This window comes from Citrobacter sp. NCU1 (genome assembly GCF_010231475.1).
In the GTDB taxonomy this organism is placed as follows: Bacteria; Pseudomonadota; Gammaproteobacteria; order Enterobacterales; family Enterobacteriaceae; genus Citrobacter_D.
This window is the reverse complement of record NZ_NRDO01000005.1, coordinates 57,672-115,342: the sequence shown is the minus strand read 5'-3', so window position 1 is coordinate 115,342 and position 57,671 is coordinate 57,672. Positions and strand designations below refer to the sequence as shown.

At 51.9% G+C, this 57,671-nt stretch carries 48 protein-coding genes (1 of these 48 only partly in view); 24 read left to right on the top strand and 24 right to left on the bottom strand.

The window, feature by feature from the left end; genetic code table 11:
- Positions 1-20 precede the first annotated feature (20 nt).
- The 4 genes from CJP72_RS02130 to bglX all read right to left on the bottom strand — a co-directional run bounded on the left by CJP72_RS02130 (position 21) and on the right by bglX (position 6,941).
- Entirely contained in the window at positions 21-1,268 is a 1,248-nt protein-coding gene (locus CJP72_RS02130; RefSeq protein WP_162379256.1) for an MFS transporter, read from the bottom strand.
- Between the two features lie 47 nt (positions 1,269-1,315).
- Positions 1,316-2,872: an MFS transporter gene (locus CJP72_RS02125; RefSeq protein ID WP_162379255.1), complete on the bottom strand. Its 1,557-nt coding sequence runs from the start codon at positions 2,870-2,872 to the stop codon at positions 1,316-1,318.
- A 42-nt stretch (positions 2,873-2,914) separates the two neighbouring features.
- The gene (locus tag CJP72_RS02120; protein ID WP_162379254.1) at positions 2,915-4,279 is read right to left on the bottom strand and encodes a glycoside hydrolase family 28 protein; all 1,365 of its coding nucleotides are present in this window, start codon (positions 4,277-4,279) and stop codon (positions 2,915-2,917) included.
- Between the two features lie 364 nt (positions 4,280-4,643).
- The gene (bglX, locus tag CJP72_RS02115) at positions 4,644-6,941 is read right to left on the bottom strand and encodes a beta-glucosidase BglX (protein WP_162379253.1); all 2,298 of its coding nucleotides are present in this window, start codon (positions 6,939-6,941) and stop codon (positions 4,644-4,646) included.
- Between the two features lie 196 nt (positions 6,942-7,137).
- Here bglX and dld point away from each other — a divergent pair, with 196 nt between their 5' ends.
- Positions 7,138-8,844, top strand: coding sequence for a D-lactate dehydrogenase (gene dld, locus CJP72_RS02110; protein ID WP_162379252.1), 1,707 nt, complete (start codon positions 7,138-7,140; stop codon positions 8,842-8,844).
- Between the two features lie 45 nt (positions 8,845-8,889).
- Here the strand turns inward: dld and pbpG are convergent, their stop codons facing one another.
- Both pbpG and CJP72_RS02100 read right to left on the bottom strand, forming a co-directional pair.
- Entirely contained in the window at positions 8,890-9,837 is a 948-nt protein-coding gene (pbpG, locus tag CJP72_RS02105) for a D-alanyl-D-alanine endopeptidase (RefSeq protein ID WP_162379251.1), read from the bottom strand.
- Between the two features lie 176 nt (positions 9,838-10,013).
- Entirely contained in the window at positions 10,014-10,601 is a 588-nt protein-coding gene (locus CJP72_RS02100; RefSeq protein ID WP_162379250.1) for a Yip1 family protein, read from the bottom strand.
- Between the two features lie 165 nt (positions 10,602-10,766).
- On the opposite strand from CJP72_RS02100, the gene CJP72_RS02095 reads away from it, so the two are divergent.
- Positions 10,767-11,336 carry a DedA family protein gene (locus tag CJP72_RS02095; protein ID WP_162379249.1) on the top strand — a complete coding sequence of 190 codons (570 nt, stop codon included), beginning with the start codon at positions 10,767-10,769 and terminating at the stop codon, positions 11,334-11,336.
- A gap of 36 nt (positions 11,337-11,372) precedes the next feature.
- On the opposite strand, the gene mdtQ is transcribed toward CJP72_RS02095, so the two are convergent.
- A complete protein-coding gene (gene mdtQ / locus CJP72_RS02090; protein WP_162379248.1) occupies positions 11,373-12,812 on the bottom strand; it encodes a multidrug resistance outer membrane protein MdtQ in 1,440 nt (479 codons plus the stop codon).
- Between the two features lie 219 nt (positions 12,813-13,031).
- Complete coding sequence (dusC, locus tag CJP72_RS02085) at positions 13,032-13,985, bottom strand: tRNA dihydrouridine(16) synthase DusC (protein ID WP_162379247.1); 954 nt, start codon at positions 13,983-13,985, stop codon at positions 13,032-13,034.
- A gap of 190 nt (positions 13,986-14,175) precedes the next feature.
- Between dusC and CJP72_RS02080 the strand changes: the two genes are divergently transcribed.
- The 5 genes from CJP72_RS02080 to CJP72_RS02060 all read left to right on the top strand — a co-directional run bounded on the left by CJP72_RS02080 (position 14,176) and on the right by CJP72_RS02060 (position 17,408).
- Positions 14,176-14,574 (top strand): CidA/LrgA family protein, encoded by a 399-nt coding sequence (locus tag CJP72_RS02080; RefSeq protein WP_162379246.1) that lies wholly within the window; start codon positions 14,176-14,178, stop codon positions 14,572-14,574.
- The gene (locus tag CJP72_RS02075) at positions 14,571-15,266 is read left to right on the top strand and encodes a CidB/LrgB family autolysis modulator (protein WP_162379245.1); all 696 of its coding nucleotides are present in this window, start codon (positions 14,571-14,573) and stop codon (positions 15,264-15,266) included. The genes CJP72_RS02080 and CJP72_RS02075 overlap by 4 nt, the downstream gene beginning before the upstream one ends.
- Before the next feature lie 129 nt (positions 15,267-15,395).
- Positions 15,396-16,280 carry a cytidine deaminase gene (gene cdd, locus CJP72_RS02070; protein ID WP_162379244.1) on the top strand — a complete coding sequence of 295 codons (885 nt, stop codon included), beginning with the start codon at positions 15,396-15,398 and terminating at the stop codon, positions 16,278-16,280.
- Between the two features lie 166 nt (positions 16,281-16,446).
- Positions 16,447-17,166 (top strand): outer membrane permeability protein SanA, encoded by a 720-nt coding sequence (sanA, locus tag CJP72_RS02065; RefSeq protein ID WP_162379289.1) that lies wholly within the window; start codon positions 16,447-16,449, stop codon positions 17,164-17,166.
- 2 nt (positions 17,167-17,168) lie between these two features.
- Positions 17,169-17,408, top strand: coding sequence for a DUF2542 family protein (locus CJP72_RS02060; RefSeq protein ID WP_162379243.1), 240 nt, complete (start codon positions 17,169-17,171; stop codon positions 17,406-17,408).
- Positions 17,409-17,458: 50 nt separating this feature from the next.
- On the opposite strand, the gene mglC is transcribed toward CJP72_RS02060, so the two are convergent.
- The 6 genes from mglC to folE all read right to left on the bottom strand — a co-directional run bounded on the left by mglC (position 17,459) and on the right by folE (position 24,392).
- Positions 17,459-18,469: a galactose/methyl galactoside ABC transporter permease MglC gene (gene mglC, locus CJP72_RS02055; RefSeq protein ID WP_162379242.1), complete on the bottom strand. Its 1,011-nt coding sequence runs from the start codon at positions 18,467-18,469 to the stop codon at positions 17,459-17,461.
- Positions 18,470-18,484: 15 nt separating this feature from the next.
- Entirely contained in the window at positions 18,485-20,005 is a 1,521-nt protein-coding gene (gene mglA / locus CJP72_RS02050; protein WP_162379241.1) for a galactose/methyl galactoside ABC transporter ATP-binding protein MglA, read from the bottom strand.
- Between the two features lie 79 nt (positions 20,006-20,084).
- Entirely contained in the window at positions 20,085-21,083 is a 999-nt protein-coding gene (gene mglB / locus CJP72_RS02045; RefSeq protein ID WP_162379240.1) for a galactose/glucose ABC transporter substrate-binding protein MglB, read from the bottom strand.
- Between the two features lie 297 nt (positions 21,084-21,380).
- Complete coding sequence (galS, locus tag CJP72_RS02040; RefSeq protein ID WP_162379239.1) at positions 21,381-22,403, bottom strand: HTH-type transcriptional regulator GalS; 1,023 nt, start codon at positions 22,401-22,403, stop codon at positions 21,381-21,383.
- 148 nt (positions 22,404-22,551) lie between these two features.
- Complete coding sequence (gene yeiB, locus CJP72_RS02035; RefSeq protein ID WP_162379238.1) at positions 22,552-23,709, bottom strand: DUF418 domain-containing protein YeiB; 1,158 nt, start codon at positions 23,707-23,709, stop codon at positions 22,552-22,554.
- 14 nt (positions 23,710-23,723) lie between these two features.
- On the bottom strand, positions 23,724-24,392 hold the full coding sequence (gene folE, locus CJP72_RS02030; RefSeq protein WP_043000121.1) for a GTP cyclohydrolase I FolE: 669 nt from the start codon (positions 24,390-24,392) through the stop codon (positions 23,724-23,726).
- 329 nt (positions 24,393-24,721) lie between these two features.
- Between folE and fghA the strand changes: the two genes are divergently transcribed.
- A complete protein-coding gene (gene fghA / locus CJP72_RS02025; protein WP_162379237.1) occupies positions 24,722-25,558 on the top strand; it encodes an S-formylglutathione hydrolase in 837 nt (278 codons plus the stop codon).
- A 287-nt stretch (positions 25,559-25,845) separates the two neighbouring features.
- Entirely contained in the window at positions 25,846-27,831 is a 1,986-nt protein-coding gene (locus CJP72_RS02020; protein ID WP_162379236.1) for a ligand-gated channel protein, read from the top strand.
- A gap of 102 nt (positions 27,832-27,933) precedes the next feature.
- Here the strand turns inward: CJP72_RS02020 and lysP are convergent, their stop codons facing one another.
- Complete coding sequence (gene lysP, locus CJP72_RS02015) at positions 27,934-29,403, bottom strand: lysine-specific permease (RefSeq protein WP_162379235.1); 1,470 nt, start codon at positions 29,401-29,403, stop codon at positions 27,934-27,936.
- Positions 29,404-29,664: 261 nt separating this feature from the next.
- Complete coding sequence (gene yieE, locus CJP72_RS02010) at positions 29,665-30,534, bottom strand: DNA-binding transcriptional regulator YeiE (protein ID WP_162379234.1); 870 nt, start codon at positions 30,532-30,534, stop codon at positions 29,665-29,667.
- 120 nt (positions 30,535-30,654) lie between these two features.
- Between yieE and CJP72_RS02005 the strand changes: the two genes are divergently transcribed.
- The 4 genes from CJP72_RS02005 to CJP72_RS01990 all read left to right on the top strand — a co-directional run bounded on the left by CJP72_RS02005 (position 30,655) and on the right by CJP72_RS01990 (position 35,435).
- Positions 30,655-31,704, top strand: coding sequence for a YeiH family protein (locus tag CJP72_RS02005; RefSeq protein WP_162379233.1), 1,050 nt, complete (start codon positions 30,655-30,657; stop codon positions 31,702-31,704).
- Positions 31,705-31,783: 79 nt separating this feature from the next.
- A complete protein-coding gene (gene nfo, locus CJP72_RS02000) occupies positions 31,784-32,641 on the top strand; it encodes a deoxyribonuclease IV (protein WP_162379232.1) in 858 nt (285 codons plus the stop codon).
- Between the two features lie 691 nt (positions 32,642-33,332).
- Complete coding sequence (locus CJP72_RS01995; RefSeq protein WP_162379231.1) at positions 33,333-34,058, top strand: amino acid racemase; 726 nt, start codon at positions 33,333-33,335, stop codon at positions 34,056-34,058.
- A 78-nt stretch (positions 34,059-34,136) separates the two neighbouring features.
- Positions 34,137-35,435: an anaerobic C4-dicarboxylate transporter gene (locus CJP72_RS01990; RefSeq protein ID WP_162379230.1), complete on the top strand. Its 1,299-nt coding sequence runs from the start codon at positions 34,137-34,139 to the stop codon at positions 35,433-35,435.
- 68 nt (positions 35,436-35,503) lie between these two features.
- On the opposite strand, the gene fruA is transcribed toward CJP72_RS01990, so the two are convergent.
- The 3 genes from fruA to fruB are packed head-to-tail and all read right to left on the bottom strand — an operon-like array spanning position 35,504 to position 39,280.
- Complete coding sequence (gene fruA, locus CJP72_RS01985; RefSeq protein ID WP_162379229.1) at positions 35,504-37,195, bottom strand: PTS fructose transporter subunit IIBC; 1,692 nt, start codon at positions 37,193-37,195, stop codon at positions 35,504-35,506.
- 16 nt (positions 37,196-37,211) lie between these two features.
- The gene (gene fruK, locus CJP72_RS01980) at positions 37,212-38,150 is read right to left on the bottom strand and encodes a 1-phosphofructokinase (RefSeq protein WP_162379228.1); all 939 of its coding nucleotides are present in this window, start codon (positions 38,148-38,150) and stop codon (positions 37,212-37,214) included.
- Positions 38,150-39,280, bottom strand: coding sequence for a fused PTS fructose transporter subunit IIA/HPr protein (gene fruB / locus CJP72_RS01975; RefSeq protein WP_162379227.1), 1,131 nt, complete (start codon positions 39,278-39,280; stop codon positions 38,150-38,152). Before fruB ends, fruK begins: the two co-directional genes overlap by 1 nt.
- 369 nt (positions 39,281-39,649) lie before the next feature.
- Here fruB and setB point away from each other — a divergent pair, with 369 nt between their 5' ends.
- Positions 39,650-40,831 carry a sugar efflux transporter SetB gene (gene setB, locus CJP72_RS01970; protein WP_162379226.1) on the top strand — a complete coding sequence of 394 codons (1,182 nt, stop codon included), beginning with the start codon at positions 39,650-39,652 and terminating at the stop codon, positions 40,829-40,831.
- On the opposite strand, the gene CJP72_RS01965 is transcribed toward setB, so the two are convergent.
- Positions 40,828-41,082 carry a YkgJ family cysteine cluster protein gene (locus CJP72_RS01965; RefSeq protein WP_162379288.1) on the bottom strand — a complete coding sequence of 85 codons (255 nt, stop codon included), beginning with the start codon at positions 41,080-41,082 and terminating at the stop codon, positions 40,828-40,830. The two genes, setB and CJP72_RS01965, sit on opposite strands and share 4 nt — an antisense overlap.
- A gap of 153 nt (positions 41,083-41,235) precedes the next feature.
- Between CJP72_RS01965 and yeiP the strand changes: the two genes are divergently transcribed.
- Entirely contained in the window at positions 41,236-41,808 is a 573-nt protein-coding gene (yeiP, locus tag CJP72_RS01960; RefSeq protein WP_135321276.1) for an elongation factor P-like protein YeiP, read from the top strand.
- 63 nt (positions 41,809-41,871) lie between these two features.
- On the opposite strand, the gene uxuA is transcribed toward yeiP, so the two are convergent.
- Entirely contained in the window at positions 41,872-43,062 is a 1,191-nt protein-coding gene (gene uxuA, locus CJP72_RS01955) for a mannonate dehydratase (protein WP_162379225.1), read from the bottom strand.
- A 204-nt stretch (positions 43,063-43,266) separates the two neighbouring features.
- Between uxuA and CJP72_RS01950 the strand changes: the two genes are divergently transcribed.
- The 9 genes from CJP72_RS01950 to yejF all read left to right on the top strand — a co-directional run bounded on the left by CJP72_RS01950 (position 43,267) and on the right by yejF (position 54,957).
- Positions 43,267-44,733, top strand: coding sequence for a mannitol dehydrogenase family protein (locus tag CJP72_RS01950; RefSeq protein ID WP_162379224.1), 1,467 nt, complete (start codon positions 43,267-43,269; stop codon positions 44,731-44,733).
- Positions 44,734-44,853: 120 nt separating this feature from the next.
- Entirely contained in the window at positions 44,854-45,840 is a 987-nt protein-coding gene (locus tag CJP72_RS01945) for a GTP-binding protein (RefSeq protein WP_162379223.1), read from the top strand.
- Positions 45,841-45,874: 34 nt separating this feature from the next.
- Complete coding sequence (locus CJP72_RS01940) at positions 45,875-46,588, top strand: phosphatase PAP2 family protein (protein WP_162379287.1); 714 nt, start codon at positions 45,875-45,877, stop codon at positions 46,586-46,588.
- A gap of 417 nt (positions 46,589-47,005) precedes the next feature.
- Complete coding sequence (gene mepS, locus CJP72_RS01935; RefSeq protein WP_162379222.1) at positions 47,006-47,575, top strand: bifunctional murein DD-endopeptidase/murein LD-carboxypeptidase; 570 nt, start codon at positions 47,006-47,008, stop codon at positions 47,573-47,575.
- Between the two features lie 189 nt (positions 47,576-47,764).
- A complete protein-coding gene (locus CJP72_RS01930; RefSeq protein ID WP_162379221.1) occupies positions 47,765-49,321 on the top strand; it encodes a cyclic di-GMP phosphodiesterase in 1,557 nt (518 codons plus the stop codon).
- A gap of 110 nt (positions 49,322-49,431) precedes the next feature.
- Entirely contained in the window at positions 49,432-51,246 is a 1,815-nt protein-coding gene (locus CJP72_RS01925) for an extracellular solute-binding protein (protein ID WP_162379220.1), read from the top strand.
- Positions 51,247-52,341 (top strand): microcin C ABC transporter permease YejB, encoded by a 1,095-nt coding sequence (locus CJP72_RS01920; RefSeq protein ID WP_162379219.1) that lies wholly within the window; start codon positions 51,247-51,249, stop codon positions 52,339-52,341.
- Positions 52,341-53,366, top strand: coding sequence for an ABC transporter permease (locus CJP72_RS01915; protein WP_162379218.1), 1,026 nt, complete (start codon positions 52,341-52,343; stop codon positions 53,364-53,366). Before CJP72_RS01920 ends, CJP72_RS01915 begins: the two co-directional genes overlap by 1 nt.
- Position 53,367: 1 nt before the next feature.
- Entirely contained in the window at positions 53,368-54,957 is a 1,590-nt protein-coding gene (gene yejF / locus CJP72_RS01910; protein WP_162379217.1) for a microcin C ABC transporter ATP-binding protein YejF, read from the top strand.
- Between the two features lie 3 nt (positions 54,958-54,960).
- On the opposite strand, the gene CJP72_RS01905 is transcribed toward yejF, so the two are convergent.
- The 3 genes from CJP72_RS01905 to rsuA form a co-directional block, all read right to left on the bottom strand.
- Positions 54,961-55,305: a YejG family protein gene (locus CJP72_RS01905; RefSeq protein ID WP_162379216.1), complete on the bottom strand. Its 345-nt coding sequence runs from the start codon at positions 55,303-55,305 to the stop codon at positions 54,961-54,963.
- Between the two features lie 334 nt (positions 55,306-55,639).
- Positions 55,640-56,830: a Bcr/CflA family multidrug efflux MFS transporter gene (locus CJP72_RS01900; protein WP_162379215.1), complete on the bottom strand. Its 1,191-nt coding sequence runs from the start codon at positions 56,828-56,830 to the stop codon at positions 55,640-55,642.
- 173 nt (positions 56,831-57,003) lie between these two features.
- Positions 57,004-57,671, bottom strand: the 3' portion of a protein-coding gene (gene rsuA / locus CJP72_RS01895) for a 16S rRNA pseudouridine(516) synthase RsuA (protein WP_162379214.1). The gene runs 28 nt beyond the window's last position; the window shows 668 of its 696 coding nt (coding positions 29-696); its start codon lies off the right edge, out of view — the gene reads right to left on this strand; it ends in the stop codon at positions 57,004-57,006.

Here is a 57,671-nt window from a genome sequence, read left to right as displayed (position 1 = left end):
CATAGACGAAAAGTCAGAAGTTAACCTGGCACTTGCGGGTTATCTGGCAATCTTAGCGGTATCGTCAACAGGCTGGCGGCGAAATAGAGAATGGCGATCACCCACAGTGTCCCCTCTACGCCAAACGGCCCGACGCACAGCGTCACAATAAACGGTCCGGCAAAATTACTTAACCCGGAACCCAGGTTCAGACACGAAATGGCCGCCCCTTTATTTTGTGGCAACAACGAGGGGATCAGTGCGCTCAATGGTCCAAACGCCCCAAGCCCAATTGCATATATCGACAACGCCAGGAACAACGCCAGTTCGCTATCACCGAACAACACCGGCGCATAGCAGACCGCCAGCGAGGCAACCCCACACAGTGTGCCGGAAAACCACATCACCGTATTACGCCAGCCAATGGTGTCGCCTAACCAGCCAAACAGATAACTGGAGAATATATTGATGACGTTGACCAGACCCCAGATAGTCAGCCACTCCGCGATGCTGAAACCAAACCGGGGCAGATACACCGGCATCAGGATCACCAGTGAAAATTTACCAATGTCGTTGATGGTTTTCACCACCACCGCCAGACGCATTTTCGGTTCACGCGCCAGTACGGTTATCCCTTCGAGAAGCGCCGGTCCCAGCGCCTGCCCGCGCTGCCAGTCGGGACGATCGCGGTTCAGCACCAACGCGCAGAACGCGCCGCACAGGACAAAGATAAAGCCACTCAGCAGGGTGTTGGTTTCTCCCCATTTCGCAATCATCAGGCTTGAATACCACGGGCCGACGATGGTCATACCAACACCAAACGCAATCCAGAACCAGGACACCGCGCGTCCCAGAATCCGAATTTCACAACGTTGGTTGATCCATACCAGAAACGAATAAGCGAAAAGTGGGTATGCGACACCGCGCAACGCGTAGGTGGCGACCATCAACGGATAGTTGTTTTGCGGTAAAGCAAAAAAGATAAACGGCACTGAGCCGATAAAGTACACCGCCGTCGCGACCCACATTAAACGGCGTAATCCCAGCACCCCGGCGCCAATGCCGGAAAACCAGGAGATCGCCGCCACACACAGGCCAAATATGGATGACAACAGGCTGATATCAAACGGAGAGAATCCCCGTTGTTGCAGCATTGAGGAGAGCCAACTTTGTTCTATGGTTGCGCCCGTAATAAAAAGAAAAACGCCGATAAATCCCCAGCAAAGTTCGCGAGGTAATCCCATCCGCGCCCATAGCCCTTGTTGCATCACCAGGCTCTGTTCAGTCATTTTGTTCTCTTCCAATAGCAGGCGGACATTGCTGTCCGCCCCGGTCTTCAGGCATTTTTTAGTTGGGCAGCAGACTGCGATTTCATATGGCTGCGGTTCACGTAGCCAACGGTATTCTCACCCCAGCACTGTTCGTACGGCATCCCGGTCAGGCTTTCGATAACGGCTTTGTTTTCAGCGCTAACGGTCGCTTTGCTTTCACCACGCTTGAGGCGGGCAACCTCTTCATTGAGGATCGCGTGAGTGCGGCTATTAACTTTGAACTGGAATGCAGACCAGATCCCCCACAGGGTGAGGAGCACCGGCAGGACAATCATGATAATCATGATCATATTGATGGCAGACTCTGGCTGACTGGTTTGCCCGGAGACAAAACCGGCCATTTGCAGCGCGACACCGACCAGGAAAATGGACAGCGCCTGGGACGCTTTACGCAGCAAGCTCATGAACCCGGCAAAGATCCCTTCACGACGGTTACAGGTGAGGATTTCATCCACGTCAGCCACAAAGGTGTAGTTGTTCCAAGGAATGGCATAGATACCACCGCGCGCCAGACCGGCAATACCTGCCGCCAGATACAGCATCGCCATGCTGGTTGAGCCGTTCATCCAGGTCACGGTAAACAGAATGAACGCCAGAACTGCCAGCGTGCCCTGAGTGGCAAACGCGCGTGAAGGCGAGAAGCTCAACGTTAACCAGGTCGCCAGACCAACGCCAAAGAATTGCAGGCCGTTGATCATCGCCAGCAGGTTTGACGCCATCACAGAGGAGGTCATCAGCGCGAACACCACAAAATAGGTGAACACGGAGTTGAAGATATCCTGCGCGACTGAGCCACCCAGATACATCCCCAGATGCGAACGGAAGGTTTTGATTTTCAGCGTGGAGACGAAATCGTAGTAAATATTGTAAATACGGGTGCCGAGAGGCAGTTTTTCCGTCTCATCAATTTTGCGCTCGTTTTGTTCGATCTCTTCCAGAGAGCGTTCCCAGGTGCCGAAGTAAACAAAGAACAGCACGATCATGAACGAAACGGTGAAGATAGCACCCGCATAGAAAAACGAGTCTGACGAATCTGCGCCAAAGTAAGAGATCAGTCGTCCTGGCAGGAACGCCGCGGCAAAACCGGCAAGCTGTGCGATGTACATACGCGCGCTGGTCAGTTTCGAACGTTTGTTAAAGTCAGACGTCATCTCCGCAGAAAGCGTGTCATACGGGATGATGATCATGGAGTACACCACTTCAAACAGGATGTAGACCAGCAGATACATCCAGTAATTGAAGCCTTCCACCCACAGCAGGCTATATACCGCAACCAGCGGGATACTCAGCAGCAGGAAGAAACGGCGGCGGCCAAAACGACGGCCCAGACGCGTTTTGTGGAAGTTATCTGAGATGTAGCCCATTAACGGACACATGATCACATCAACGATACGCGCCACGGCAAACAGTGAACCGGCCTGAATCGGCGTCAGTCCACAGAAGGTGGTTAAGAAGAACAGCAGCCATGCACTCACCAGAGTGAAGGCGCCGGAGCCAATCACGTCTGCAAGACCATAGCAGACGTAATTGTGCATCTTTATTTCACGTGCTTTTTTTATCATTTTCTATCCCCGGTCACTGAAAAGGCATACAGAGCATTTCCCTCAAGCAGAGGGAGAATCCGTCAGGCAGTCCTGAACGTTGAGCAATACGATGGGTTGTTTGTGCCAGTGAGCAGGCAGCGTTTCAGGGCGACGAACAGTGATGCCAGACAACCGCAACCCCGTGATGCCGTTGGCATAAAACGCGGGTAATCCACCGGGGAAGGCTTCAACGCCATGGGCGCGACCGGTCTGCGGGTTAACGTTGTAGGCGTTATCCAGTCCCATACCCGTTGGGCGTTCTGGATTGCACGGCGGACGAATGTCGTAGAATCCTTGTTCCTCAGACGTGCTGACCTGTTGTTCGATACTGATCCCATTGAACGTGACATCGCGGATCATGCCTGCCGTTTCGCTGTGCAGGTTAATCGCCCCTTCCGCAGTGCCGGCAAGGTTGCTGAAGGTGATGTTCGAAACAACGCCAGGCGTAATGTCAGGCGCGCGACGGCGCACAGAAATGTAGACCGGATCGGCTTTCCCCCAATGACAAGGGTGAGCATGGAGGCAGTCAAACAGGATGTTGCTGAACACCATCTGCTGAAAACGTCCGCCATCACGCGACACCAGGCCAATCCCGCGGTTAGATTCAATAATCGTGCAGTTGGACAGGGTGATATTTTCAATATCAGCGAACGTTTCTGTACCAATCTTGATGGCGCAGCTTTTCGAACGAACGATGCAGTTATTCACGACAACGTTGCGAATAGGCTGTTGGAGCGAGGCGGGCTTGTTGGTGGTCTTCAGACAAATACCGTCATCCGCCGCACTGAAGTAGCTGTCGCTGATATGCACGTGCTGGCAGCTGTCGATATCCAGCGCGTCGGTGTTCGGCAGCGTCAGGGAGTTATCAATGGTCAGATTGCGGATATAGACATGGTTGCAGCTCACCAGATGCGCCGTCCACATCGGGGCGTCATACAAGGTGATATCGCGAATACGGATCTGCTCGCAACCTTCCAGCACCAGCAGACGCGGACGTTGGTTTTTCGGCAGTCGATAGCCTTGATCGTCCGGCTGCGCGGCAAACCAGTTGTTCGCCTCGCCGTCAATGCGACCTTCGCCGCTGAGCGTGATGTGGTGCTGGCCACGGGCATAAATCAGCGCCATGCGTGACAACTCAGCCATGGTGACTGTTTCTACCGCCTGATAATCCTCAGCATCGGCGCTGGCAAGCAGACTCGCCCCGGCCTCGAGGTGCAGCGTAAAATTCGAAGGGAGTACCAGCGTACCGGAGCGATAAATTCCAGGCGTGAGGGTAAGCGTACCGCCGCCTGCCCTACCGATCTCGTCAATCATTTGCTGAAGCTGCGCGGTGACCACCGTGTTACCGGTTTTATCAAGCGAGCTATTTTCTAAAGAGAGCTTCATAGTCCTACCTGTCACAAGTGTATTGGACGGCATTTAACGAAGTTTTTCTCTCTCTCGCCCGCAGCGAAAACAGGCTTTTTGACGTAACAGTGAGACGCTTCACGTCTGCGTGGGCGGGGTCACTAAATATTTGAGCGCTCTCACAAAACGCAACAGTAACTTCCCCTGAGAGGTGATCTAACGCACGGTTTTAACTTAAATGAAGGGAGTAAGGGATCGCAGGTAGAGGTAATTATTCCTCGCATGCAATAAATACCGACGGCCATCACAATTCAATAAAAAACAAAAGAATCGCTATTGCAAACCAGGAAATATTCAGTTCAAAACGTAAAAAAGGCTGGTTTCCCAGCCTTTCATTCATATCTTACAGCAGTTCAAACTCGCCTTGTTTTACCCTGGCGGAATCCACACCGATGAAGACGTTAAACTTACCGGGTTCAGCATCATACTTCATGCTTTGGTTCCAGAACTTAAGCGCGTCGATGTCAATCGGGAAACTGACGGTCTGCGTTTCTCCTGGCTTCAGCGTGATTTTCTCAAACCCTTTCAGTTGTTTCACCGGGCGACTCACAGAAGCCGTCACATCCTGCAGATACAGCTGAATCACCGTCGCGCCTTCACGCTTGCCGGTATTGGTGACCTGCACGCTGGCAGTGACTGAGCCATCACGTTTCATCGTTGGAGAGGAGAGTTTCACTTCCGAGAGTGTAAATGTGGTGTAACTCAACCCATAGCCAAACGGATACAGTGGGCCATTCGCCTCATCAAAGTAACGCGAGGTGTACTTGTTCGGCTTGTCAGCGTTATACGGACGACCGGTGTTCAGGTGACTGTAGTAAACCGGGATCTGCCCGACAGAGCGCGGGAAGGACATCGGTAATTTACCCGATGGGTTGTAGTCGCCAAACAGCACATCGGCGATGGCGTTACCGCCTTCGGTACCGGCAAACCAGGTCTCGAGAATTGCATCAGCCTGCTGATCTTCTTTCACAAGCTGCAACGGACGTCCATTCATCAACACCAGCACCAGCGGTTTACCCGTCGCTTTCAGCGCCGTAATCAAATCACGCTGGCTTTGCGGAATGTTGATATCGGTACGGCTGGAGGCTTCGTGAGCCATCCCCTGAGCTTCCCCGACCACGGCGACCACGACGTCAGATTGCGTCGCGGCGGCAACTGCTTCATCAATCATCGTCTGCGGTGAGCGAGTATCAACCTTCACTGCCTCTTCGTACAGATTGAGGAAATCCACAATGCCTTTATCGTTGGTGATGTTCGCCCCTTTGGCGTACACCACCTTACCGTTATCGCCCAGCACATTTTTAATGCCCGTCAGCACCGTCACGGACTGATCGGCAACGCCTGCGGCGGACCAACTGCCCATCACATCACGTTTGCTGTCGGCCAACGGCCCTACCACGGCAATGGTGCCGGATTTTTTCAGCGGCAGCGTTTCAAGACGGTTTTTCAGCAAAACCAGACTCTCACGCGCAACATCACGCGCTTCCTTACGGTGCAAACGGCTTTCCGCGTTGGTGTCCTGCGGGTCAGTCTCTTTTGCCCCCAAATGGCTGTAAGGATCGTTAAATAACCCCATATCGTATTTAACGTTAAGGACGTGACGCGTCGCGTCATCCAGCTCAGCCATCGTCACTTTGCCAGACTTAATCAAACCCGGAAGGTATTTGCTGTAATACTCATCACTCATGCTCATGTTGATGCCGGAGGTGATCGCCACACGCACGGCATCTTCAGGATCGGCAGCAGTGCCGTGCTTGATAAGCTCTTTAATCGCCCCGTGGTCGGAAACAGTGATCCCTTTAAAGCCCCACTGATCGCGCAATATCTTTTTCAACAGCCAGGCGTCGGAAGTGGCCGGAGTGCCATTTAACGAGTTAAGCCCCACCATTACCGCGCCGCTGCCGGCATCCAGTCCGGCTTTGTACGGCGGCATATAATCGTTGAACAGGCGCTGCGGGCTCATATCTACCGTGTTGTACTCTTTACCGCCCTCAACCGCACCGTAGGCAGCGAAATGTTTCACACTGGTCATTACCGAGTAGCGATCCGCCGGGCTTTTGCCCTGCATCGCTTCCACCATGGTTTTGCCCATCGTTTCGGTCAGATACGTATCTTCGCCAAACCCTTCGGAAGCCCGTCCCCAACGCGGATCGCGCGAGACATCCACCATCGGCGCCCAGGTCATATTCAGGCCATCATCCGCCGCTTCGTAGGCTGAAACGCGTCCCACGGTTTTGACCGCATCCAGGTTAAAGGACGATGCCAGACCGAGACTAATAGGAAAAACGGTACGCTGACCGTGCAACACGTCATAGGCAAAGAACAGAGGAATTTTCAGGCGGCTGAGTTCCATGACCTGATCCTGCATTTTGCGGATATCCTGGCGGGTGACGGTATTAAAAATCGCCCCCACCTGCCCGTCTTTGATCATTTCGCGGATGGCTTCTTTTGGATTGTCCGGCCCTACGCTTATCAAACGCAGTTGCCCGATTTTCTCATCAACCGTCATTTTCGTGAGCAATTCGGTGACAAACGCGTCCCGCGCCTCCGGCGTTAAGGGGTGATTGCCAAACAGCGACTCCGCCAGCGCTGGCTGCAAGGCCAGACTCACCGCGACACCTACAGAACATAGCCATTTCATGTTGTTTCTCTCTTATTTTTTAGCCCGCAGAGGCGGCGAAAATATAGCAAAAACCGTAGTTTGCCATAAGCCTAAACGGGTGAGAAAAAGAAAGCTAAGGTTATTCTCCGATTTTTTCGAAACATTCATGAATGAAATCGTCATACAAAGCGCTATGCTTAACACCGATATTTTGTCCCACCACAAGGAGTGGAAAATGTCTTCCATTACAAAAACCGATAATAACGATTTAATTCATGAGCTCGCCCGCCTGGTGGGTCAATCACACCTGCTCACTGACCCGTCTAAAACCGCCCGCTATCGCAAGGGCTTTCGTTCCGGACACGGCGACGCGCTGGCCGTGGTTTTCCCTGGTTCGCTGATGGAGTTATGGCGCGTCCTTAATGCATGCGTCAACGCCGACAAAATTATTCTGATGCAGGCCGCCAATACCGGGCTGACCGAAGGTTCCACACCCAGCGGTAATGATTACGATCGGGACATTGTCATCATCAGCACCCTGCGCCTCGACAAACTCCATTTGCTGGAGAAAGGCGAGCAGGTGCTGGCGTTTCCAGGCACCACCCTCTATTCGCTGGAAAAAGCGCTTAAACCCTTTGGCCGCGAACCGCACTCAGTGATTGGTTCCTCCTGCATTGGTGCTTCCGTCATCGGGGGGATTTGTAATAACTCGGGAGGATCGCTGGTGCAGCGTGGCCCGGCCTACACCGAGATGTCACTGTTCGCACGCATTGATGAACAGGGTAAATTGCAACTCGTTAACCATCTGGGCATCGATCTGGGTGAGACGCCGGAGCAGATCCTCAGCAAACTGGATGATGAGCGCGTCAAAGATGAAGACGTGCGCCATGATGGCCGCCATGCGCACGACCACGATTACGTCACGCGCGTGCGCGATATTGACGCCGACACGCCCGCACGTTACAACGCCGACCCGGAGCGCTTATATGAATCCTCCGGTTGCGCGGGCAAGCTGGCCGTCTTCGCCGTACGTCTGGACACCTTCCCGGCTGAAAAAAATCAGCAGGTCTTCTACATTGGCACCAACCAGCCGGACGTATTGACGGAAATCCGCCGCCATATTCTGGCGACGTTTGAGAACCTGCCGGTTGCGGGCGAATATATGCATCGCGACATTTATGACATCGCGGAAAAATACGGCAAAGATACGTTCCTGATGATCGACAAGCTCGGCACCGACAAAATGCCGTTCTTCTTCACCCTGAAAGGCCGTACCGATGCGATGCTGGAAAAAGTGAAATTTTTCCGTCCGAACTTTACTGACCGCGCGATGCAGAAGTTCGGTCATCTGTTCCCGAGCCACCTGCCGCCACGGATGAAAAGCTGGCGCGATAAATACGAGCATCACCTGCTGTTAAAAATGGCCGGAGACGGCGTAGCAGAAGCGCAAAACTGGTTGACGGAGTTCTTCAAAACCGCCGAGGGTGACTTTTTCGCCTGCACGCCCGAAGAAGGCAGTAAAGCGTTCCTGCACCGTTTTGCCGCGGCAGGCGCGGCCATTCGTTATCAGGCAGTTCATGCTGATGAGGTAGAGGATATTCTGGCGCTCGACATTGCCCTGCGCCGCAACGATACCGAATGGTATGAGCACCTGCCGCCAGAAATCAGCAATCAACTGGTGCATAAACTCTATTACGGTCATTTTATGTGCTACGTCTTCCACCAGGATTACATCGTGAAGAAAGGCGTCGATGCGCATGCGTTAAAAGAGCACATGCTGGAACTCCTCCGCCAGCGCGGGGCGCAATACCCGGCGGAACATAACGTTGGGCATCTGTATAAAGCGCCAGAAACGCTCACCCGTTTTTATCGGGAAAATGACCCGACGAATAGCATGAATCCGGGTATCGGTAAGACAAGTAAACAGAAGTACTGGAAGTGATGCGGTAGCCCGAGAGCGTAACGCTCTCGGGTATTCTGAAACGCATTAATCGTTTTGCGCTGTTTGCTCACCCTTACTGGTGCCCGCAGCGGCCATCTGCGCGGCTTTTTGCTTCTTATAACTCAGCGCTGCTGGCGGAACCGGCATGACTTTGCCGGTTTCAATCCACGTCCGTAAACGGCTGGCATCGGCAAAGTGCGTGTATTTGCCGAAGGCATCCATCACCACCAGCGCCACCGGTTTGTTATTAATGACGGTGCGCATCACCAGACAGTGCCCCGCCGCATTGGTAAAGCCCGTCTTGGTCAACTGAATATTCCAGTTATCGCGATACACCAGATGGTTAGTGTTACGGAATGGCAGCGTGTAAGCCGGGTTGGAAAACGTGGCCATGTCTTCGCGGGTCGTGCTCAACTGACCCAGCAGCGGATACTGTTTGCTGGCAATCAGCAGTTTTGTTAAGTCGCGCGCCGTCGAGACGTTATGAATGGATAACCCCGTCGGTTCCACAAACCGCGTGTGGGTCATGCCCAACGCTTTGGCTTTGGCATTCATCGCTTTGATAAACGCGTTGTAGCCGCCCGGATAATGGTGCGCAAGGCTTGCTGCCGCGCGGTTTTCCGAGGACATCAACGCCAGCAGCAGCATATCTTTACGACTAATTTCACTGTTCAGACGCACGCGGGAGTAGATCCCTTTCATTTCTGGCGTCTGACTGATATCCACTTTCAGTTTTTCGTTCAGCGGCAGTCGCGCATCAAGCACCACCATCGCCGTCATTAATTTGGTGATCGACGCAATCGGACGCACAAGGTCAGGATGGTTCGAATAGATAACTTTGTTGGTATTTAAATCAACAATCATCGCGCTACCAGACGCTATCTCAGGTTGAGACGCTGTTGCGGTAGCCGTCGTTTTCGCCACTGCCTGCGGCGCAAAAGGGACAGCCAGCATCAGGGCAAGGCTTAGTATTGAAACTCGGAATTTCAGCATGATGAGATTTCTGATAATGGTTCACGCACGTCACAACGCGCACCGCCTAAGTTAAGCATAAACTCAAGCTAGCTCAGGCATCATAGCGATCGGGCAGGTTTGCCGCCACAGAAGAATCGTCAACAAATGCTCCGTTGCTGACTTTTACGCCAGCAACGCCCTTGAAGAGGATTAAATCAGAATAAGCGATACCCGTAGCCCCACAGGATCACCGTGATAGCTAACAGCACTTCCAGCACCAACACGCCGATGGCCAGCGTCGAACTGGAAAAGCTCAGCCCTTCCTCTTTGTTAATGTTCAGAAATGTCGGGACACCGAGATACAACAAATAACCGGTGTAGAACAGCGCGATGGTACCGACCAGCGCACACAGCCATACCAGCGGATAGAGCGCCACAAAACCGCTCAGGAAAAGCGGCGTGGCGACATAGCCGGCAAAGACCATGCAGTGCGCCAGAGAAGGTCGTTGCGGATAGTTTCGCGCCATCCACCAGATGACCCGACCCATGACCGCCACACCTGCCAGCATGACCGCGTAGAAAACAATGGCCAGTGCAAAACCGGTGAACAGTGAAAGCTGAAATACATTGCCATCGCCAAAATTCCAGCCAATTTGCGTCGTGCCAATAAATGCGCAAATCACCGGGATTGCCGCCATCATCAGTACATGGTGGGTGTAGTGGTGAGAAATGGTTTCGTTTTCACTCTTGATCACGTGCATTTCACGATCGGGATGGGAAAACAGCCCCCAGACATGGTTCATACCGCCCCCCTTCTTGTCAGCTCCGGACCTCAACACTTCAAGTATAATTCAGCTTTCGATTATTTTATGTACAGCCCGCAAAATACCGGTTCGCTGAACGGGCGCTTTTCCGGCCATAAAGATTCATAAGGTGTATGCTAAAGATTGTGGAGGTCATACAGACGTATGGATATAAACAGTCTTATCACGCACTACGGCTATGCCGCGCTGGTCATTGGCAGTCTGGCCGAAGGCGAAACCATCACCCTGTTAGGGGGTGTCGCTGCACATCAGGGGTTACTCAAATTTCCGTTGGTCGTCGTCTCCGTTGCGCTCGGCGGCATGATCGGCGATCAGGTCCTTTATTTAGTGGGGCGTCGCTTTGGCGGGAAAATTCTGCGCCGCTTCTCGCGTCATCGCAGCAAAATTCATTACGCGCAAAAGATGATCCAACGCCGCCCTTATCTGTTTGTGATCGGGACACGTTTCATGTACGGATTCCGCGTCATTGGCCCGCTTCTGATTGGCGCCAGCCACTTGCCGCCAAAGATCTTTCTGCCGCTGAATGTTTTAGGTGCCCTGATTTGGGCGCTGCTGTTTACGGCCCTGGGTTATCTCGGCGGTGAAGTGGTTGCGCCCTGGTTGCACCATCTCGATCAACACATCAAACATGGCGTCTGGCTGGTTCTGATTGTCGGGCTGGTGGTGGGGACACGCTGGTGGCTGAAACGGCGCAGCAGGCAAAAAGCGCAATAAAGGCAGCCGACAGCGAGCGCTGCCAGCTACTGACTGTCAGCTTGTGTGGTAGCCCCCGCCTAATGCGCTGGTCAGTTGAACAGAAGCATCAAGCCACTGACCTTGCAAAATCAAGCCGTTGCAATACTCGCGTAGCGCCGGGATCTTCGCCTGACTGACCCGGGAACCGGCAATGATACCGGCATTGAAACGCGCCTGCGCCAGTCCAACAACACGTTGAGCATCCTGTTCAATCTGCCGCTGGTGCTGATTTTTTGCCGCTATCGTTTCAACCTGGCTTGCCGCGCGCGTCACGTCATTCACCGCGTCAACCACCGCTTTGTTGTAATTCGCGATTGAGAGGTTACTCTGCGCCTTCGCGATATCGAGATCAGCATTTAGCCTGCCACTGTCGAAGATCGGCAGCGTCAGTCCGGCAGTCACGCCCATTTGTTGCGCTGAACTGCGGAACAGATCGCTCATGTGCAGCGCATCCTGCTGCAAAAAAGCCATCAGGTTGATGTCAGGATAAAAAGCCGCTTTCGCCGCCTCAACGCTGCCCAGCGATGACTCAATGTACCAGTGCTCAGCCTGCAAATCTGCCCGACGAGCCAGTAATGAATACCCTAACTGCGCAGGTAACGCGCTTTCCACTTTTGGCAGCGCAACCACATGCAGCGTAAGCGGTGTGGATTGCCGTTGGGTTAGCGCCGCCAGCCTTGCCTCAATGATTTTCATTTTACCGGCGACATCATTGAGTTGCTGCTGCGTTTTGCTGTCGTCGATGTCCGTCTCCACGCCTTCCACGGAGGAGGTAATGCCGTTTTGATACAGTTGGCGGTCCACCGTAATGATATTTTTTTGCTCTTGTTCAATCTCAGTTAACACGTTGCTCAGCGCCGCCTGGGTTTGCCACTCCCTGTATAAACGCGTCACACCGCTCGCCAGCAGTTGACGGGTCTGTTCCTGCTCGGCTTCACGCGCTTTGACAACGCCAATCCGCGCAGTCACTTCCGCCCGGTTCTTACCCCACAAATCCAGGTTCCAGCCCGCCGTTAGCCCAAATGTACCGTTGGTGTACCACGGGCCGGTCGTGCCCGCGGCAGGATCGGTAATGGCAAAAGGTCCCATCAACCCTTCGGCTGACATTTTCTGCCGTTCTGCATTTGCCGAGAAATCGACCTGCGGCCCGTCCTGCGCTTCAATCGCTTTAGCCTGCGCCTCTGCTAATTGAATACGCTGTTCTGCCACCTGCATATCTGGCGCATGTGCCAGCGCACTCTCAATCAGCGCGTTCAACTGAGGATCCTGATAGGCCCGCCACCACTGGCTGTCCGGCCAACCGTTTTTCAATGCCACCGGTAATGCAGATTCGACGTGTGACGCGGGCGTCTGCTGCGCCAACGCCTGGCGGTTGTCGTGCATCGGGGCGCATCCCGCAAGAGCAACCAATAGCGGTAAACACGCGGTCGCGACAAAAGGAGAATAACGATTCATTAAGATATTCTGGTAAGAAAAGGTGTGCAGAGATTACGTGGTGTCGCGTCTGTTTTTTTAGTTACGCGTGGCAATACATCTTTGGAAAATAAAAGAAATAATCAGAAAAATATATTCCATTTAAATGAATATTTATAAATTATTTAAATGATAAATAAATACAAACCCCATTTTGCTCCCCTGGTTCGCCCAGTCCACCACTGCGTCATCGGCCATGTCTCATGGCCGCAGTGACGCAATATCAATGGTCTGAATCGCGCGGGCAATATCCGGTGAATTATTGAGTGAACGAATTTCCTGAAAAAGCGTGGTCGCTTCTGAATACTCTTTACGTAAATACCCCAGCCACTGTTTGATGCGCGCCACGTGATAAAGCCCGGTATCGCCTTGCTTTTCCAGCCGGGTATATTTCTGCAACAACGCCACCACATCAGGCCATGACATACGCGGTTCGTTATATTTCACTACACGACTCAGGTTGGGGATATTTAATGCCCCTCTCCCGATCATCACAGCGTCGCAACCGCTTATCGCCATACACGCCTGCGCACTTTGCCAGTCCCAGATCTCACCATTGGCGATAACCGGAATCGTTAAACGCTGTCGGATTTCGCCAATCGCCTGCCAGTCAATGTGCTCCGCTTTATAACCTTGCTCTTTCGTACGACCGTGTACCGCCAGTTCGCTCGCGCCAGCCTGCTGTACTGCATCGGCAATTTCAAATTTTCTGTCGCCGCTGTCCCAGCCAAGACGCACTTTAACCGTCACGGGCAGATGAGCAGGTACCGCCTCACGCATCGCCTTTGCCCCCTGATAGATAAGCTCAGGATCTTTGAGCAAGGTTGCGCCACCGCCGCTGCCATTGACCAGCTTCGACGGACAGCCGCAGTTAAGATCGACGCCATACGATCCTAACTCCACCGCACGCGCGGCATTTTCCGCCAGCCATTGCGGATATTGCCCCAGCAGTTGAATACGCACCAGCGTGCCCGAGGGTGTCCGGCTGGCATTGAGCAATTCCGGGCAAATACGGTGGAATACTTTCGCCGGTAGCAGTTGATCTACCACGCGCACAAATTCCGTGATGCACAGATCGTAGTCATTCACATCGGTCAGGAGCTCGCGCACCAGAGAATCGAGCACGCCTTCCATCGGCGCCAGCAAAACACGCATATCATTATCCGCAAAAAAAGAGGCGCTATGGTAGCGTCTCTCCAGGGCGGTTTAAAGTCTCTCCGCTATGATCTTTATGACGTAACGTTCCCGTTGTCTATCTCCACTATGCTCAGAATTCATGATGTGATCGGTAGCACATTTTAAAGTTTAATTGTATGATGAATCCCTCTCTTCAAGGGCGTTTGCTATGAGTAAATCACTGAATATCGTCTGGCAATATTTACGCGCATTTGTGCTGATCTATGCCTGCTTATATGCAGGTATTTTTATTGCGTCGCTGCTTCCGATCACCATTCCCGGCAGCATCATCGGCATGCTGATCCTCTTCGTTTTACTGGCACTGCAAATTCTGCCCGCCAAATGGGTCAATCCAGGTTGCTACGTGCTTATTCGCTATATGGCGTTACTTTTCGTTCCCATTGGCGTTGGCGTGATGCAGTACTTTGACTTGCTGCGCGCGCAGTTTGGACCCGTCGTTGTCTCTTGCGCGATAAGTACGCTGGTTGTCTTTCTGGTGGTTAGCTGGAGCTCGCATATTGTGCACGGCGAACGAAAAGTGGTTGGGCATAAAGGATCAAAACAATGATGTCGTACATCTGGTGGTCATTACCTCTGACACTGGCGGTATTTTTCGCAGCGCGTAAGCTGGCGGTGCGTTTTAAGATGCCATTGCTGAACCCGCTGCTGGTCGCAATGGTGGTTATCATTCCTTTGCTTATCCTCACCGGTACGCCTTACGATCACTATTTTCAGGGCAGTAAAGTGCTGAACGACCTGCTGCAACCTGCCGTGGTGGCGCTGGCCTATCCGCTCTATGAGCAATTGCACCAGATCCGAGCCCGTTGGAAATCCATCATCACTATCTGTTTCTGTGGCAGTGTCGTCGCGATGGTGACGGGCACGTCGGTCGCCTTGCTGATGGGCGCCACGCCGGAAATCGCTGCGTCGGTATTGCCCAAATCGGTCACCACACCTATCGCGATGGCGGTTGGGGGGAGTCTGGGCGGCATTCCGGCGATCAGCGCGGTATGCGTAATATTTGTCGGGATCCTCGGGGCAGTGTTTGGTCATACGCTGTTAAACGCCATGCGGATCCGTACCAAAGCCGCGCGCGGGCTGGCAATGGGAACAGCATCACATGCTCTCGGCACGGCACGTTGCGCTGAGCTGGATTACCAGGAAGGCGCCTTTAGTTCGCTGGCGCTGGTGATTTGCGGGATTATCACCTCGCTTTTGGCTCCTTTTTTGTTTCCTGTCATTTTGGCGGTTGTGGGTTAAAATTTGCGATGCGTCGCGCATTTTCAATTTAAGTTTCATAAGTTGCACAATTAATGAGATATGAGTCACATATAAAGCCGTAACAGGCCCGTACACTACGATTCCATTACATTGTTATGAGGCAACGCCATGCATCCACGTTTTCAAACTGCTTTTGCCCAACTCGCGGATAACTTGCAATCAGCGCTGGCACCACTTCTGGCGGATAAGCATTTCCCCGCCATGCTGAGTGCAGAGCAGGTCTCGACGCTTAAAAGTGAATCGGGGCTGGACGAAGACGCGCTGGCTTTCGCACTCCTGCCGCTGGCTGCCGCCTGCGCGCGTACCGACCTTTCCCATTTTAACGTTGGCGCTGTGGCGCGTGGCGTCAGTGGGACATGGTTTTTCGGTGGGAACATGGAGTTCCTGGGAGCCACTATGCAGCAAACCGTTCACGCCGAACAAAGCGCCATCAGCCACGCCTGGTTACGCGGCGAAAAAGCCCTTGCCGCCATTACCGTCAACTACACCCCTTGTGGTCACTGTCGTCAGTTTATGAACGAACTGAACAGCGGGCTGGATCTGCGCATTCACTTGCCAGGACGCGAACCGCACACGCTGCGTGACTATTTGCCAGACGCTTTCGGTCCGAAAGATCTGGCAATCAAAACGCTGCTGATGGACGAACAAGATCACGGTTTCGCCCTGAAAGGCGACGCGCTGACTCAAGAAGCCATTCGCGCAGCCAACCGATGCCATATGCCGTACAGCAACTCCCCAAGTGGCGTGGCGCTGGAGTGTAAAGACGGGCGTATTTTCACCGGCAGCTATGCTGAAAACGCCGCGTTTAACCCAACGTTGCCGCCTCTGCAAGGCGCGTTAAACTTGCTGAATCTGAACGGTTACGACTATCCGGATATCCAGCGTGCCATTCTGGCGGAAAAAGCAGATGCGCCATTGATTCAATGGGATGCTACCGCCGCGACGCTGAAAGCGCTGGGCTGCGACAACATCGACCGCGTACAGCTGGCGTAAATCGTTGTGCCCGGTGGCGCAAGCTTACCGGGCCTAAAACGGCAATCCCCTTCCTGCAACGTTGAGGTATGTCGAAAATCCCCGCAATCAGACTCCCGATTCTTGCGCTACGCTGCCGGGTAAAGTAGCCTGATTGAAATTTCTTCCTTTTATCGAGTTCTTCGCAATGTTAAAGCGTCTGTTTTACAGCCTGTCAGTCCTGGTCGGCTTGCTGCTGTTAACTGCGCTTGGCCTCGACAGATGGATGAGCTGGAAAACGGCCCCGTACATCTACGACGAATTGCAGGACTTGCCCTATCGCCAGGTCGGCGTGGTCTTAGGCACCGCCAAATACTATCGTACCGGTGTGATTAATCAGTATTACCGCTACCGTATTCAGGGCGCGCTTAACGCCTACAACAGCGGTAAGGTTAACTACCTTTTGCTTAGCGGCGACAATGCGCTGCAAAGCTATAACGAGCCGATGACAATGCGTAAAGATCTGATCGCGGCAGGCGTTGATCCTGCGGATATCGTGCTCGATTACGCAGGCTTTCGCACTCTGGACTCGATTGTGCGCACCCGTAAGGTCTTTGATACCAACGATTTCATCATCATCACTCAGCGCTTCCACTGCGAACGCGCATTATTCATTGCGCTGCATATGGGAATTCAGGCTCAGTGCTATGCAGTTCCTTCGCCAAAGGATATGCTCACCGTCCGGGTGCGCGAATTCGGCGCGCGTTTTGGCGCGCTGGCCGATCTCTATCTCTTCAAACGTGAACCGCGCTTTTTAGGCCCGCTGGTACCCATTCCCGCCATGCATCAGGTCCCAGACGATGCGCAGGGTTATCCGGCGGTGACACCTGAGCAACTGCTGGAATTACAAAAGAAACAAGGAAAATAAGCGTGGAAGACAAAACCCTTTTTATCGTGATTGGCGTGCTGATGGTCGTTGTCTGGACCTTCCGACAAGGGCTAAAGGGGATACGCACTGGCGTCATCGAGAAAACGGTCAAAGGCTCGCAAGAGCCACTCTTAATTCAGCGTTGTGCTGAACCCACGACGTACTGGATCTATATCGGTGTCTACTTTGGGCTTTCGCTGGGCGCACTGCTCGTGGGAATTTGGTTAGTCTTTATCAAATAAATAAAAAACCGGTGCAGAACGTCTCTGCACCGGTTTTTTGCGTTGATAAATTACTTCTTACGGGCGTACTTCAGGGAATCCAGCGCGACCGCGAAGATAATGATGCCGCCCTTAATGATGTACTGCCAGTAGGGGTTCACACCGATATAGGTCAAACCGTAGTTGATGACGGTGAAGATAATCACACCGGTCACCACGCCGAAGACGGTCCCTACACCACCGCTGAACGACACGCCGCCAACCACGCACGCCGCAATCGCATCCAGTTCGTACATAAAGCCGAGGTTGTTGGTGGCAGAACCGATACGACCGGCCTCCAGCAAACCACCAAAGGCATAGAACACACCAGACAATGCGTAGATCATCAGCAGGTTCAGCGCGACGTTTACCCCAGAAACTTTTGCCGCTTCCGGGTTACCGCCGATAGCAAAAATGTTTTTGCCAAAACGGGTTTTGTTCCACAGTACCCACACGAACGCCACGGCAATCAGCGCATAGAAAGTAATGTAAGAGAGTCGGAAGCTACCCAGCGCAATGAAGCCCTGCGCAAAGGTCGAGAAGCCGCTATCAAAGCCAGAGATTGGCGATGCCCCCACGAAGTCGTAGTAGAGGGAGTTGATACCGTAAACGATAATCATCGTGCCAAGGGTGGTGATAAACGGCGTCACGTTGAGGTAGGCAATGATAATGCCGTTCACCAGACCGATAATGGCCCCCACCGCACAGACAATCAGGATCACCAGCGCAATCGGCATGGTCGCCATTTCAGGGAAGACTTTATTCGCGTTTTCCATCGATTGCAGCAGCGTCGCCGCGACTACCGCCGCCAGCCCGACCTGACGACCTGCTGACAGGTCAGTCCCCTGGGTGACAATCAGTCCGGCAACACCCAATGCGATAATGATACGTACGGAAGACTGCGTCAGGATGTTACTCAAGTTCAGCAGACTTAAGAATGTGGGGTCCTGGAAAATAATAATAGCCAGTAAGACTAAAAGAACGACGTAAATTCCGCCTTCTTTTAGATAAGTAAGAAAACTTTTCTTATTTAACGCACTCATGAGGAGCCCCTGATCTTAAAGGTGCAAAGACGCAAGACGCAGAATTTCGTTTTGCGTAGTCGTTTTGGTGTCAACAATTCCAGCAACGAGACCGTTACTCATTACCAGAATACGATCTGTAATCCCTAACAATTCCGGCATTTCAGAAGAGATGATAATGATGCCCTTCTCTTTCTTCGCCAGCTCCGCGATCAACTGATAAATTTCAAATTTCGCGCCAACATCAATGCCGCGCGTAGGTTCGTCCAGCATTAATATTTCTGGTTGGGTTAATAACCAACGGCCAATAATAACCTTTTGCTGATTCCCCCCCGAGAGAGAACCAATTTGTGTACGATGGCCCGGTGTTTTTACCCGCATAGAGTCAATGACCCATTGGGTATCACTCTTCATTCGGGAATTGTCCAACAGACCGACTTTATTTTTGTAATTATGTATATTGGAAATCAACGAGTTGAAGCCAATATCCAGATAAGCATAAATCCCGGTCGAACGACGCTCTTCCGTGACCAGCGCAAAACCATGGTTAATGGCTTCGTTTGCGTTGTGGTTGTTAATCTTCTTGCCGTGCAACGTAATGGTGCCGGACGATTTTTCACGGATACCAAACAACGTTTCAACGATGTCCGTCCGTTTTGCCCCGACCAGACCAGCAATCCCCAGGATCTCCCCTTTATGCAAATCAAAAGAGATGTCACGGATTGATGGCTGACGTAAAGAGGTCAGATTGCGCACTTCCAGAATCACTTCGCCAGGCTTGTTCTCTTTGTCCGGGAAGCGCTGGTTCAGCGAGCGCCCGACCATCATGGCGATGATTTTGTCCATATTCAGTCCTTCCAGCGGCTGCGTCGCAATCCACTGGCCGTCGCGCAGGACAGTAATCTCATCGCATAACTGGAAAATTTCTTCCATTTTATGAGAGATATAGACAATACCGCAACCACGCTCTTTCAGCTTACGGATAATGGTAAACAGATGATTAACCTCTTTCTCAGTTAATGAAGAGGTGGGTTCATCCATAATTACGATTTTCGCGTTATACGAGAACGCTTTCGCAATTTCGATCATCTGCATTTGTGAAACGGATAACGTCCCCACTCGCGCCCGCGGGTCGATATCAATATCCAGTTCATCAAATATCGCTTTGGTATCGCGATACATTTTGTCCTGATCAACAAACATGCCTTTCGTGGGATAACGCCCCAACCACATGTTGTCCATCACGGAGCGCTGCAACACCAGGTTTAATTCCTGGTGAACCATCGAAATGCCATTCTCCAGTGCTTCTTTGGCGGAATGAAAATCGATTTCTTTACCCTGAAATAAAATGCTACCAGAATCTTTTTGATAGATTCCAAAAAGACATTTTAATAATGTTGATTTCCCTGCACCATTTTCTCCCATTAATGCATGAATAGAATGGGGGCGGACTTTTAAATTGACATTATCAAGTGCCTTAACGCCGGGGAAAGACTTGTTGATGCCGCTCATTTCTAACAAGAATTCGCCTGACGGCTGAGTAGTAGTGCTGACCATAATTATACCTTGTTGGCCTCGCAGAGTGCGTTATTAAAGGGCGCAAGAGATATGCGCCCGAGAAAACGGATAACAACGATTATTTTTTGGTGAACTCAGCCAGATTATCTTTATCAACACCTACGTACGGAACGCGAACAATTTTGTTCTCAATTTTCCAGTTGGTACCTTCAGCCGCGGCTTTACCATCCGCCAGGTTTTTCGCCAGATCGAAGGTCGCTTTCGCCTGGTTGTTGGCGTCGTTCAGCACGGTACCTGCCAGCGCGCCGGATTTCACCAGCGCCAGTGCTTCTGGTAATGCATCCACACCAAATACCGGTACGCTGGTCTTGTTGTGCGCTTTCAGGGCTTCTACGGCCCCCATTGCCATGGCATCGTTGTTCGCGATAACCACTTCAATTTTGTTGGCGTTCGGGCCGGACAACCAGGCATCCATTTTATCTTTCGCCTGAGCGGTATCCCACATTGCGGTATCTAACTGCAGTTGCTCGGTTTTGATACCTTTGTCGTTCAGCTCTTTGATAACGTAGGTGGTACGGGCTTCAGCATCCGGGTGACCCGGTTCGCCTTTCAGCAGAACGAACTGAATTTGGCCATCTTTGTTCAGATCCCAACCCTGATTCGCTTGCCAGTGTTTCGCAATCAGGTCGCCCTGAATAATTCCGGATTCTTTAGAGTCAGTGCCGACGTAATAGGCTTTGTCATAGCTGTCCAGCGCCTTACGGGAAGGTTCTTTGTTGAAGAAGACAACCGGGACATTTTGACCGCGCGCTTTCTCAATCACTGTACCTGCCGCTGCCGGGTCAACCAGGTTGATTGCCAGCGCTTTCACGCCTTTCGCCAGCAGAACGTCGATCTGGTCGTTTTGTTTAGACTGATCGTTCTGAGAGTCATTCATCAGCAGTTGTACGTCAGGTGCCGCTTTGGCATCTTGTTCGATAGCCTTACGTACCACGGACATAAAGTTATCGTCATATTTGTAAATCGTCACACCAATGCGGGTATCAGCAGCGTGCGCAGCCGCGCCGAATAACATGCTTGCCATCACAGCAGACAGAGTCAACACCTTCTTATTCATGGTATCTCCGGTTTTATTATGCAGGGTAGTACTTGAGAAAAATGCTCGGCAGGGCAGAACGTTAAATAAGTGTTACTGAATGCCGAAGCTCACTTTTTAAAAATCTTTCTTCCGTGCCCAGTAACGCTCCAAAACCAGGCTGTACTTTTGGTTTAAGGCGCTAACGCAGCGGTAAAACTGATTGCTCACCGTTACATAATAGTTACAGCGTTTCAAACGGTGCCATCATAGCCATCACATTGTTAAGATACTGTGAATTTACTCACACATTGAAAGCGGTTACATACAACGACATTTTTAGTTAGTGATCAGGGCCGCATTCTGCCGCAATGCCACGGAGTGCCTACGCACCAGCGTCGGCATAAAACAGTGCGTTGCCGACACATCTAACGTGCCTGCGGCGCCCTGTAACGCCAGCTCTGTTGCCATTTTGGCCATTGAAGCAATGGGATAACGCACCGTCGTCAGTTGCGGGTCGGTGTAACGTGCGATAGGAATATCATCAAAACCAATAATCGACAGATGCAGCGGGATAGCAATACCGTTGTCTTTCAACGCGGTGAGCGCGCCGGCGGCCATGTTGTCATTGTAAGCAAACACAGCAGTGAGTTGCAGGTTACGCCCCAAAAGCTCAACCATGGCTGATTCGCCCCCCGGCATGTCAGGCGATCCTGTGCCAACCCAGCTCTCAGGCGGGGTGATCCCCTGCTCGCTCAGTGCGGCTAACCACCCTTCTTTACGCATTGCATCATCTTCGATACGGTGGCTGGAAGCCAGATAGCCAATGCGTTGATGACCATTATTAAGCAGCATCCGCGTGGCCATTTTTGCGCCGCTGACATTATCCAGACAGACGCAACGATGGGCGTAGCCGGGAATAAGGCGGTTGATCAACACCATGCCGGGGATCTGATCCATAAATTCGCTCAGTTCCCGATCGCTTAGCGCTTTGGAGTGGACAATCAGAGCGTTGCAGCGTTGGCGGATCAACACCTCAATGGCATGTCGTTCTTTTTCAGCCTCGTGGTAACTGTTACCAATCAGCACATATTTCTGATGCTGTTGAGCAACCAGATCCACCGCTTTTACCAGTGCGCCAAAAAAGGCATCTGAAACATCCATCACCACAACACCAATGGTGTCGCTCACCTGCGTTGCCAACGCCTGCGCATTCGCATTAGGGCGATAACCCAGTGAGGTGACCGCTTTCATGACGGCGTCACGTGTATCAGGACTCACTAACGTACTGTTATTCAGTACACGAGAAACGGTCGCTACAGAAACGCCAGCCTGACGTGCCACATCACGAATGGTTATCATATTCACTACCCTGTTTGAAATTGCCGTTGCTCACAGACCCCCCTTTGCAGGCGGCTATTTTGTCAGCGACGCGCGGAGGACTGCGTGAGTAAGGTCACAGGGTTGGAAACGGTTACATGGATTTTGTTAATGAATGTGATCCAGATCGTTATCTGGATGTTCGAGATAATGATGCCCCTGACGCACGTAGGGTCAATTGCCGCCACAGCCATTCCACTGGCCCCTGACGCCAGAAATGCAGCCAAACGACGGAGAAAAGCAGGTTCGCCAGCCACACGGGAACCACAAACAGCAACAGCTCCAGCCGGTCGAATTTCATAAACAAATCGAAATGATAAAACAGCGTGGTGCAGAAAAGCGTCTGCAAGAGGTAATTACTCAGCGCCATTCTTCCTACGCAGGCTATGGCGATAACCAGTTTGCTGCGGCTTAATTGAGGCCAGAAGCCAAACATCAGCGCCGCGTACCCCAGCGCCTGAAACGGTGCGCTCAGCTCGCGCGGAGCCTGCAACAAAAATCCGCACCAACGCCATGCCCAATCCAGTTGCCATTGCGCGACTATCGCGGGCAGATTAATCAAGACTCCGGCAACAATCAGCATGGCGCCTGTTCGGCGGTAATGATGCAGGCTGTACTGACCTTTCAACCAGCCGCTACGCATTAACGCCGCCCCCAGCAGCATCATCCCCGCCAGTTGCCAACCATATTGAGCCCCCAGCGCCAGCAAACTGTTCGACAACGCGTCGACGCGATTACTGATGGCTTCCACTCCCCCGTTCAGCTTCCAGTATTTTTCATACAACAGCGAGGAAGCATCCGGGGTCCAGGCCCGGCTGATGTCATTGCCTGAAATTGTTCCCAGCAGCAGCAAAACACCAATCCCTGCCAGATAAAGCACGATGCCGGTGTTGAACAAGCTCTTCACGGATGGCGCGTCACGCACCAGTCGCCAACAAATCAGCCCAACAAGACCGTAAGCCAGCAAAATATCGCCATCCCAGAATAACAAGGCGTGAATAAATCCCAGCAACACCAGCAGCGTCAGACGTGACTGGATCCAACGCTTGCCGCGCGGCAGCAACATTTGCAACCCTGCGCCGAACAACAAGGCAAAGAGTGTGAGAAATTTGGCCTGTGCAAAGAGATCGAGGATTGCCCACGTCCAGGCATCGGAAGCGGTAATATCGCCGTACCAGGCGGGATTGAGATACGCGGCCTTTGGCAAACCAAAGGCGCTGATATTGAGTAGCAGAATACCCAGGATGGCAACGCCACGAACAAAATCCAGCGTGACATTACGCTCCATATCCTGGGCCTTAATCAGTTGTGGTGACGAACAGCGCGCAGAAACTCCTGGCGGGTATTCTGGCTGGATTTAAACAACCCGCCGAGCGAGGTCGTTGTCGTTGCGCTGGTCGCATCGCGAATTCCGCGCGCTTTCACGCAGTAATGCACTGCGTCAATTGATACCGCCACATTGTTAGTACCCAGTAATGTTTGCAGCGCCGTCAGAATTTGCTGAGTCAAACGCTCCTGAACCTGCGGACGTTGGGCAAAAAACTGCACAATGCGGTTAATTTTCGAGAGGCCAATCACCGACTCTTTCGGGATATAGGCCACTGTCGCCTTCCCATCAATGGTCACGAAATGGTGTTCACAGGTACTGGTCAGAGTGATGTCACGCACCGTGACCATTTCATCGACCTTCATTTTATTTTCAATGACGGTGATTTTAGGGAAGTTTGCGTAATCAAGACCGGAGAATATCTCATCGACATACATCTTAGCGATGCGGTGAGGCGTCTCCATCAAACTGTCATCGCTCAAATCAAGATTCAATAACTGCATGATCTCAGTCATGTGGCCTGAGATAAGACGTTTGCGCGTTTCGTTATCCATCTCATGCACGGGCGGGCGCAGCGGGGTTTCCAGACCACGCGCAACCAGCGCTTCATGAACCAGGGCCGCTTCTTTACTGAGTGATGACATTTCTTTTTCTCCTGCAGGTGTGGCGCCTCTGCCCTACGTGGGACAAAGTTTTTAAGCTGTACGACAGCCCAAACATTGTGCGTGAGGCCGCGCACATAATCCAGTATTCACAGTGATAATTATTGAAATTGACGCTGCCTTTCATCACCTGGATTCCACACGCCTCCCCTGACCGGTAAACCTGATGACTCACGGTGCCTGAGTGTTAATGTAAAGTTGTGTAGATGATGAAGCATGTTAGCTAAATGCGGAAGTGAAAGTTACTCACAGCACAATGAATAATCTGTATTATGGGGAGTTCACAACGCACAACACAACAGGAGCCACGCATGGAAATGCTCGAAGAGCACCGCTGTTTTGAAGGCTGGCAGCAACGCTGGCGGCACGACGCCAGTACGCTGAATTGCGCGATGACATTCAGTATTTTTCTTCCCCCTCCCCGTGATACCTCGCCACCTCCCGTGCTGTATTGGCTGTCAGGATTGACCTGCAATGATGAAAACTTCACCACCAAAGCCGGCGCGCAGCGCATTGCGGCTGAACTGGGGATTGTTCTGGTCATGCCAGATACCAGCCCGCGCGGTGAACAGGTCGCCGATGATGAACATTACGATTTAGGCAAAGGTGCGGGATTCTACCTGAATGCGACCCAGCAGCCCTGGGCCACGCATTTTCGCATGTATGATTATCTGCGCGATGAACTTCCGGCGCTGATCCAGTCACAATTTAATGTTAGCAGCCGTTGCGCTATCAGCGGACATTCGATGGGCGGACATGGCGCGCTCGTTATGGCGTTGAAAAATCCCGGTAAATACACCAGCGTTTCCGCGTTTGCGCCGATTGTGAATCCGTGTCGTGTGCCGTGGGGAGAAAAAGCCTTTACCGCGTATTTGGGTGAAGAAAGGGAGCGGTGGGCAGAATGGGATAGCTGTGCGTTGATGTTGTCCAGCAAACCCGAACACGCTATTCCAACTCTCGTGGATCAGGGCGATAACGATCAATTCCTCGCCGACCAGCTTCAGCCTGCGGTACTGGCGGAAGCGGCTCGCCAGACGTCATGGCCAATGACATTGCGCATTCAACCCGGCTACGATCACAGCTATTACTTCATTGCCTCTTTTATTGAGGATCATCTGCGGTTTCACGCGCAGCATTTGCTGAAGTAATTTGGGAGGGCGCCGGCCCTCCTCCTTCTCTTCCCACAAACCTTCATTTTTCTTCACATTCCCGCCATATTTACATTTACTTATCTTATTGATTTAAAACTATTTCAACTTAAATTCACATAAACGCAAATAATTCCAATTATCATTTATGTTTACAAAAAATCATTCTTTTGTACAATTCCCCCGCCTCATCTACGTAAAGAATACTTAAAAGACAAATACATACAGTCGTCGTGGCTTTACACATGACACGCAGTTTTTTTATTCATTTAAATGGAATGATACAAATGACCATACCTCACGTTAAGGCCGTTGCTATCGCAGTAAGCGTAGCCAGCCTCCCATCACTCGCCCATGCTACTGACCAGGACACCGTCGTTGTTACCGCTACGGGATTTGAGCAGAAGATTCAGAACGCCCCCGCCTCCATTTCTGTGATTACCAAACAACAGATTGAGGATAAAGCCTACCGCGATGTCACTGATGCGCTAAAAGATGTCCCTGGCGTGGTAGTGACCGGCGGCGGGAGCAGTAGCGACATCAGTATTCGCGGCATGGCCTCGCAATACACGCTTTTCCTGGTCAACGGTAAACGCATCAGTACCCGTGGCACGCGACCGAACAGCGATAACGCCGGGATTGAACAAGGCTGGCTGCCCCCACTGGAATCTATTGAGCGGATTGAGGTGATTCGTGGGCCGATGTCCTCCCTTTACGGTTCAGACGCGATGGGTGGCGTGATCAACGTGATCACCAAGAAAGTCTCCAATACCAAAGGCTGGACCGGTTCTCTGCATGGCGATGCCACCTTCCAGGAAAACAGTGATTCCGGCGATCTCTTCCAGACAAACGCCTATGCCTCTGGTCCATTAATTGACGGATTACTGGGCGCTAAAGTGACAGGGCTATTGTCACGCCGCGCCGAGGATCAGATCGTCAATGGCTTTAATGAACAGCGCCTGCGCAACGGTGGATTGACACTTAACTTCACGCCAGATGAAAAAAACGATGTTGATTTCGACATTGCGCGCGAACTGCAGGACCGCGACAGCACGCCAGGCATGTCAATGGCGGAGACCACCTGCCGAGGCACCACCTGTAAACCCAATACCAAAAGTGAAAACCGCTACGAGCACACCACCTACTCATTAACGCACAGCGGTTATTACGATGACTTCAACAGCACCAGCTACGTTCAGCAGGAAGAGACCAATAACCCGGGTCGCGAGATGAAGTCTTACAATACGATTTTCAACAACCAGAACCAGATTTTCCTCGGCGCACATACTCTGACGCTGGGTGGGCAATATCGTTATGAAAAACTCCGCGATAACGGTAACCAGTTGCAGGCGGCTGATGGTCTGAACAAACTGACGCGCTGGAGCTGGGCGCTGTTTGCCGAAGATGAGTGGGCGATCACCGACACTTTCACCCTGACCGGCGGCCTGCGAATGGATAAAGATGAAAACTACGGCGACAACTGGACGCCACGCGGCTACGGTGTCTGGCATCTGGCGGAGCAGTGGACAGTGAAAGGCGGTGTCTCTGCGGGCTACCGCGCCCCTGACCTGCGCCAGTCTTCAGCAAGCTGGGGACAGGTCACTGGCGGCGGTCGTCTGAATGGCATCATTGTAGGCAACCCGGATCTGAAACCCGAAAAAAGCCTGAGCGAAGAAATTGCCCTGCTGTGGGATAACGGTGACAACCTCAACGCCGGCGTTACGCTGTTCAACACCGATTTTAAAGATAAGATCACCGAAGTTCGCCGCTGCAACAGCAGTGCCGATCCCGCCTGCACGATCGGCGATGAAACCTACGACTTCGTCAGCGATCGCGTCAACGTTGATGAAGCAAACATGCGCGGCGTCGAATCGACATTTGGCTGGAAGGTCACTTCCGATCTGAACTGGACGGCGAACTACACCTGGACCGAATCTGAGCAGAAAAGCGGCCAGTTCTCAGGCAAGCCATTGAACAAAATGCCGAAACACATGTTCAACACGACGCTGGACTGGCAGGCAACGCAGGACATTGGTTTCTGGAGCCGCCTGAACTTTCGCGGTAAAACGTCTGAATACCTGAGCCGGACATCAATGTCGCAGGGGACGCCCTCTTATACTCAGGTTGATGTGGGCATGCGCTACAACGCCAACAAGAATCTGCTGGTGACCGCAGGGGTCTACAACGCGCTGGATAAGCAGATTGATTACGATACCTATGACACGATCCTGGACGGTCGTCGTTATACGGTAGGTTTAACGTACAACTTCTGAGTGCACTAAAGCAAAAACCCCGGCATCTCTGCCGGGGTTTTTCTTTTTCATCGTTGTCGGATGGCAGCGCAAAGACTAAATCCTGCCGACAACTGACTCACATTATTTCTTGGTGCGTTTCGGGAATTGCATTTCGCTGTAACGAACGAAGCGCGTACCCCGGGTCAGTTTGTAGCCGAACCAGATGATCAAGAACAGCGGAATACCGATGTAGGTCGCCATCACGCCGCCCCAGTCAATGGTGTCTTGCAGGAAGGCTTCGTAGTTCTGGCCCAGCGTAATGGTCAGACACAACACGAACGCAAAGATCGGTCCCAGCGGGAAGAAGCCTGAACGATACGGTAAATCCTTAATATCATGCCCCTGCATCACATAGCCGCGACGGAAGCGGTAGTGACTGATGGCGATCCCCAGCCAGGCGATGAACCCGGTCATCCCGGACGTGTTCAGCAGCCACAGGTAGACGGTCTGGTTGCCAAACATAGAGGTCAGGAAGCACAGACCCGCAATCACGGTGGTGGCATACAGGGCATTACGCGGCACACCGCCACGAGACAGCTTCGCAAAGATACGCGGCGCCTTGCCATCACAGGCCAGGGTATACAGCATACGGGTAGAGGCATACATCCCGGAGTTACCCGCAGACAGTACCGCCGTCAGGATAACTGCGTTCATTACCGCTGCGGCAGAGAGCAGACCCGCGTGCTGGAATACCAGCGTGAACGGACTAACGGAGATATCTTTTACGTCATTACGCAGCAGACTCGGGTCAGTGTACGGAATGATCAGGCTGATGATCAGGATGGCGAACACATAGAACAGCAGGATACGCCAGAACACCTGACGCACCGCGCGAGGGATGTTCTTCTCCGGATCTTCTGACTCACCCGCAGCAATACCAATCAGCTCGGTGCCCTGGAAAGAGAAACCGACGATCATCGCTACACCTATCATCGCCGCGAAACCACCGGCAAACGGTGCGTCGCCCGTCGTCCAGTTACTCCAGCCTACCGGCTGCGCGCCTTTGAAGATGCCGAAGATCATCATCACGCCAACCACGATAAAGATAATCACGGTGGTAACTTTGATAAGCGAGAACCAATATTCCGCCTCACCAAATCCGCGCACGGAAATGTAGTTCAGCAAGAAAATAACGCCCAGGAACAGGGCACTCCAGATCCAGCCTGGGGTGTCCGGGAACCACCAGCTCATCACCAGTTGCGCCGCCACGAGGTCAACCGCGATGGTTACGGCCCAGTTGTACCAATAGTTCCAGCCCAGCGCGAAGCCAAAGCCTTCTTCTACATAGTTCTGACCGTAGGTTGCAAACGAACCGGAAACCGGCATATAGGCAGCCAGTTCACCGAGACTGGTCATCAGGAAATACACCATCAGGCCAATCAGAATGTAGGAAAACAGCGCGCCCCCTGGGCCTGCTGCAGAAATCGTTGCACCAGATGCAACAAACAAACCTGTACCGATGGAACCACCAATGGCGATCATCGTCAGGTGGCGCGCCTTAAGTTCGCGACGTAACGCGGGCGCTTCTGTGGTTTTAATTTCGGAAACCATGTGAAAATGCTATCCATCCAAAAAATGAGGGGCGATTGTAGCAGACGAATGCCATTCCTTCCGGCACAAATACGCTGTTATAAGAGACCTTCATGACTGGCCGTGGATTATAAGTAAAGCAGAGAATTCAGGATGTGCAGGCGCAGGACAGAAAGGATCGCGCCTCCCGGATAACACGGTTAGTTTAAGGTTGAGATATACGGGGAAACACCGGGTTTGGCGTCCCTCCGGGGACAGAATCCCGGAGGGCATCTCGCCTTATCAGATTGACTCGCTGTAATGCAAAAAGCGCAGTAAGGCGTTGGAGAGGTGTTTTTGACGATGATGGATGCGCCAAAGCGTGCGCACCAGGCTGGGCAGCGGTACGGAAACTTCGCTCAGCGTCCCTGCCTGCAACTGTTCTTCAATCACCCTACGTGAAAGACAACTGATCCCTAACCCGTGGCGCACGGCATGCTTGATTGCCTCGGAATTGCCCAACTCCATCGCCATCTGGAATCTCGGTAAATGTGACAACAGCAAGTAATCGACAATTTCGCGCGTACCCGAACCGCGCTCACGCAGGATCCAGGGCGCCGCCGCCAGTTGCGCCAGCGTCACCGGCCCCTGAGCCAACGGAGAGGTTGGCGCGGCAAACACCACCAGCTCATCCTCCAGCCACGGTTCAGAGATAATTTCCGTACTGTGGCAAGGCCCCTCAATGAGGCCAATGTCCACGCGAAAATCCAGTACCGCATTGATAACGTCCTGGCTATTGCCGACGCTCAGCTCCAGCGGCAAATCAGGATAATCCTGCCGATAGCGGGCAATCACCGCCGGTAAAATGTAGTTGCCTATGGTGCTGCTGGCGTACACACGGATGGCGCCATTGTCTTCGCGAAACAGTTGCTCGATTTCGACGGTCTGCTCGAGCAACGCCAACGCACGCGGGTATAACAGACGCCCGTGCTCGTTAACCACCAGCCGCTTTCCGACCCGGTCAAAGAGCTGAACGCCAAGCTGGCCTTCCAGATCGGTAAGCGCTGCGCTCACGGCAGACTGCGACAACGACAACATCACGGATGCCTGGGTTGTCGATCCGCTTTTCAGTACTTCGGTAAAGACTTCAAGTTGTCGCAGCGTGATGTGCATCGTTGTTTTCCACCCGGGCAGCGCCTGCTTACCACTTATAAAGATTAATTATAAATATATAATCAATTTTATTTTTAAACCAGTTCGCCATACACTTTTCTCCAACTAAAGGAGAAGGTTATGACAGAACTCACCTTACAGAATCATCGTCGTACAGTGTGGCATTTTCTTCCAGGGCTTGCCCTGAGCGCAGTAATCACTGGGGCTGCCCTGTGGGGGGGGTCCATTCCCGCCATCGGGGGCGCCGGTTTTAGCGCCCTTACGCTGGCCATTTTGCTGGGGATGGTGATCGGTAATACGGTCTACCCGAAGATCTGGAGGCAATGCGACGGCGGCGTACTGTTCGCCAAACAACATTTATTGCGTCTTGGGATCATTCTCTACGGCTTTCGCCTGACCTTTTCGCAGATTGCTGATGTCGGCGTCAGCGGCATTGTGATTGATGTTTTGACGCTCTCCAGCACCTTTATGCTGGCGTGTTTTCTGGGGCAGAAAGTCTTTGGATTGGATCGCCATACCAGTTGGCTGATTGGCGCCGGGAGCAGCATTTGCGGTGCCGCCGCTGTACTGGCGACCGAACCGGTCGTGAAAGCCGAAGCCAGTAAAGTCACCGTTGCCGTTGCAACTGTCGTTATCTTCGGCACGCTGGCAATCTTTCTCTATCCGGCGATGTATCCGCTGCTGGCGCACTGGTTCAGCCCCGAGACGTACGGTATCTATATTGGTTCCACCATGCATGAAGTTGCGCAGGTGGTTGCGGCAGGACATGCGATCAACCCGGATGCTGAAAACGCGGCAGTGATTGCGAAAATGCTGCGTGTGATGATGCTGGCACCCTTCCTGATTCTGCTGGCTGCCCGTGTGAAACAGTTGTCACCGGCCAGCGGTGCGGAAAAAAGTAAAATCACCATTCCGTGGTTTGCCGTGCTGTTCATTGTGGTTGCCATCTTTAACTCATTCCACCTGTTACCGCAGGCAGTAGTGAGTGCGCTGGTGACGCTTGACACCATTCTGCTGGCGATGGCGATGGCGGCACTGGGGCTGACCACCCACGTCAGCGCATTGAAGAAAGCAGGTGCGAAACCGTTACTGATGGCGCTGGTGCTTTTCATCTGGTTAATTGTCGGCGGTGGCATGATAAACGTCGTGATTCATAGCCTGATGGCATAAACCACTACATCCTTCCCCTGTTAACCCGCTATCATTGGGACATGCTTTTTCTCCCATGTGGGGTTAACAGGAGTCTTTCATGAAATATATTGGAGCGCACGTCAGCGCTGCTGGCGGTCTGGCAAATGCCGCGATTCGCGCCGCTGAAATCGAGGCAACGGCATTTGCGCTTTTCACAAAAAATCAGCGTCAATGGCGCGCTGCACCGCTCACGACTGAAACCATTGATGACTTTAAAGCCGCCTGCGAGAAATACCATTTTTCCTCTGCGCAAATCCTCCCGCACGACAGTTATCTGATCAACCTCGGTCACCCGGTCAGCGAAGCGCTGGAAAAATCACGTGATGCTTTTCTCGATGAAATGCAACGTTGCGAGTTGCTTGGACTCTCACTCCTGAACTTCCACCCTGGCAGCCACCTGATGCAGATCCCGGAAGAGGAGTGTCTGGCTCGCATTGCAGAATCCATCAACATTACCCTGTCGCAAACAGAGGGTGTCACCGCAGTCATTGAGAATACGGCAGGCCAGGGCAGCAATCTTGGCTTTAAGTTTGAACATCTTGCCGCCATCATCGATGGCGTGGAAGACAAGTCGCGCGTTGGTGTTTGTATTGATACCTGCCACGCGTTCGCCGCAGGCTACGATCTGCGCAGCGCCGCCGAGTGCGAAAAAACGTTTGCGGAGTTTGAACGCATTGTCGGGTTTAAATACCTGCGCGGAATGCATCTGAATGATGCCAAAAGCACCTTCGGCAGCCGCGTCGACCGCCACCACAGTTTAGGCGAAGGCAACATTGGCCACGATGCTTTCCGTTGGATCATGCAGGACAATCGTTTTGATGGTATTCCACTGGTTCTCGAGACCATCAATCCTGACATCTGGGCAGAAGAGATTGCCTGGCTGAAAGCACAACAGACTGAAAAGGCGGTGGCATAAGTCACACGTTGTGCGAAACAACGACGTTCGGTTATACGCATAAAGCGGGCGTAATGAAACTAACCGACCTCTGATCATGTAAAATACGCCAGGCATGTCCTGGCTGTTTTACTCAGGAAAGAACCTATGCTGCCAAATATATAAGCCTGAACAGGTGCTCCCCAAATGCTTAATTCACTGATTGCATACTGGTTGGGTGATATAACATCATCAGCCGTCGTAAAAATGATGACAGACTGCTGACGTCAAAAAATCACATCATTATTTCATCTCAATACTTCCATGTTACCCGCACCGTCTTTTTTCATTCGGCATCATAAAAATAACGCGCAATAAAGTTCTGAGAAACCATTGACCACCACACATTGGTGATTCTTTTTTTGCATACCCCCTTCGTTTCCAGTATTAGTATTGTACTCATCCCTCGTAATACCACACATTGTTCTAGCGTAATCCGGCCTGTTTTTCACCCATGAACACCAACAGAGCAGGCCATCACCGTATGACTATGCACTTTTTGCATCAAAGCAAACATACTTGCATTTCTCATTTCCCTCAGCAGCTGTTAATAAATTATCAAAAGATATTTATCGCCAACACAATGGGAATACAACACCCCGCAGAGGAAAGGAAAAATAAAAACCAGCGTTCAGGCAGTCCGGAAATTAATTAACGAAAAGAGGCATCAATCGTGAAAGGTTTAATTGGCGTACTCGGTGGCATGGGGCCAGCGGCCACTGTTGATTTTTTTAATAAATTTGTCAACTTCACAGCGGCACAATGTGATCAGGAACATATTCCATTAATTATTTCATCTATTCCTGATATTCCCGACCGAACAGATGCACTGATGCGTCACGGAAACTCTCCCCTCCCTGCCATGCGGGACTATTTACAAAAACTAGAAAATGCTGGCGCGGAATGTATCGTTATTCCCTGTAATACGGCCCACTATTGGCTGAAAGAATTAAAAGACGCTTGCCACATTGACATCTTAAGCATTGTGGAAGCCACAATGAGCGAAGTCAAAGACTCGGGGAAATCAAATATTGGGCTATTAGCGACCAATGCCACCCTTTACATGGGATTGTATCAAAAAGGAATTGAATCTTTGGGATTCAACTGCATTAGCCCCGACAATTCCAGCCAAAAAAAAGTAATGGAAAGCATATATTCATTAAAAGCTGGCGATCTAAAAAGCGCTCAAAAATTGATGAGTGAACAGGCAGAAACATTGTTTTTACGTGGTGCAGAAATCATTGTTCTTGGCTGTACAGAAGTCCCCATCATTCTGGCTCAGGCGGTTAAAGAGTTGCCTGATAAATATATAGATTCAACGGCATCGCTGGTTCGCGCTGGAATTAGATGGTACGAAAACAGAGTAGGAAAGCATCAGTTATTAACAGAATATCAATAGGTATAAATCGTGCATTAATAATTCCCATAAATAACCATTCACTCTTTTACGGATAATAACTATCCATCGGAGGCAATCATGATTTGGCTCGAAATTATAGTGGTGTTAGGCGCAATATTTTTTGGTATTCGCCTGGGTGGAATAGGTATCGGTTTGTGTGGTGGCCTCGGGCTCGCCATTCTCACTCTGGGGCTTGGCCTTCCCATCGGCTCTCCTCCGGTAGACGTTATTCTGATTATCATGACTGTTGTCGTCGCCGCATCTGCGCTACAGGCCGCAGGCGGGATGGATTATCTGGTTCGCGTTGCAGGGAATTTTATGCGACGTAATCCTAAATATATCAACATCATTGCACCGATAATTACCTGGTCTATGACCATCATGGCGGGCACAGGATTTATCGTTTTCTCGACGCTTCCCGTGATTGCTGAAGTGGCGAAGGAATCTGGCATCAGGCCTTCTCGCACACTCGCGGGTTCCGTTGTCGCATCGCAAATCGCCATTTCTGGTTCACCAATCAGTGCCGCGATGGCCGCGATGCTCACCATAATGGAAGGTAATAGCATCAGTTTTATTCAGGTGATGTCAGTATGCCTCCCCGCTTCTTTTGTTGCTGCAATGGTGGCTGCTTTCATCGCCTCACGTCAGGGATGTGAATTACAGGATGACGAAGTTTATCTGGAACGTCTTCAGAAAGGACTGGTGAGAAAGTATGAAAACAAAGCGAACACAACGCCTGGCGCCAAACTTTCTGTCGCGCTGTTCCTGTTTGCTACCGTTGCCATCGTCATTCTCGCCGCTTTCCCCCAGTTGCGCCCAGGATTTGATCTCGGCAAACCGATGGCCACGCGAGATATCATCATTATTTGCATGCTATCTGCCGCTTGCCTGATGGTCGTATTGTGCAAAGCATCGACCGATGCCATTGTAATGACATCAACATTTCGCTCTGGTATGAGTTCACTGGCGGTAATCCTTGGGATTGTGACGCTGGGGACGACATTGATAGACGCACATATAACTGAAATAAAAGAAATCGCTGGCGATATTTTGCAGGCATATCCGATGCTACTGGCACTGGTGTTATTCGGTACCTGCGCCCTTCTTTATTCCCAGGGAGCAACCACTCCGCTGATTATCCCGCTTGCTGTGGCGCTCGATGTCCCGACCTGGGCCATTCTGGCCTCCTATGTCGCCGTTACTGGGGTTTTCGTGCTTCCAACGTATCCCACCTCACTGGCAGCGATGGAGTTTGATACCACAGGGACAACACGTGTAGGGAAATATGTGTTAAATCATCCATTTATGTTACCCGGTTTGGGCGGCATTATTGCCGGTGTGGCCTTTGGCTTCGTTATTGCCCCAATGCTGGCCTAATCAGTCGCTTACGCACACAAAAAAGGGCAGAGAAATCTCTGCCCTTTTTCTGCGAGTTTTATGGAAAATCAGGCGGCTTTTTCGACAGCCTCTGTTTCCGGACGCTTCAGGAAAGCATATCCCAGCCCCGCCACCAGCGTACCGGCAACGATAGCCATCAGGTATCCCAGCACCGGCGTAATTGCGCCAGGAATCAGCAGAACAAACAGGCCGCCGTGGGGTGCCATCAGTTTCGCGCCTATTGCCATAGAGAAAGCGCCCGTCAATGCACCACCGACGATACAGCACGGCAGAACACGCATCGGATCCCGCGCAGCGAAGGGAATTGCCCCCTCAGTGATGAAGCACAACCCCAACACTAACGCGGCTTTCCCCCCTTCACGCTGCGCTATATCGAACTTACTGCGCGCAACCAGCGTCGCCAGTCCCAATGCCAGCGGTGGAACCATACCTGCCGCCATAATCGCCGCCATCGGCGCATAGGTTTGTGTACTGAGCAGGCCAACACCAAACGCATAGGCCGCTTTGTTGACCGGACCGCCCATGTCGGTACACATCATGCCACCCAAAATAGCGCCGAGCAGCACTGCGTTCGCTGTCCCCATCGTTTGTAGCCAGTGAGTCAGCCCTTCCAGAATACCGGCAACGGGTTTACCGATGAGGTAGATCATCGCCAGACCGACAACCAAACTGGAAATTAACGGAATGATCAGGATAGGTTTCAGCGCTTCCATGCTCTGCGGAAGTTTCAGCCTGGTGCTAATCAGTTTCGCAATATAACCCGCCAGGAAGCCGGCAATGATCCCACCAATAAAGCCGGAACCGGTACTCACGGCCAGCATACCGCCGATAAGACCTGGCGTCAGACCCGGACGATCCGCAATTGAGAAGGCGATGTACCCGGCCAGAACCGGCACCATCAGCGCGAAGGCCGAACCACCGCCAATCTGCATTAGCGCCGCGGCCAGCGTTCCTTGCTCTTTAAATGCCTCAATACCAAATGCGAAGGACAACGCAATACACAATCCCCCCGCAACAACCATTGGCAACATATAAGACACGCCAGTCAGCAGGTGACGATAGGCCCCCGCCCCCTCTTTTTTGCCTTCCGATCCTGCCGCCTGTGTGTTCCCTGCGGGCTGATACGGCACGGCCTCAACGACCGCTTTATCCAGTTCTTGCGCTGTTTTTTTCAACGCCAGCCCCGTCGACGTACGGTACATCGGTTTTCCCGCAAACTTCGCCAGGTCAACTTCAATATCCGCTGCCACAATCACCAGATCCGCCTGCGCCACCTCTTCCGGGGTGATAGCGTTTCCGGCGCCGACAGAACCACGAGTTTCAACCTTAACCCACCACCCGCGTTTTTTCGCTTCAGTTTCAATAGCTTCCGCCGCCATAAACGTATGAGCGACGCCCGTCGGACACGCCGTTACCGCCACAACCCGTTTCGGTCCGCTGGCGACAAGCGCAGGAGCCGCCGTTACCGGCGCGCTGTAGGGTTTGGCATGACCTTTCGCTTCGCTCAGAAACAGTTCCGGATGCGAGACAGCGCGTGCGATATCACCCAGCCAGACTTTTTTACCGTTTAGCGAACTGTCATTTGGAACGGTTTCTCCTAAGATGATGGCCAGTTCGGCGTCATTCGGATTGTCGATAATTTCCAGTTTTGCTTTACGTGCCGCTGCTCCGAGCAGGGTTTTCGCCATATAAGCGCGAGCCTGGCCAAGATTAGCGTCAATAATCAGCAGCGTTTTCATTCTGCTTCTCCTGCTGTCAATTAAACGGTTGTAAATCGACCCTCGCCATCATTGCGGCCAACTGAGGACGATCGGTGATGCCCACATTGCTTTGACTTACGGCCAGGGCAGCAACCGCTGTCGCCAGACGCAACGTATGTTCACTGGACTCGCGCATCAGCAGGCCATAAATCAGACCGCCAACCATCGAATCCCCCGCGCCAACGGTACTCACCACCTCAACAGACGGCGGTTTGGCGATCCACTCACCTGACGCATTTACCCACAACGCACCTTCCGCCCCCAACGAAATCACCACATGGGCGATCCCTTGTTCGCGCAGAGCGTGTGCTGCATCGATAACATCTTTCATCTCTGGCAGCTTACGGCCAGCCCAGATCTCCAGCTCACGACGGTTGGGTTTTACCAACCAGGGAGCCGCTTTCAGCCCGGCGACTAAGGCTTCACGACTACTATCAAAGATAATGCATGGACACTGACTACGCAGGCGCTTCATCCAGTCAGTGAATGCTTCAGGGCTAACACCTGATGGCAGGCTGCCGCTGACGCAGACCATGTCAAACTGACCCAACCAACTTAGCGAATCGTTAACGAAACGTTCCCAGTCCGTTGGCGTCACTTCAAAACCGGAGAAGTTGAAGTCGGTCACTTCACCGTCTTTCTCGGTCAGTTTGACGTTAATGCGGGTACGGCCCTGCACGACCTGAAAACGGTTGGCAATGCCCAGTTCGCTGAACAATTGCTGAAAGCCATCCTGGTTATCTTTGCCCAGGAAACCGCCGACCGTGACATCGATACCTAAATCTTTCAACACTTTGGCGACATTGATGCCTTTGCCTGCCGCATGCAGGCCAGTGGTCTTCACGAGGTTAACTTCACTCCGTTCAATTTCCGGGCAAAAACCCACCAGGTCATAAGCCGGATTCAGGGTGATGGTAGCAACACGTCTGCTCATTATGCGCCCTCCCCAAGACCCGCCGCGATGGCATCGCCAATCGCTTTCAGCGCCTGTTCAGCATCTGCCCCCTGAGCGGTGAAACGCAGGCGGTGGCCTTTTTTCACGCCTAACGCAACCACTTTCATCAAACTGCGTCCATTCGCCGGTTTTCCGGTTCCATCAAGATTTGTCACTGTAATTTCACTATTAAATTGTTTAATGGTATTGACTAACAGGGTTCCAGGACGGGCATGTAAGCCATGCTCATTGCGCACGACAAACTCAGCGCTCTGTACATCATCAGTCAATGTTTCATCGCTGGTCAGCAGTGCCAGCACAGTTGCGGCATCTGCTTTCAGCAATCGGTCAGCTTTGTTGTCCAACAGCAGATCGCCAAGACGCTTAAGGATTGCGACAGGCTGATCGTCATTCATCGCGACAGTCACCAACATGGCGGCCGATTCGCCTTGCACCGCAAATTCGCGGATTGCACGGCTGACGGCGATAGCGCTACGCACATTGCCGGTCGCGCTGTCATTCAGCCAGATCCCCTGGCCCAGATTCATGGGGTGCTCGTTAATCGCGTTGGCGACAAATTCCGCATCCACCGCTCCGGCTTCTTTCAGACGCGCCGCATTAAGTGCCTGTAGCGTCAACAGATCGCGAGCCTCGACGTCCAGCATCAGGGTTTCGTTATCAAGCTTTAGCTGTTCACTCTGCTTTTCTCCCATCAGCAATGCGCGAAGCTCATCAGCCGTCGTGGCTGATTTCAGCTGTTCAGCTACAGAATCATCACTGAGAACATGCGTCAGTTGACGCAGCAGCCCAAGATGTTCATCGGAGCTGGCGGCAATACCTATCGCCACATAAGCAACCTGTCCCTCTCCCCAGGTCACGCCATCTGGAAACTGAAACACCTGAACGCCAGTTTTCAATACCTGATCGCGTGTGTCCGTGGTGCCGTGCGGAATGGCGATCCCATTGCCGAGGAAGGTGGATGTCTGTTGCTCACGCGCCAGCATGCCGGCAACGTAACCCTCCGCCACATTGCCCGCCTGCCCTAATGCCGCAGCAACCTGACGAATGGCCTCTTCTTTGTTTCCGGCCTGCTTGCCCGGATGAATATCCTGAACAGATAACTGGAACATGGTTCTCCTCTCCTGCTGAATTGAAACGATTCAGCCACTATGAGAAAAAAGACGCTGATCTGGTTTATCATTACGAACAAGACAGCGCTGAAACGTTTCAATAAGTCTTACTCTTTCTGCGTCAGTACGCAAGTAAAGCGACACTTTTGATGAAAAAATTTAGATACAAACCACATTTTTTTAGTCTTGCCATACGTTTTGCTGACGCAAAATCCGCAGAGACGCCCCCTATTTCAGCAACGTCAGCATCGGGGATAAAAAGAGTGAAATGACATTTTGATTTTTCGTGGCGATTTTGATTTAGGTATCTGTTTATTTTTTAACGAGCAGCGTAAACTCCGCGTCTCATCACATTATTGATCTAAAAACATGCATAACACCCCCGTTGCCGCCACGCCGAAAACGTTTGATCTGACGTCGTGGGCGTTTCTGCTCGTCGCTTTTCTCACCGGTATCGCCGGAGCGTTACAGACACCAACGCTGAGCCTCTTTCTCACTGACGAAGTTCATGCCCGTCCGGCAATGGTCGGTTTCTTTTTTACCGGAAGTGCGGTGATCGGCATTCTGGTCAGTCAGTTTCTGGCGGGGCGTTCGGATAAGAAAGGCGATCGCAAAAGTTTGATCGTTTTTTGCTGCGCACTGGGGATGCTGGCCTGCGTGTTGTTCGCCTGGAACCGTAACTACTTTATTCTGCTGTTTGTCGGCGTTTTCCTCAGCAGTTTTGGTTCAACGGCCAACCCGCAAATGTTCGCTCTCGCCCGCGAACATGCCGACAGGACTGGCCGCGAAGCCGTGATGTTCAGCTCCATATTACGCGCACAGGTTTCGCTGGCGTGGGTGATCGGTCCGCCGCTGGCCTATGCGCTGGCGATGGGATTCAGCTTCACTGTCATGTACCTGAGCGCGGCGGTGGCGTTTGTCGTCTGCGGCGTAATGGTATGGCTGTTTTTACCGTCCATGCGCAAAGAGACGCCTCTGGCGACCGGCACCCTGCAAGCCCCCCGGCGCAATCGTCGCGATACATTGCTGCTTTTTATTATCTGCACACTCATGTGGGGCACCAACAGCCTCTATATCATTAATATGCCGCTGTTTATCATCAATGAATTACATCTGCCTGAGAAGCTGGCAGGTATCATGATGGGCACGGCTGCAGGGTTAGAAATCCCGACGATGCTGATTGCTGGGTATTTTGCGAAACGGCTGGGCAAACGTCTCCTGATGCGTATTGCTATCGTTGCGGGGTTCTGCTTTTACGCAGGAATGTTGCTGGCACACTCCCCTGCGGTGTTGCTGGGCTTACAATTGCTGAACGCCATTTATATCGGGATATTGGGTGGGATCGGCATGCTCTATTTTCAGGATTTAATGCCGGGTCAGGCAGGGTCAGCCACAACGCTCTACACCAATACGATTCGTGTTGGCTGGATTATTGCCGGTTCTCTGGCTGGCATTGCAACAGAGATCTGGAGTTTTCATTCCGTCTTTTGGTTCGCCCTGGTGATGATCGTCGTCACAATGGGTTGTCTGATGCGGATTAAAGATGTTTAAGGCGCCGTAAGCGCTTCCAGCGCGATCAGAAACGTCATCGCCTGTTGCGCAGATTGCCCACACATTTCTGTACTGGGTTGTAATCCCGCGCAGACTTTTGGCCGCAGCGGAGAAGCAAAAATCTTACAGCGCAGACGGTCGTCAAGCTGGATACAAGGGGTGTTCGCTGGCTTGCCGTCAGGCATACCAGGGATGGGACTGGAAATTGAAGGGGCCGTGCAACATGCCCCACAATCCGGACGGCATTCCATACTGTTTTCTCTTTTATTAACCACCGGATCGAAGGCAGCGAACAGTATCACCTTTTTTGCACCAGCAAAAGTGAGAATTCTGCTTGCCTGAATGACCGGCCGCGAGTAGTTTGACGCGATATTTTTGACATTCTTCACTACAGGATTTTTTCGATGCCAAGAGCGAACGAAATTAAAAAAGGTATGGTACTGAATTACAATGGCAAGCTGCTGATTGTAAAAGATATTGATATTCAGTCACCTTCCGCCCGCGGTGCTGCAACACTGTACAAGATGCGTTTTTCTGATGTGCGGACTGGCTTGAAAGTCGAAGAACGTTTCAAGGGCGACGACATTGTGGATACCGTGACCCTGAGCCGTCGCGGCGTTGATTTCTCCTACGTCGATGGCAACGAATACGTGTTCATGGACAAAGAAGACTATACCCCATATACCTTCACCAAAGATCAGATTGAAGAAGAACTGCTGTTCATCCCGGAAGGCGGCATGCCTGATATGCAGGTTCTGATTTGGGATGGACAACTGCTGGCGCTTGAACTGCCGCAGACGGTTGATCTGGAAATTGTTGAAACAGCACCTGGCATCAAAGGCGCTTCCGCAAGTGCTCGCAACAAGCCTGCGACGCTGAGTACCGGTCTGGTGATTCAGGTTCCTGAATACCTGAGCGCCGGAGAAAAAATCCGCATCCATATTGAAGAACGCCGCTATATGGGTCGTGCTGACTGAGCCAGCGGCACTCTAAATGTAAAAAAGGACGGCGCATCAGCCCCGTCCTTTTTTATTGTTGATTTACAGCAGATCGCGGAACTGCGTTTGTTTCAACGCCAGTTCGACCCCGCGAACCTCAGCCAGCCCTTTCAGGCGACCAATCGCGGAATAACCCGGATTGGTTTTCTTGTGCAGATCGTCAAGCATCTGATGACCATGATCCGGGCGCATCGGAATGGGACGCAGATCGCCTGCTTTCTTACGACGCTGTTCTTCCGTCAGGATCGCCGTGACCACGGCCACCATATCGACATCACCCTGCAGGTGTGCGCCTTCATGGAAGGTTTTTGGATTATCTTCACGGCACGTGGAACGCAGGTGGGTAAAATGAATACGATCGCCGAAGGTTTCAATCATTTTCACCAGATCGTTGTCAGCACGCACACCGTAAGAGCCAGTACACATCGTAAAGCCGTTGTGAATGCTGTCGACGGTCTCTTTCAACCACTGCATGTCTTCAATGGTAGAGACGATACGCGGCAACCCCAGGATCGGGCGCGGCGGATCGTCCGGATGCACCGCCAGACGGACTCCCGCCTCTTCCGCGACCGGTACGATTGCGCGCAGAAATACCGCCATATTGTCACGCAGATCGTCTTTACTGATGCCATCATATTCCGTCAGGCGTGCGCGGAACTGGTCCAGCGTGTAACCCTCTTCAGCGCCCGGTAAACCGGCGATAATATTACGCGTCAGCTTCTCAATATCGGCTGCGGTCATGGCATTGAAGTACACCAGCGCCTGGCGCTGCTCTTCTTCTGTGTAATCGGCCTGCGCGCCTTCACGTTTCAGAATGTGCAGTTCAAACGCCGCAAAAGCAATCTGGTCGAAGCGCAGCGCTTTAGAGCCGTCCGGCAATGCATACTCAAGATCGGTACGCGTCCAGTCGAGGATCGGCATGAAGTTGTAGCATACGGTATCAATCCCGCATGTCGCCAGGTTACGGATACTCTGCTGATAGTTTGCAATCCACGTCTGGTACTGCCCGGAGCGGGTTTTGATGTCTTCGTGCACCGGAATACTTTCCACCACAGACCATGTCAACCCTTTCTCCGCCAGAATCGCCTGACGTTTTTGAATTTCTTCGACTGGCCACACTTCACCATTCGGAATGTGGTGCAATGCGGTCACAACGCCCGTTGCGCCAGCCTGACGCACATCATCAAGAGATACCGGATCGTTAGGTCCGTACCAACGCCAGGTTTGTTCCATTGCTTCACCTCACAAGTTGTTATACCAAATTAAATTACCCGAATGACGACTACCATACATGTCTCTCACTAATGATCAATACAACACCCATGTTTGATTGATCCAGCTCACATTCCACGGACAAATACGGCATACCAATTTAATTTGTTGTCATATAACTTTACACTGGTGTTGTTAATTTATGGTTAATCAGGTGTGTGCTTAATGAATACTATTGCTTCCGTTCAACTTCCGGAAAATGTGCTGTTGCCACAATACGATCGCCGACAGTTGCAAACACGGATCGTCCATTTTGGCTTTGGCGCTTTTCACCGAGCCCATCAGGCGTTACTGACGGACAGGGTGCTGAATTCACACGGCGGTGACTGGGGTATTTGTGAGATCAGCCTGTTTAGCGGCGAACAATTGATGAGCGACCTACGCGCGCAAGATCATCTCTATACCGTGCTGGAGAAAGGCGCGCACGGCAACCAGGCCATTATTATCGGTGCCGTTAATGAGTGTTTGAACGCAAAGCTGGATTCACTCGCCGCGATTATCGAAAAATTTTGTGAACCGCAGGTGGCGATCGTTTCTCTGACAATCACTGAAAAAGGGTATTGCATTGATCCGGCGACCGGTTCACTTGACGAAACAAACCCCCGTATCCTCCACGATATACAAAACCCATCAGAACCTCACTCTGCACCGGGTATTCTCGTTGAAGCCCTGCATCGCAGACGTGAACGTGGTTTGAAGCCTTTTACCGTGCTTTCGTGCGATAACATCCCGGACAACGGCCATGTCGTGAAAAACGCCGTGCTGGGAATGGCGGCAAAACGTTCAGCAGAATTGGCGAAATGGATTGCGGAACAGGTCAGTTTTCCTGGCACGATGGTGGACAGAATTGTTCCTGCCGCCACAGCAGAATCTCTGGCCGAAATTACCGGCGAACTGGGCGTGTCAGACCCCTGCGCGATCAGTTGTGAACCCTTCATTCAGTGGGTAATCGAAGATAACTTTGTCGCCGGTCGCCCGCAGTGGGAAGCCGCTGGCGTGCAGATGGTGACGGATGTGTTGCCGTGGGAACAAATGAAATTACGTATGCTAAATGGCAGCCACTCGTTTCTGGCCTATCTCGGGTATCTGGCGGGGTTCCGGCATATCAGCGACTGCATGGAGGACAGCGCATTTCGCGAGGCAGCATACCGTTTGATGATAGAGGAACAGGCACCGACATTGCGCATCACCGAGGTTGATCTTGCTCAGTACGCCAACAGCCTGCTCGAGCGCTTTGCTAATCCGGCGCTGAAACACAAAACCTGGCAGATTGCGATGGACGGTAGCCAAAAGTTACCGCAGCGTATGCTGGACGGTATTCGCGTACATTTGGCGCGTCAAAGTGACTGGCCGTTACTGGCGCTGGGCATCGCTGGCTGGATGCGTTACGTCAGCGGGGTGGATGATGCAGGAGCGCCAATTGATGTTCGCGACCCACTAAGCGAAAAAATCCGCGCCCTTGTTGAAAACAGTTGCGAGACGCGAAGAGTGTCCGCGTTGCTTTCATTACACGACATTTTCGCGACCGACCTCGTGGAAAACCGGCAATTTGTACAAGCGATTGAACACGCCTGGCAACGTATTGCGCAACAAGGGGCGCATCAGGCCATCATCGACACGTTAAAAAATTAACAATTTCTGCCATTAACGCGGGTGATGAGTTTCTTCATCCGCTCCCCCCCTTCTCTTTTCCTCTTTTTTTCGCCAGGATGACGGGAAACCGTTAGGGTATCGAATCATTCTGGAGCAGATGTGACCAAAACCAACCTCATTACCGGTTTTCTCGGTAGCGGAAAAACCACTTCCATTCTTCATCTATTAGCGAATAAAGACCCGGCGGAAAAATGGGCTGTGCTGGTCAATGAGTTTGGCGAAGTCGGCATTGATGGCGCCCTGCTCGCTGACAGCGGTGCGCTGCTAAAAGAGATCCCTGGTGGTTGCATGTGTTGCGTTAACGGCCTACCCATGCAGGTCGGGTTGAATACCCTTCTACGTCAGGGGAAACCCGATCGATTACTGATTGAACCCACAGGGCTTGGACATCCCAAACAGATTCTGGATCTGCTCACTGCCCCCGTTTACGAACCGTGGATCGATCTTCGCGCCACGCTTTGCGTACTTGATCCGCGTCTTTTACTGGATGAAAAAAGCGTGGCCAACGAGAACTTCCGCGATCAGTTGGCGGCCGCTGATATCATTGTGGCGAACAAGTCCGATCGCGCCACACCCGAGAGTCAGGCTGCGCTGCACGCCTGGTGGCAGCAATATGGCGGCCATCGTCAGCTGATCCATACCGAACAGGGGAAAATAGAAGGCCACTGGCTGGACTTGCCCCGCCTAAACCTGGCAGAACTGCCCTCCAGTGCCGCGCACGCCCACCAGCACGCAGACAAAAAAGGGCTTGCGGCGCTGAGTTTACCGGCGCAACAGCGCTGGCGTCGTAGCCTGAACAGTGGTCAGGGTTACCAGGCCTGCGGCTGGATTTTCGATGCAGAAACCGTGTTCGACACCATCGGCCTGCTGGAATGGGCGCGCCTGGCACCGGTTGCGCGAGTCAAAGGAGTGCTGCGTATAAAAGAAGGATTAGTGCGTATTAACCGCCAGGGGGATGACCTGCATATTGAGACACAAAATGTCGCGCCGCCAGACAGTCGCATCGAACTGATCACTAACTCGGATACCGACTGGAATGCACTACAGACGGCATTGTTGAAGCTTCGTTTAGCTGAAAACGCGTAAGGTTTCCTCCGATTTTTTGAACGGCGAAACGATGATGAAAACCCGGTATCCCCTCATATTTCTGCTGAATCTCCTGGGACTGACGTTGTTTTTGTCATGGTATCTGCCTGCTAATCACGGCATCTGGTCCTTCCTCGACGTCGAGGTCTTTCGTTTTTTCAATCACAAGCTGGGTGAAAACCGCGCATTCCTGTGGGCGGTCGCCATTACCAATAATCGGGCGTTTGACGGTTGTTCGCTGCTGGCAATGGGTTGTCTGATGTTGAGCTTTTGGCTTAAAGAGACGCCCACAGGCCGTCGACATATTGTCATTATGGGCCTGGTAATGCTGTTGACCGCCGTCGTGCTAAATCAACTGGGCCAGGCGCTGATTCCGGTTACACGCGCGAGTCCGACGCTCACGCTTGATAATATCTCTCGCGTAAGCGAACTGCTGCATATTCCCACCAAGGATGCCTCCAGAGACAGTTTTCCCGGCGATCACGGAATGATGCTGCTTATTTTTTCAGCATTCATGATGCGATATTTCGGAAAAATCGCCGGCATTACCGCCCTTATTATATTTGTGGTTTTTGCGTTTCCCCGCGTGATGATTGGTGCCCACTGGCTGACGGATATCGTCGTGGGTTCGCTAACGGTGGTACTGATTGGATTACCCTGGTGGTTAATGACACCATTAAGCGATCGTGTTATTTACTTATTTGATCACCACCTTCCCGGCGAAAACAAACAACTTTTAAACAAATAACTCACAGCAATTAACATTATCATCAGGGATTGTTCTTATCTCCTGATGGCAAATCTGGATAATTCATCACTGAAACTATCACACAACGGGTCATCACATTCCCGTTATAAATTAATAAATTGCCTATTTTTCATCCCGTGTGTACTTAATTTGTACAATGCTGTTTTTTCAATTTCCGTATCACTTTTTCTTATAAAAAATCACGTAAAATCGCTCGCAATAGCAGGAGCGATCGGGTAATCTCGAACACGTTTTGCCTCGCCTGGTCATTATTTTCGTTATGAATTAAATTGTGCGTTCCGCCACAGTTTTGACCTTAAGGAATTGTTTCATCATGCGTAGGTAATTAGTCTCGTCACGTTTGGCATTTTTTATAACGATATTTATCGTTAAGGACTTCAAGGGAAAACAAACAAAATGGTCAGATCTCAACCGATTTTGAGATATATCTTGCGGGGAATTCCCGCGATAGCAGTGGCAATTCTGCTCTCTGCATGTACGACAACGAACACCGCGAAGAATATGCATTCTGAGACGCATGCTGTGGGTAATGGAGAAAACTCTTCACTGCAAGCCTCTCAGGATGAATTTGAAAATATGGTTCGTAACCTCGATGTGAAATCGCGGATTATGGATCAGTATGCTGACTGGAAAGGTGTGCGTTACCGCCTTGGCGGCAGCACCAAAAAAGGTATTGATTGTTCCAGCTTTGTACAACGTACATTCCGCGAACAATTTGGCTTAGAGCTTCCACGCTCAACCTACGAGCAACAGGAAACGGGCAAATCCGTTTCGCGCAGCAATCTGCGTACCGGTGATCTGGTGTTGTTCCGCGCAGGTTCAACAGGTCGTCATGTCGGTATTTACATCGGCAACAACCAGTTTGTTCATGCTTCAACCAGCAGTGGCGTGATTATCTCCAGTATGAACGAGCCTTACTGGAAGAAACGCTACAACGAAGCGCGACGGGTTTTGAGCCGCAGTTAACCGTTCGTTTGAAAGCTATCCCTTGGCTATCCTGACGAGACACATAAAAAAAGCACTGCAGACGCAGTGCTTTTTTTTCGCGGTAAAAATACCCAGCAGAAAAGTATGACTATGAAAGGTGTTCCAGGCTATAGTCTTGTAAATCAATCAGTTTAATACTAAGCGGCACGATCAGGTAAACCAGGAAATATGTTCACAAGCAGCGCCTCGTCCGGTAGAAAAATCCTGCTCACCTGTGTAGCCACAGGGCTTGTTGTCGCATTGCTCATCAGCAGTCTGCAGTTTTTAATGTCATGGCACAAACGTGAAGCCAAATACGACACCCTGATTTCAGATGTACAACACTACCTGGTGAGTTACTTTTCCGACCTCAAAGCAACCACCGATCAGCTCCAGCCGCTGACGTTAAATACCTGTCAGCAAGTCGCCCCTGAACTGACCTCCCGCGCGGCATTTAGCCTTAACGTGCGCGCTTTTCTGCTCATCAAAGATAAAAAAGCATTCTGTTCCTCCGCCACCGGGACGATGGATATGGCGCTTAAAGAACTGGTGCCGGTCCTCGACACGCGAAAAAAAATCGACATGGCTATACTGCCCGGTACCCCGATGATGCCGGACAAACCCGCAATGGTCATTTGGTATCAGAATCCTTTGTTACCGGAAAGCGGAGTATTCACCTCACTCAATATCAATCTGACGCCTTATCTGTTGTACACCTCCCGACAAGAAGATTTTGACGGAATCGCGCTGATTGTGGGTAATACCGTCCTCTCAACGTTTTCCACCCATCTAATGACATTAAACGAGCTGACGGAAACGCCAATACGTGAGGCTGCGGTGGAAGGCGTCACCCTGAAAATTCGCCTGTATGCGAACACCTGGACTTATACCGACTTGTGGTATGCCCTGATGCTTGGATGTATGGGGGGAATCGTTGCGGGTTTGCTTTGCTACTACATCAATTCTATCCGGACGCGCCCTGGAAAAGAGATTCTCGCGGCGATCAAACGCAATCAGTTTTATGTGGTTTACCAACCCGTCGTAGAGATTAAAACTCTGAAGGTTACCGGTCTGGAAGTCCTCTTACGCTGGCGCCATCCGACAGCCGGTGAAATTCCGCCCGACGTCTTCATCCATTATGCCGAAACGCAACAACTGATTGTGCCGCTGACAAAACACCTGTTCGCGTTAATTGCCCGCGACGCGCCTGCATTGCAAAAAGTCCTCCCCGTCGGTACAAAGTTTGGCATCAATATTGCGCCGGACCATCTGCACAGCGAGAGCTTTAAAGACGATATTCGCCGCCTGGATGCCTCTTTACCGCCGCATCATTTTCAGATAGTCCTGGAAATGACTGAACGCGACATGCTCAAACACCAGGAAGCCACGAAACTGTTTGAATGGCTGCATTGTGCAGGATTCGAAATTGCTATTGATGATTTCGGGACGGGCCATAGCGCGCTGATTTATCTGGAACGCTTCACGCTGGACTACCTAAAAATCGATCGGGGCTTCATTAATGCCATTGGTATGGAAACCGTCACCTCTCCGGTGCTCGACGCCGTACTTACGCTGTCCAAACGCCTGAATATGCTTACCGTTGCAGAAGGCGTTGAAACCCCTGAGCAGGCAAAATGGCTACGTGACCACGGTGTTAATTTCCTCCAGGGATACTGGATAAGCCGACCTTTACCGCTAAGCGATTTCTTACTCTGGCTTGCCGTTTCCCATACGCCCAAATGGTAACGACAACCTGCTGCGTCGAATGGATTCACAATGCGCGCTACGTCACTTATTATTCAGTCATGAGGCTTGCCGGGCAGTGGCAGGTACTGAAAAGAGGAAAGCACGCCTAAATGATGACTCGCATAATCGTGTTGTTTGTCGCCCTGTTGAGTTTCGGTGTTCAGGCTCAGGCCATCAAAGAAAGTTACGCCTTTGCCGTTTTAGGTGAACCCAAATACGCCATCAACTTTGAACACTTTGATTATGTGAATCCTGCCGCCCCGAAAGGCGGCCAAATGACGCTCTCTGCCATTGGCACATTTGATAACTTCAATCGTTATTCCCTGCGGGGAAACCCAGGCGTTCGTACCGACTCTCTCTATGACACACTGTTTACCACCTCTGACGACGAACCCGGAAGCTACTACCCGCTGATTGCCGAAAAAGCACGCTACGCGGACGATTATTCCTGGGTAGAAATCGCCATTAATCCGCGCGCACGTTTTCATGATGGTTCTCCGGTCACTGCCAGCGATGTTGCATTCACCTTCCACAAATTTATGACCGAAGGCGTACCGCAATTCCGCCTGGTTTACAAAGGCACGACCGTTAAAGCCATAGCGCCCCTCACCGTGCGCATTGAGCTCGCAAAACCCGGCAAAGAAGACATGCTCAGTCTGTTTTCGTTACCCGTCATGCCGGAAAAGTTCTGGAAAAATCATAAACTCAGCGACCCGCTGTCCTCCCCTCCGCTCGCCAGCGGTCCCTACCGCATCACCCAGTGGAAAATGGGTCAGTACATTGTCTATTCGCGGGTTAAAGATTACTGGGCGGCCAGTCTGCCGGTAAACCGCGGACGCTGGAATCTCGATACCCTACGCTATGACTACTACCTTGATGACAATGTGGCGTTCGAAGCGTTTAAAGCCGGAGCGTTTGATCTGCGGCTTGAAAACGATGCTAAAAACTGGGCGACCCGTTACACCGGTAAAAATTTCGCCAATCATTACATCGTCAAAGAAGAACAGAAAAATGAATCCGCTCAGGACACGCGCTGGCTGGCATTTAACATTCAGCGCCCGGTGTTTCAGGAAAGGCGGGTACGTGAGGCTATCACCCTCGCCTTTGATTTTGAATGGATGAATAAAGCCCTGTTTTATAATGCCTGGAGCCGCACAAGCAGCTATTTCCAGAATACCGAATATGCCGCCAGCCAGTATCCTGATGCCGATGAGCTAGTCCTGCTTGCCCCGATGAAAAACGATCTTCCGCCGGAAGTCTTCAACCAGATTTACCATCCTCCGGTATCACGTGGAGATGGCTACAATCGTGAAAATCTGCTGAAAGCCGGAGAACTGCTCACTCAGGCAGGTTGGATTCTCAAAGGACAACAGCGAATCAGCAGTACGACGGGTAAACCGCTGACGTTTGAACTGCTGCTTCCGGCAGGAGGAAACAGCCAATGGGTTCTGCCCTTCCAGCATAATTTACAGCGCCTGGGAATTACGATGGAAATCCGCCAGGTGGACAACTCGCAGATAACCAACCGCATGCGCAGCCGCGACTATGACATGATGCCGAGATTGTGGCGCGCCATGCCGTGGCCCAGTTCCGATCTGCAAATCTCCTGGGCCTCTGAGTATATTGATTCAAGCTATAACTCCCCCGGCGTGCAAAGCCCGGTGATTGATAAGCTGATTGCACAAATCATTGCCGCTCAGGGCAATAAAGCCAAACTGGTTCCGCTGGGGCGGGCGCTGGATCGGGTGCTGACATGGAATTACTACATGTTGCCCATGTGGTATATGGCAGAAGACAGGCTGGCCTGGTGGGATAAATTCTCCCATCCGGCCATTCGTCCCATTTACACCATCGGGCTGGACACCTGGTGGTATGACGTCAATAGAGCCGCGAAACTTCCGGCGGCCAGACGACAAGGAGAATAAATGGGCACCTATCTGATTCGCCGCTTGTTGCTGGTGATCCCAACACTCTGGGCCATCATTACTATCAACTTCTTTATCGTGCAGATTGCGCCGGGAGGGCCGGTTGATCAGGCCATTGCCGCGATTGAATTTGGTCAGTCAGGCACGTTGCCCGGCACCGGAGGCGAAGGTTTACGCGCCAGTCACGCGCAGACGGGGGTTGGCAATATCAGCGACAGCCAATACCGGGGCGGTCGCGGACTTGACCCTGAGGTGATTGCCGAAATTACACGGCGTTACGGTTTTGATAAACCGCTTCACGAACGTTACTTCACCATGTTGTGGAACTACATTCGCTTTGATTTTGGCGACAGCCTGTTTCGCAGCGCATCTGTGTTGACACTGATTAAAGACAGTCTGCCCGTTTCCATCACGTTGGGTCTGTGGAGTACGCTCATCATCTATCTGGTGTCGATACCGCTGGGTATCCGTAAAGCAGTTCATAACGGCAGCCGATTTGATGTGTGGAGCAGCGCCTTTATCATCATCGGTTACGCCATCCCCGCATTCCTGTTCGCGATTCTGTTGATTGTTTTCTTTGCCGGCGGCAGCTACTACGACCTCTTTCCGCTGCGGGGTTTGGTCTCCGCCAATTTTGACGCGTTGCCCTGGTATCAGAAAATCACCGATTATCTTTGGCATATCGCGTTACCGGTACTGGCGACAGTGATTGGCGGTTTTGCCGCCCTGACCATGCTCACAAAGAACTCGTTTCTCGATGAGGTTCGCAAACAGTATGTGGTCACGGCGCGCGCCAAAGGTGTCAGCGAAAAAAACATTTTGTGGAAGCACGTTTTTCGTAACGCCATGCTGCTGGTCATTGCCGGATTTCCGGCCACCGTTATCAGCATGTTTTTCACCGGCTCATTGCTGATTGAGGTGATGTTCTCATTAAATGGCCTGGGATTACTGGGCTACGAAGCGACCGTGTCCCGTGACTATCCGGTGATGTTTGGCACGTTATATATTTTCACCTTAATAGGATTACTGCTGAACATCCTCAGCGATATCAGCTATACGCTGGTTGATCCACGTATTGATTTTGAGGGACGCTAATGCCGCGATTAAGCCCTGTAAACCAGGCCCGCTGGGCGCGTTTCCGCCACAATCGTCGGGGCTACTGGTCACTGTGGATTTTTCTTGTGCTCTTCAGCCTGAGCCTGTGCTCTGAGCTGATCGCCAATGATAAGCCTCTGCTGATTCGCTATGACGAGAGCTGGTACTTCCCTCTGGTGAAAAATTACAGTGAAAGCGATTTTGGCGGACCGTTTGCGACCCAGGCGGACTATCAGGACCCCTGGCTGCAACAACAGCTTGAGCAGCGAGGTTGGGTGCTGTGGGCGCCCGTCAGATTCGGCGCCAACAGCATTAACTTTGCGACCAAACAACCCTTCCCGTCGCCACCGTCTACGCAAAACTGGCTGGGAACCGACGCCAACGGCGGCGATGTGTTGGCGCGGATCCTCTATGGCACGCGTATTTCCATCTTGTTCGGGCTGATGCTCACCCTTTGCTCCAGCATCATGGGGGTTCTGGCCGGAGCCTTACAGGGATATTACGGTGGAAAAGTCGATTTGTGGGGACAGCGTTTAATCGAAGTCTGGTCTGGAATGCCCACGCTGTTTTTGATTATTCTCCTCTCAAGCGTTGTACAGCCCAATTTCTGGTGGTTGTTGGCGATAACGGTGATCTTTGGCTGGATGAGCCTTGTCGGGGTGGTGCGCGCAGAGTTTTTGCGCACCCGCAATTTCGATTACATTCGCGCGGCACAGGCGTTAGGTGTCAGCGATCGCAGCATCATTCTGCGTCATATGCTGCCCAACGCGATGGTCGCCACGCTGACCTTTATCCCTTTCATCTTGTGTAGCTCAATTACAACATTGACATCGCTCGATTTTCTGGGGTTTGGTTTACCGCTGGGATCCCCCTCTCTCGGTGAATTACTCCTGCAAGGCAAAAATAACTTACAGGCGCCGTGGCTCGGGATCACTGCATTCTTGTCCGTGGCAGTGCTGCTGTCGCTGCTGATTTTTATTGGCGAAGCCGTGCGCGACGCGTTTGATCCCAACAAGGCGGTATAGCATGACGCAACCTCTGTTAGCGATAGAGCGTTTATCGGTTGGTTTTAGCCAGCAAGGGATCGTGCGCACGGTCGTCAACGATGTCTCCCTAAGTGTTGAGGCAGGCGAAACGCTGGCGCTGGTTGGCGAGTCGGGATCGGGGAAAAGCGTGACAGCGCTTTCTATTTTGCGCCTGCTGCCTTCGCCACCCGCCGTGTACCTTGCTGGCGATATCCGTTTTCATGGCGAGTCGTTGCTGCATGCCAGCGAGCAAACCCTGCGCGGCGTGCGCGGGAATAAAATCGCCATGATTTTCCAGGAACCCATGGTGTCGCTCAATCCGCTGCACTCCCTGGAAAAGCAACTCTATGAGGTGCTCTCTTTACACCGGGGTATGCGTCGGGAAGCGGCCAGAGGCGAAATCCTGAGTTGTCTGGATCGCGTCGGTATTCGTCATGCCGCGCAGCGACTGGGAGATTATCCGCATCAGTTTTCCGGCGGCGAACGTCAGCGCGTGATGATCGCCATGGCGTTGTTAACACGTCCGGAGCTATTGATTGCTGATGAGCCGACCACGGCGCTGGATGTCTCGGTACAGGCACAAATTCTGCAACTGTTACGAGAATTGCAGCGTGAGTTGAATATGGGAATGCTGTTTATTACCCATAATCTGAGCATTGTGAAGAAACTGGCCGACACCATCGCGGTCATGCAAAATGGTCAATGCGTGGAGCAAAACCGCGCGCAGCCGTTGCTCAATGCCCCCATCCATCCGTACACGCAAAAATTGTTAAACAGCGAGCCCTCTGGCGATCCGGTACCTTTATCCACTCCACAGGCACCTCTGCTCGAAGTCAGTCAACTCCGCGTCGCCTTCCCGATCCGTAAAGGCATCTTAAAGCGCATTGTCGATCATAACGAAGTGGTGAAAAACGTCAGTTTCAGTCTGCAACCCGGCGAAACGCTGGGACTGGTCGGTGAATCCGGTTCAGGTAAAAGCACCACCGGCCTGGCGCTTTTACGGCTAATCACCTCGCAAGGCCGTATTATATTTGATGGTCAGCCGCTGCATAACTTAAGCCGTCGCCAACTTTTACCGGTACGTCACCGTATTCAGGTGGTTTTTCAGGATCCGAACTCTTCCCTGAATCCACGGCTAAGCGTTTTGCAAATTATCGAAGAAGGGTTACGCGTCCACCAGCCCGCACTTTCAGCACAACAACGCGAACAGCAGGTAAAATCGGTGATGGCGGAGGTCGGTCTGGATGCCGAGACCCGTCATCGCTACCCCGCTGAGTTTTCCGGCGGCCAACGTCAGCGAATTGCTATTGCCAGGGCGTTAATTTTAAAACCCTCGCTGATCATTCTGGACGAACCCACCTCTTCACTGGATAAAACGGTCCAGGCGCAAATCCTGGCGCTATTGAAGTCGCTGCAGCAAAAGCATCGCCTGGCCTATATTTTTATTAGCCACGACCTGCACGTTGTGCGCGCATTGTGCCATCAGGTTATTGTGCTGCGACAAGGAGAAGTTGTAGAGCAAGGGCAATGCGAGCGGGTATTTACCGCACCGCAGCAAGCGTATACGCGTCAGTTACTCGCGCTAAGTTGATGCTCAAAATGGATTGTTGTTTGAAAAAGGCTCCGCAATGGCAACACCAAAATTTTTCAGACGACAAGTCGCAGCGAACTCATCCTGACGGTTTACGAACAGGCACGGTTCGCCTTCGCATTCCAGTACGGAACAAGGGACTTCGATATCGCTCAGTGCCTGACTGAGTTTATGCATCACCGGCCACGCGCTGTCGCCATCCGGGCTCAGCAATTTAAGCGCCACCAGGCTGTTTTCCATGCTCTGGCCATTCTGCGGAATCGGTTCAACTTTTGAACCTGCAAAACCGGCTGACCAACGATAGTTCTGTGGTAAGCGATGAACGATTGAGAGCTGTAATGTATTCACTTTTATTCCCCGGAAGCACAATAACTTCACAATTTATTTACATCTATCTTAACACATCATTGACAACCCGTCCTTAAACAGATCGAAAACGTCGGTATCCACGATTCATGCGGCTTATACTGCCGATTGTTAAAATATTATTGACCGGTGCGGACAGATTTGCGGGCTATATGTACCCGTTTCTGCGATCTAACTCAACCTTTTTAACTACAATGATGTGACTATTTACATAAATTGATTTTACATAAAATAAACATCTTTGGCTTGAATGAGCGATTTGAGGTTGATGTACATCAACAAAGGGAGCCTTACTGCTCCCATGTTGTGCGTTTTATCACCTTTTTTTCGGGCGACTCGCGTAGAGGTAGAAGAGGATAGAGCCGGTGGCACAAAATGCAATCGACCAGATCATCGGCCAGGCCGAGTTAAATGTCGCGAGCGACAGCAGTGCGCCAACGATGGCGCCGATGCCGAAACGGAAAGTCCCCGCCAGCGAAGAGGCAGTCCCCGCCATGTGAGGGAATTCATCCAGAATGACGGCCATCGCATTGGATGAAACCATCGATACACATCCTACAAACGCCGCAACCCCCACGACCAGCGCCCAGAAACCGATACCAAACAGCGCGCTCAATACCAGCCAGCCCGCCATGACAAACTGGATCCATAACCCCGTACGGAACATGTTTAATGCCCCGACCCGGCGCACAAATCGGCTATTAATGATCGTCATCACAAATAAGAACACGATGTTCAGCGCGAAGTAATAACCAAAATGTTGTGGAGAGACGTGATTCACCTCGATGTAGACAAACGGCCCGGCGCTGAGGAAGGAGAACATCCCTGCGAAACTAAAGCCGCTGGCCAGCATGTAACTCAGCACGCGTTTATGACGAAACAGCGAAGCAAAGTTCCCCATCGTCGTGCGTAGACGAAAAGGCTGACGGCGCTCAACGGGAAGCGTCTCTTTAATCAGTGTGAAGATCATGACTGATGCCAGAATCGCCGCCACCGCCAGGATCCAAAAGATGTAATGCCAGCTCAGCCACACCAGCACCCACCCGCCGACAATTGGTGCCATCAACGGCGCAATCGTCGTAACCAGCATGACAAACGACATCATGCGTGAGAACTCTTCTTTCGGGTAGATGTCGCGCATCAGGGCATTGATCACCACGCTCGCCGCTGCCGCCGCCAGGCCGTGGAAGAAACGCATGATAATCAGTTGATCAATGGTTTGCGCCAGCGCGCAGGCCACTGCTGCTGCTGCAAAGATCAGTGTCCCTCCGAGGATCACCGGCTTACGCCCCAGGCTGTCCGCCATTGGGCCGTAGATCAACTGCCCCACCGCGAATCCCAAAATATAGGTACTGAGCGTCATCTGCGCACTACCCGCTGGCACGCCAAACTGTTCGGAGATCACTGGCAGCGCGGGGAGATACATATCAATCGACAATGGCATCAGCATGGCCAACAGGCCAAGGATAAAGACAATGGCAAATGAAGAGTGCTGCCGATTGGTCACAAAGAGACTCCTGAATTTAGTTAGCTGGGGTTACAAAGCTGGCCCATCAGGTGCAATTGTTGCAGCAAGTTTGAACACGAACAGCGCATAACAGCCAGAGCGTACTTCCAGTACGTAAGGATTGTGAGCACTGTCCAGGTTCAAAATAGCAAATAAAATAGCCTGATGGGTCGTTAGCCTACGCTGGCAATTTCTGCTTCTGTCAGAGGACGGTATTCACCCGGTTCCAGGTCAGCATCCAGGACGATCGCGCCGATACGTTCACGGTGCAGTTCCACAACGCGGTTTCCAACGGCGGCAAACATGCGTTTTACCTGATGATAACGCCCCTCACTGATCGTCAAACGCACCTGCGTTGGCGTGATCACCTCAAGCATCGCAGGTTTAGTGAGATCTTTCTCGTTATGTAGCTGAACACCTTGTGCAAATTGTGCGGCAGTCTCCTCCGCCACCGGTGATTCCAGCGTCACCAGGTAGGTTTTTTCGCAATGGTGACGCGGAGACGTTATCCGATGAGACCACTGTCCGTCATCCGTCATCAGCACCAGCCCGGTGGTGTCAATATCCAGACGCCCAGCCGCATGCAATTTATACGCAACAGGCTCATCAAGAAAATAGAGCACGGTCGGGTGATCCGGATCGTCCGTCGAACACACATACCCCTGGGGTTTATTCAGCATGAAGTAGCGCGGTCCATTTTGCTGAACCAGCGAATTGCCGTCATATTCTACGGCATGTTCTGGCAGCAGTTTAAACGCGGTATTTCTGATGATTTCGCCATCCACGGTAACGCGGTGAGCACGGATTTCGCGCCCGGCAATAGCACGGCTGACGCCGAGTT

Bases quoted from the DNA above. Each gene is read 5' to 3' on its own strand.
- lysP (WP_162379235.1), bottom strand. From the start codon at position 29,403: ATGGTTTCCGAAATTAAAACCACAGAAGCGCCCGCGTTACGTCGCGAA.
- sanA (WP_162379289.1), top strand. From the start codon at position 16,447: ATGTTAAAGCGTCTGTTTTACAGCCTGTCAGTCCTGGTCGGCTTGCTG.
- yieE (WP_162379234.1), bottom strand. From the start codon at position 30,534: ATGCACATCACGCTGCGACAACTTGAAGTCTTTACCGAAGTACTGAAA.
- CJP72_RS02005 (WP_162379233.1), top strand. From the start codon at position 30,655: ATGACAGAACTCACCTTACAGAATCATCGTCGTACAGTGTGGCATTTT.
- mdtQ (WP_162379248.1), bottom strand. From the start codon at position 12,812: ATGAATCGTTATTCTCCTTTTGTCGCGACCGCGTGTTTACCGCTATTG.
- bglX (WP_162379253.1), bottom strand. From the start codon at position 6,941: ATGAAATGGCTATGTTCTGTAGGTGTCGCGGTGAGTCTGGCCTTGCAG.
- galS (WP_162379239.1), bottom strand. From the start codon at position 22,403: ATGATAACCATTCGTGATGTGGCACGTCAGGCTGGCGTTTCTGTAGCG.
- mglA (WP_162379241.1), bottom strand. From the start codon at position 20,005: ATGGTCAGCACTACTACTCAGCCGTCAGGCGAATTCTTGTTAGAAATG.
- dld (WP_162379252.1), top strand. From the start codon at position 7,138: ATGTCTTCCATTACAAAAACCGATAATAACGATTTAATTCATGAGCTC.
- CJP72_RS01925 (WP_162379220.1), top strand. From the start codon at position 49,432: ATGATGACTCGCATAATCGTGTTGTTTGTCGCCCTGTTGAGTTTCGGT.
- yeiP (WP_135321276.1), top strand. From the start codon at position 41,236: ATGCCAAGAGCGAACGAAATTAAAAAAGGTATGGTACTGAATTACAAT.
- yeiB (WP_162379238.1), bottom strand. From the start codon at position 23,709: ATGGAGCGTAATGTCACGCTGGATTTTGTTCGTGGCGTTGCCATCCTG.
- CJP72_RS01920 (WP_162379219.1), top strand. From the start codon at position 51,247: ATGGGCACCTATCTGATTCGCCGCTTGTTGCTGGTGATCCCAACACTC.
- CJP72_RS02130 (WP_162379256.1), bottom strand. From the start codon at position 1,268: ATGACTGAACAGAGCCTGGTGATGCAACAAGGGCTATGGGCGCGGATG.
- cdd (WP_162379244.1), top strand. From the start codon at position 15,396: ATGCATCCACGTTTTCAAACTGCTTTTGCCCAACTCGCGGATAACTTG.
- mglC (WP_162379242.1), bottom strand. From the start codon at position 18,469: ATGAGTGCGTTAAATAAGAAAAGTTTTCTTACTTATCTAAAAGAAGGC.
- fruA (WP_162379229.1), bottom strand. From the start codon at position 37,195: ATGAAAACGCTGCTGATTATTGACGCTAATCTTGGCCAGGCTCGCGCT.
- CJP72_RS02075 (WP_162379245.1), top strand. From the start codon at position 14,571: ATGATGTCGTACATCTGGTGGTCATTACCTCTGACACTGGCGGTATTT.
- fghA (WP_162379237.1), top strand. From the start codon at position 24,722: ATGGAAATGCTCGAAGAGCACCGCTGTTTTGAAGGCTGGCAGCAACGC.
- setB (WP_162379226.1), top strand. From the start codon at position 39,650: ATGCATAACACCCCCGTTGCCGCCACGCCGAAAACGTTTGATCTGACG.
- CJP72_RS01915 (WP_162379218.1), top strand. From the start codon at position 52,341: ATGCCGCGATTAAGCCCTGTAAACCAGGCCCGCTGGGCGCGTTTCCGC.
- mepS (WP_162379222.1), top strand. From the start codon at position 47,006: ATGGTCAGATCTCAACCGATTTTGAGATATATCTTGCGGGGAATTCCC.
- pbpG (WP_162379251.1), bottom strand. From the start codon at position 9,837: ATGCTGAAATTCCGAGTTTCAATACTAAGCCTTGCCCTGATGCTGGCT.
- fruK (WP_162379228.1), bottom strand. From the start codon at position 38,150: ATGAGCAGACGTGTTGCTACCATCACCCTGAATCCGGCTTATGACCTG.
- CJP72_RS02095 (WP_162379249.1), top strand. From the start codon at position 10,767: ATGGATATAAACAGTCTTATCACGCACTACGGCTATGCCGCGCTGGTC.
- uxuA (WP_162379225.1), bottom strand. From the start codon at position 43,062: ATGGAACAAACCTGGCGTTGGTACGGACCTAACGATCCGGTATCTCTT.
- CJP72_RS01990 (WP_162379230.1), top strand. From the start codon at position 34,137: ATGATTTGGCTCGAAATTATAGTGGTGTTAGGCGCAATATTTTTTGGT.
- CJP72_RS01930 (WP_162379221.1), top strand. From the start codon at position 47,765: ATGTTCACAAGCAGCGCCTCGTCCGGTAGAAAAATCCTGCTCACCTGT.
- CJP72_RS01940 (WP_162379287.1), top strand. From the start codon at position 45,875: ATGAAAACCCGGTATCCCCTCATATTTCTGCTGAATCTCCTGGGACTG.
- folE (WP_043000121.1), bottom strand. From the start codon at position 24,392: ATGTCATCACTCAGTAAAGAAGCGGCCCTGGTTCATGAAGCGCTGGTT.
- CJP72_RS02020 (WP_162379236.1), top strand. From the start codon at position 25,846: ATGACCATACCTCACGTTAAGGCCGTTGCTATCGCAGTAAGCGTAGCC.
- CJP72_RS02080 (WP_162379246.1), top strand. From the start codon at position 14,176: ATGAGTAAATCACTGAATATCGTCTGGCAATATTTACGCGCATTTGTG.
- mglB (WP_162379240.1), bottom strand. From the start codon at position 21,083: ATGAATAAGAAGGTGTTGACTCTGTCTGCTGTGATGGCAAGCATGTTA.
- nfo (WP_162379232.1), top strand. From the start codon at position 31,784: ATGAAATATATTGGAGCGCACGTCAGCGCTGCTGGCGGTCTGGCAAAT.
- CJP72_RS01950 (WP_162379224.1), top strand. From the start codon at position 43,267: ATGAATACTATTGCTTCCGTTCAACTTCCGGAAAATGTGCTGTTGCCA.
- yejF (WP_162379217.1), top strand. From the start codon at position 53,368: ATGACGCAACCTCTGTTAGCGATAGAGCGTTTATCGGTTGGTTTTAGC.
- CJP72_RS01965 (WP_162379288.1), bottom strand. From the start codon at position 41,082: ATGGAATGCCGTCCGGATTGTGGGGCATGTTGCACGGCCCCTTCAATT.
- CJP72_RS02120 (WP_162379254.1), bottom strand. From the start codon at position 4,279: ATGAAGCTCTCTTTAGAAAATAGCTCGCTTGATAAAACCGGTAACACG.
- fruB (WP_162379227.1), bottom strand. From the start codon at position 39,280: ATGTTCCAGTTATCTGTTCAGGATATTCATCCGGGCAAGCAGGCCGGA.
- CJP72_RS02125 (WP_162379255.1), bottom strand. From the start codon at position 2,872: ATGATAAAAAAAGCACGTGAAATAAAGATGCACAATTACGTCTGCTAT.
- dusC (WP_162379247.1), bottom strand. From the start codon at position 13,985: ATGCGTGTTTTGCTGGCGCCGATGGAAGGCGTGCTCGATTCTCTGGTG.
- CJP72_RS02100 (WP_162379250.1), bottom strand. From the start codon at position 10,601: ATGAACCATGTCTGGGGGCTGTTTTCCCATCCCGATCGTGAAATGCAC.